The sequence below is a fragment of the Paenibacillus phytorum genome (assembly GCF_013141715.1).
GTDB classification, from domain to species: Bacteria; Bacillota; Bacilli; order Paenibacillales; family NBRC-103111; genus Paenibacillus_E; species Paenibacillus_E phytorum.
In genome coordinates, this window is the sequence record NZ_WHOA01000009.1 from 1 (window position 1) to 57,671 (window position 57,671).

The 57,671-nt window shown below is 44.2% G+C and carries 55 protein-coding genes and 2 pseudogenes (1 of these 57 running past the window's edge); 16 read left to right on the forward strand and 41 right to left on the reverse strand.

Translation table 11 applies throughout. The features are described 5' to 3' along the window. Positions 1 to 267 precede the first annotated feature (267 nt). From GC098_RS01900 to GC098_RS01910, 3 genes are read right to left on the reverse strand one after another with little or no spacing between them, the layout of a single operon-like run. Positions 268 to 825 (reverse strand): SRPBCC family protein, encoded by a 558-nt coding sequence (locus tag GC098_RS01900; protein WP_246358369.1) that lies wholly within the window; start codon positions 823 to 825, stop codon positions 268 to 270. 30 nt (positions 826 to 855) lie between these two features. Next, a complete protein-coding gene (locus tag GC098_RS01905; protein WP_246358374.1) occupies positions 856 to 1,308 on the reverse strand; it encodes an SRPBCC domain-containing protein in 453 nt (150 codons plus the stop codon). Then, positions 1,283 to 1,630, reverse strand: coding sequence for an ArsR/SmtB family transcription factor (locus GC098_RS01910; RefSeq protein WP_198146170.1), 348 nt, complete (start codon positions 1,628 to 1,630; stop codon positions 1,283 to 1,285). The genes GC098_RS01905 and GC098_RS01910 overlap by 26 nt, the downstream gene beginning before the upstream one ends. Before the next feature lie 156 nt (positions 1,631 to 1,786). Here GC098_RS01910 and GC098_RS01915 point away from each other — a divergent pair, with 156 nt between their 5' ends. Next, on the forward strand, positions 1,787 to 2,221 hold the full coding sequence (locus tag GC098_RS01915) for an SRPBCC family protein (RefSeq protein WP_171640447.1): 435 nt from the start codon (positions 1,787 to 1,789) through the stop codon (positions 2,219 to 2,221). Between the two features lie 55 nt (positions 2,222 to 2,276). Continuing rightward, positions 2,277 to 2,444: a hypothetical protein gene (locus GC098_RS01920; protein WP_171640449.1), complete on the forward strand. Its 168-nt coding sequence runs from the start codon at positions 2,277 to 2,279 to the stop codon at positions 2,442 to 2,444. Between the two features lie 96 nt (positions 2,445 to 2,540). Here the strand turns inward: GC098_RS01920 and GC098_RS01925 are convergent, their stop codons facing one another. Further along, on the reverse strand, positions 2,541 to 3,548 hold the full coding sequence (locus GC098_RS01925) for a DUF3231 family protein (protein WP_171640451.1): 1,008 nt from the start codon (positions 3,546 to 3,548) through the stop codon (positions 2,541 to 2,543). A gap of 126 nt (positions 3,549 to 3,674) precedes the next feature. Continuing rightward, positions 3,675 to 5,174 carry an MDR family MFS transporter gene (locus tag GC098_RS01930; protein ID WP_171640453.1) on the reverse strand — a complete coding sequence of 500 codons (1,500 nt, stop codon included), beginning with the start codon at positions 5,172 to 5,174 and terminating at the stop codon, positions 3,675 to 3,677. 139 nt (positions 5,175 to 5,313) lie between these two features. Between GC098_RS01930 and GC098_RS01935 the strand changes: the two genes are divergently transcribed. Together GC098_RS01935 and GC098_RS01940 are read left to right on the forward strand one after the other, a co-directional pair. After that, positions 5,314 to 5,967: a TetR/AcrR family transcriptional regulator gene (locus GC098_RS01935; protein WP_171640455.1), complete on the forward strand. Its 654-nt coding sequence runs from the start codon at positions 5,314 to 5,316 to the stop codon at positions 5,965 to 5,967. A gap of 4 nt (positions 5,968 to 5,971) precedes the next feature. Then, positions 5,972 to 6,841, forward strand: coding sequence for an AraC family transcriptional regulator (locus GC098_RS01940; RefSeq protein WP_171640457.1), 870 nt, complete (start codon positions 5,972 to 5,974; stop codon positions 6,839 to 6,841). 65 nt (positions 6,842 to 6,906) lie between these two features. Here GC098_RS01940 and GC098_RS01945 read toward each other — a convergent pair whose 3' ends face one another. Beyond that, complete coding sequence (locus GC098_RS01945; RefSeq protein WP_171640459.1) at positions 6,907 to 8,316, reverse strand: HEAT repeat domain-containing protein; 1,410 nt, start codon at positions 8,314 to 8,316, stop codon at positions 6,907 to 6,909. 274 nt (positions 8,317 to 8,590) lie between these two features. Between GC098_RS01945 and GC098_RS01950 the strand changes: the two genes are divergently transcribed. The 3 genes and pseudogenes from GC098_RS01950 to GC098_RS01960 all read left to right on the forward strand — a co-directional run. After that, on the forward strand, positions 8,591 to 9,487 hold the full coding sequence (locus GC098_RS01950; RefSeq protein ID WP_246358370.1) for a helix-turn-helix transcriptional regulator: 897 nt from the start codon (positions 8,591 to 8,593) through the stop codon (positions 9,485 to 9,487). Between the two features lie 131 nt (positions 9,488 to 9,618). Continuing rightward, positions 9,619 to 9,789 (forward strand): hypothetical protein, encoded by a 171-nt coding sequence (locus GC098_RS01955; RefSeq protein ID WP_171640463.1) that lies wholly within the window; start codon positions 9,619 to 9,621, stop codon positions 9,787 to 9,789. Continuing rightward, a pseudogene (locus GC098_RS01960) lies at positions 9,767 to 10,396 on the forward strand (UxaA family hydrolase); the annotation flags it as partial. The gene GC098_RS01955 and the pseudogene GC098_RS01960, both read left to right, overlap by 23 nt. Positions 10,397 to 10,449: 53 nt before the next feature. On the opposite strand, the gene trhA reads toward GC098_RS01960, so the two are convergent. From trhA to GC098_RS01975, 3 genes are all read right to left on the reverse strand, one after another. Further along, positions 10,450 to 11,094, reverse strand: a complete 645-nt coding sequence (trhA, locus tag GC098_RS01965; protein ID WP_171640465.1) for a PAQR family membrane homeostasis protein TrhA — start codon at positions 11,092 to 11,094, stop codon at positions 10,450 to 10,452. A 134-nt stretch (positions 11,095 to 11,228) separates the two neighbouring features. Beyond that, on the reverse strand, positions 11,229 to 11,828 hold the full coding sequence (locus tag GC098_RS01970) for a glycerol-3-phosphate acyltransferase (protein ID WP_171640467.1): 600 nt from the start codon (positions 11,826 to 11,828) through the stop codon (positions 11,229 to 11,231). Beyond that, entirely contained in the window at positions 11,825 to 12,919 is a 1,095-nt protein-coding gene (locus tag GC098_RS01975; protein ID WP_171640469.1) for a glycosyltransferase family 2 protein, read from the reverse strand. Before GC098_RS01975 ends, GC098_RS01970 begins: the two co-directional genes overlap by 4 nt. A 154-nt stretch (positions 12,920 to 13,073) precedes the next feature. Here GC098_RS01975 and GC098_RS01980 point away from each other — a divergent pair, with 154 nt between their 5' ends. Both GC098_RS01980 and GC098_RS01985 read left to right on the forward strand, forming a co-directional pair. After that, on the forward strand, positions 13,074 to 13,253 hold the full coding sequence (locus tag GC098_RS01980) for a hypothetical protein (RefSeq protein ID WP_171640442.1): 180 nt from the start codon (positions 13,074 to 13,076) through the stop codon (positions 13,251 to 13,253). 47 nt (positions 13,254 to 13,300) lie between these two features. Then, on the forward strand, positions 13,301 to 14,047 hold the full coding sequence (locus GC098_RS01985) for a hypothetical protein (RefSeq protein ID WP_171640471.1): 747 nt from the start codon (positions 13,301 to 13,303) through the stop codon (positions 14,045 to 14,047). Between the two features lie 860 nt (positions 14,048 to 14,907). On the opposite strand, the gene GC098_RS01990 is transcribed toward GC098_RS01985, so the two are convergent. Then, complete coding sequence (locus GC098_RS01990; protein WP_171640473.1) at positions 14,908 to 15,078, reverse strand: hypothetical protein; 171 nt, start codon at positions 15,076 to 15,078, stop codon at positions 14,908 to 14,910. A gap of 240 nt (positions 15,079 to 15,318) precedes the next feature. Here GC098_RS01990 and GC098_RS01995 point away from each other — a divergent pair, with 240 nt between their 5' ends. After that, positions 15,319 to 16,113, forward strand: coding sequence for an AraC family transcriptional regulator (locus tag GC098_RS01995; RefSeq protein WP_171640474.1), 795 nt, complete (start codon positions 15,319 to 15,321; stop codon positions 16,111 to 16,113). A gap of 14 nt (positions 16,114 to 16,127) precedes the next feature. Here GC098_RS01995 and GC098_RS02000 read toward each other — a convergent pair whose 3' ends face one another. The 22 genes from GC098_RS02000 to GC098_RS41440 all read right to left on the reverse strand — a co-directional run bounded on the left by GC098_RS02000 (position 16,128) and on the right by GC098_RS41440 (position 41,947). Next, complete coding sequence (locus GC098_RS02000) at positions 16,128 to 16,952, reverse strand: phytanoyl-CoA dioxygenase family protein (RefSeq protein WP_171640476.1); 825 nt, start codon at positions 16,950 to 16,952, stop codon at positions 16,128 to 16,130. Positions 16,953 to 17,171: 219 nt separating this feature from the next. Next, positions 17,172 to 22,778: a golvesin C-terminal-like domain-containing protein gene (locus GC098_RS02005; protein WP_171640478.1), complete on the reverse strand. Its 5,607-nt coding sequence runs from the start codon at positions 22,776 to 22,778 to the stop codon at positions 17,172 to 17,174. Between the two features lie 336 nt (positions 22,779 to 23,114). Next, on the reverse strand, positions 23,115 to 24,323 hold the full coding sequence (locus GC098_RS02010; RefSeq protein ID WP_171640480.1) for an SGNH/GDSL hydrolase family protein: 1,209 nt from the start codon (positions 24,321 to 24,323) through the stop codon (positions 23,115 to 23,117). A 164-nt stretch (positions 24,324 to 24,487) separates the two neighbouring features. Then, positions 24,488 to 26,071, reverse strand: a complete 1,584-nt coding sequence (locus GC098_RS02015; protein WP_171640482.1) for an extracellular solute-binding protein — start codon at positions 26,069 to 26,071, stop codon at positions 24,488 to 24,490. Positions 26,072 to 26,138: 67 nt separating this feature from the next. Continuing rightward, complete coding sequence (locus GC098_RS02020; protein ID WP_171640484.1) at positions 26,139 to 27,008, reverse strand: carbohydrate ABC transporter permease; 870 nt, start codon at positions 27,006 to 27,008, stop codon at positions 26,139 to 26,141. Positions 27,009 to 27,021: 13 nt separating this feature from the next. After that, positions 27,022 to 27,969, reverse strand: coding sequence for an ABC transporter permease (locus GC098_RS02025; RefSeq protein WP_171640486.1), 948 nt, complete (start codon positions 27,967 to 27,969; stop codon positions 27,022 to 27,024). A 490-nt stretch (positions 27,970 to 28,459) separates the two neighbouring features. Beyond that, positions 28,460 to 29,443, reverse strand: coding sequence for an NAD(P)H-binding protein (locus GC098_RS02030; protein WP_171640488.1), 984 nt, complete (start codon positions 29,441 to 29,443; stop codon positions 28,460 to 28,462). Between the two features lie 227 nt (positions 29,444 to 29,670). Then, a complete protein-coding gene (locus GC098_RS02035) occupies positions 29,671 to 30,537 on the reverse strand; it encodes a PhnE/PtxC family ABC transporter permease (protein WP_171640490.1) in 867 nt (288 codons plus the stop codon). 1 nt (position 30,538) lies between these two features. Continuing rightward, positions 30,539 to 31,324 carry a PhnE/PtxC family ABC transporter permease gene (locus tag GC098_RS02040; RefSeq protein WP_171640492.1) on the reverse strand — a complete coding sequence of 262 codons (786 nt, stop codon included), beginning with the start codon at positions 31,322 to 31,324 and terminating at the stop codon, positions 30,539 to 30,541. After that, complete coding sequence (phnC, locus tag GC098_RS02045) at positions 31,314 to 32,102, reverse strand: phosphonate ABC transporter ATP-binding protein (protein WP_171640494.1); 789 nt, start codon at positions 32,100 to 32,102, stop codon at positions 31,314 to 31,316. Before phnC ends, GC098_RS02040 begins: the two co-directional genes overlap by 11 nt. A gap of 39 nt (positions 32,103 to 32,141) precedes the next feature. Next, positions 32,142 to 33,203, reverse strand: a complete 1,062-nt coding sequence (locus GC098_RS02050) for a PhnD/SsuA/transferrin family substrate-binding protein (protein ID WP_171640496.1) — start codon at positions 33,201 to 33,203, stop codon at positions 32,142 to 32,144. A gap of 84 nt (positions 33,204 to 33,287) precedes the next feature. Beyond that, positions 33,288 to 34,016: a phosphonate C-P lyase system protein PhnL gene (locus GC098_RS02055; protein WP_171640498.1), complete on the reverse strand. Its 729-nt coding sequence runs from the start codon at positions 34,014 to 34,016 to the stop codon at positions 33,288 to 33,290. Positions 34,017 to 34,029: 13 nt separating this feature from the next. After that, positions 34,030 to 35,211: a phosphonate metabolism protein PhnM gene (phnM, locus tag GC098_RS02060; protein ID WP_171640500.1), complete on the reverse strand. Its 1,182-nt coding sequence runs from the start codon at positions 35,209 to 35,211 to the stop codon at positions 34,030 to 34,032. 24 nt (positions 35,212 to 35,235) lie between these two features. Beyond that, positions 35,236 to 36,081 (reverse strand): ATP-binding cassette domain-containing protein, encoded by an 846-nt coding sequence (locus GC098_RS02065; protein ID WP_171640502.1) that lies wholly within the window; start codon positions 36,079 to 36,081, stop codon positions 35,236 to 35,238. A 15-nt stretch (positions 36,082 to 36,096) separates the two neighbouring features. Next, positions 36,097 to 36,939, reverse strand: coding sequence for an alpha-D-ribose 1-methylphosphonate 5-phosphate C-P-lyase PhnJ (locus tag GC098_RS02070; protein ID WP_171640504.1), 843 nt, complete (start codon positions 36,937 to 36,939; stop codon positions 36,097 to 36,099). A 5-nt stretch (positions 36,940 to 36,944) separates the two neighbouring features. Then, positions 36,945 to 38,066: a carbon-phosphorus lyase complex subunit PhnI gene (locus tag GC098_RS02075; protein ID WP_171640506.1), complete on the reverse strand. Its 1,122-nt coding sequence runs from the start codon at positions 38,064 to 38,066 to the stop codon at positions 36,945 to 36,947. Position 38,067: 1 nt separating this feature from the next. Further along, the gene (gene phnH, locus GC098_RS02080) at positions 38,068 to 38,664 is read right to left on the reverse strand and encodes a phosphonate C-P lyase system protein PhnH (protein WP_171640508.1); all 597 of its coding nucleotides are present in this window, start codon (positions 38,662 to 38,664) and stop codon (positions 38,068 to 38,070) included. A 15-nt stretch (positions 38,665 to 38,679) separates the two neighbouring features. Continuing rightward, positions 38,680 to 39,105, reverse strand: coding sequence for a phosphonate C-P lyase system protein PhnG (phnG, locus tag GC098_RS02085; RefSeq protein ID WP_171640510.1), 426 nt, complete (start codon positions 39,103 to 39,105; stop codon positions 38,680 to 38,682). A gap of 91 nt (positions 39,106 to 39,196) precedes the next feature. Further along, positions 39,197 to 40,093, reverse strand: a complete 897-nt coding sequence (locus tag GC098_RS02090) for a GntR family transcriptional regulator (protein WP_312879970.1) — start codon at positions 40,091 to 40,093, stop codon at positions 39,197 to 39,199. Positions 40,094 to 40,132: 39 nt separating this feature from the next. Then, positions 40,133 to 40,993 (reverse strand): PHP domain-containing protein, encoded by an 861-nt coding sequence (locus GC098_RS02095; RefSeq protein ID WP_171640512.1) that lies wholly within the window; start codon positions 40,991 to 40,993, stop codon positions 40,133 to 40,135. 391 nt (positions 40,994 to 41,384) lie between these two features. After that, positions 41,385 to 41,726 (reverse strand): NAD(P)/FAD-dependent oxidoreductase, encoded by a 342-nt coding sequence (locus tag GC098_RS02100; RefSeq protein WP_171640514.1) that lies wholly within the window; start codon positions 41,724 to 41,726, stop codon positions 41,385 to 41,387. 26 nt (positions 41,727 to 41,752) lie between these two features. Then, positions 41,753 to 41,947: an NAD(P)-binding domain-containing protein gene (locus tag GC098_RS41440; RefSeq protein WP_171640516.1), complete on the reverse strand. Its 195-nt coding sequence runs from the start codon at positions 41,945 to 41,947 to the stop codon at positions 41,753 to 41,755. A 197-nt stretch (positions 41,948 to 42,144) separates the two neighbouring features. Between GC098_RS41440 and GC098_RS02110 the strand changes: the two genes are divergently transcribed. From GC098_RS02110 to GC098_RS02120, 3 genes are all read left to right on the forward strand, one after another. Then, positions 42,145 to 43,656 carry a CehA/McbA family metallohydrolase domain-containing protein gene (locus GC098_RS02110; protein ID WP_171640518.1) on the forward strand — a complete coding sequence of 504 codons (1,512 nt, stop codon included), beginning with the start codon at positions 42,145 to 42,147 and terminating at the stop codon, positions 43,654 to 43,656. An 89-nt stretch (positions 43,657 to 43,745) separates the two neighbouring features. Continuing rightward, positions 43,746 to 44,822: a HupE/UreJ family protein gene (locus GC098_RS02115; RefSeq protein ID WP_312879971.1), complete on the forward strand. Its 1,077-nt coding sequence runs from the start codon at positions 43,746 to 43,748 to the stop codon at positions 44,820 to 44,822. A 163-nt stretch (positions 44,823 to 44,985) separates the two neighbouring features. Further along, complete coding sequence (locus tag GC098_RS02120) at positions 44,986 to 46,563, forward strand: CehA/McbA family metallohydrolase domain-containing protein (protein WP_171640520.1); 1,578 nt, start codon at positions 44,986 to 44,988, stop codon at positions 46,561 to 46,563. A 190-nt stretch (positions 46,564 to 46,753) separates the two neighbouring features. Here the strand turns inward: GC098_RS02120 and GC098_RS02125 are convergent. The 3 genes and pseudogenes from GC098_RS02125 to GC098_RS02135 all read right to left on the reverse strand — a co-directional run. Continuing rightward, positions 46,754 to 47,163, reverse strand: a pseudogene (locus tag GC098_RS02125) (oxidoreductase); the annotation flags it as partial. A gap of 33 nt (positions 47,164 to 47,196) precedes the next feature. Beyond that, on the reverse strand, positions 47,197 to 49,647 hold the full coding sequence (locus tag GC098_RS02130; protein ID WP_171640524.1) for a heavy metal translocating P-type ATPase: 2,451 nt from the start codon (positions 49,645 to 49,647) through the stop codon (positions 47,197 to 47,199). Positions 49,648 to 49,662: 15 nt separating this feature from the next. Next, positions 49,663 to 49,992: an ArsR/SmtB family transcription factor gene (locus tag GC098_RS02135; RefSeq protein ID WP_171640526.1), complete on the reverse strand. Its 330-nt coding sequence runs from the start codon at positions 49,990 to 49,992 to the stop codon at positions 49,663 to 49,665. Between the two features lie 389 nt (positions 49,993 to 50,381). Between GC098_RS02135 and GC098_RS02140 the strand changes: the two genes are divergently transcribed. Genes GC098_RS02140 through GC098_RS41920 form a run of 3 tightly spaced genes read left to right on the forward strand, consistent with a single transcriptional unit; the run spans position 50,382 to position 52,862 of the window. After that, positions 50,382 to 51,731 carry a cytochrome ubiquinol oxidase subunit I gene (locus tag GC098_RS02140; RefSeq protein WP_171640528.1) on the forward strand — a complete coding sequence of 450 codons (1,350 nt, stop codon included), beginning with the start codon at positions 50,382 to 50,384 and terminating at the stop codon, positions 51,729 to 51,731. Then, entirely contained in the window at positions 51,728 to 52,756 is a 1,029-nt protein-coding gene (locus GC098_RS02145) for a cytochrome d ubiquinol oxidase subunit II (protein WP_171640530.1), read from the forward strand. The genes GC098_RS02140 and GC098_RS02145 overlap by 4 nt, the downstream gene beginning before the upstream one ends. Before the next feature lie 4 nt (positions 52,757 to 52,760). Then, the gene (locus tag GC098_RS41920) at positions 52,761 to 52,862 is read left to right on the forward strand and encodes a cytochrome bd oxidase small subunit CydS family protein (protein WP_446686364.1); all 102 of its coding nucleotides are present in this window, start codon (positions 52,761 to 52,763) and stop codon (positions 52,860 to 52,862) included. A gap of 44 nt (positions 52,863 to 52,906) precedes the next feature. Here the strand turns inward: GC098_RS41920 and GC098_RS02150 are convergent, their stop codons facing one another. The 6 genes from GC098_RS02150 to GC098_RS02175 form a co-directional block, all read right to left on the reverse strand. After that, positions 52,907 to 53,716, reverse strand: coding sequence for a transporter substrate-binding domain-containing protein (locus tag GC098_RS02150; RefSeq protein WP_171640532.1), 810 nt, complete (start codon positions 53,714 to 53,716; stop codon positions 52,907 to 52,909). 146 nt (positions 53,717 to 53,862) lie between these two features. Continuing rightward, entirely contained in the window at positions 53,863 to 54,042 is a 180-nt protein-coding gene (locus GC098_RS02155) for a twin-arginine translocase TatA/TatE family subunit (protein ID WP_171640534.1), read from the reverse strand. A 32-nt stretch (positions 54,043 to 54,074) separates the two neighbouring features. Further along, positions 54,075 to 55,283, reverse strand: coding sequence for a ZIP family metal transporter (locus GC098_RS02160; RefSeq protein ID WP_171640536.1), 1,209 nt, complete (start codon positions 55,281 to 55,283; stop codon positions 54,075 to 54,077). A 21-nt stretch (positions 55,284 to 55,304) separates the two neighbouring features. Further along, a complete protein-coding gene (locus GC098_RS02165; protein ID WP_171640538.1) occupies positions 55,305 to 56,339 on the reverse strand; it encodes a multicopper oxidase domain-containing protein in 1,035 nt (344 codons plus the stop codon). A gap of 264 nt (positions 56,340 to 56,603) precedes the next feature. Further along, the gene (locus tag GC098_RS02170) at positions 56,604 to 57,437 is read right to left on the reverse strand and encodes an AraC family transcriptional regulator (protein WP_171640540.1); all 834 of its coding nucleotides are present in this window, start codon (positions 57,435 to 57,437) and stop codon (positions 56,604 to 56,606) included. A 77-nt stretch (positions 57,438 to 57,514) separates the two neighbouring features. Further along, a protein-coding gene (locus GC098_RS02175) for a phytanoyl-CoA dioxygenase family protein (RefSeq protein WP_171640542.1) crosses the window boundary here: on the reverse strand, positions 57,515 to 57,671 show its 3' portion. The gene runs 575 nt beyond the window's last position; the window shows 157 of its 732 coding nt (coding positions 576-732); its start codon lies beyond the right edge, outside the window; the stop codon is at positions 57,515 to 57,517.

Sequence of the window (57,671 nt, forward strand, 5' to 3'; positions counted from 1 at the left end):
AAATCTACTTGAGAACAGCCCCATAAGGCCTATTGTGACATTCGAATCTTTATTCAGAATGAAATTCATACTTCCATTGGATTTTTCCAATGGAATCTACTCTCAGGCTTCGAAATTCGTGATTCTATTGGAATTATTCCAATGTAATTGTCTTTTAGGTCGCCAAATCCCTACTTCCACTGGATTAATCCAATGGAAGCAGCGGGCAGACTGCGAAATTCACAAAGTAGGAGCTTAATTTTCCAAATATGCCTTTTGGGCCCCCCCTTAGGCTAGGTACTTCTTGAGCGGTTCCCAATAGTTTGTATGCCAGCCTGGAGCCAGGTGAGATTCTTGGCCTTCAGGAAAGCCTGTATGGCTAAAGATTAGGCGGGTTTCTGTACCTTGCCCTTCCAATTCGAACTTCACTAGAGAATATACGCCTTCTTCCCAATTCGCGACACGCCATGCTTGAACGATTCGCTTGTTTGGCTCCAGCTCAATATTTTTCCCTACAATCATCCCTGCGAAGCAAGAGAAAGAACCGCCAGCCTCCGGAGTTATTTCTGTAGGAGCTCCTCCCGAGACTTTGCTAAACTGTGCAGAATCGGTCAATGCTTCATAAACGCGGTTTGGGCTTGCCGCGAACACAACCTCCTGATGAATAGCTGAAGAATCGCCTAATTGCTTATCTTTTCCCATCAACCATTGTGTAAGCTGCTCCACAGACATGCTTTTCAACATATCAGCGTGATCGTGAATGGCATGATGCCACATCTTCGCCTCTACTTCGTACCGGTTTTCCTCTTCTACTTTGAATCCACAATCGCAAGATAATGTTGTCATTGCCTTCCATCTCCCCATGAACTTCTAATATTAGTGCATGGCCTTAACCGACCAAGGATCTATACCAGGATCTCCACCCTCAGCCAACGTTTGGAGTCTAGTTGTATAGTGCATCCAACCCTCTGTGTGGGCGGCGACTTCTTCGACCGGCAAATCGCAGTGAGTTAATAGCAGAACAGTACCTTTGTCTTTAGCTGTGAATTTAAATTCGAGTGTGCTTGAACCAGGTGGAACCACCTTGGACTTCTCCCAGCCCCACGTCATAACGATTTTCTCGTTAGGAATAATCTCTTTATACTCCCCCATCGCAATATCCGATCCATTAACATCGATCCGATATTTTCCTCCGATGCTTGGCTCGAGCAGAATATGTCTACCCATCCAACGAACCATCTTCTCAGGGTCTGTAAAAAAGGAGAATAAGATCTCCGGACGGCAATCGATGAACATCTCTTTCCTAATCGTGTCGCTTGTTTGATTCATTTGATTCACGGTTACGCTGTCTCCTCTCTTCTTCTTCTGCGGCTTCCTTCAATAGCAGTAGACTGTCATCCCAGAAACGGTCAATGTATTCTTTCAGATCAGCAAAACCTTCCCTCCTCATACGATAATACCGCTTGGTTCCCTCTCTCCGAACCACAAGTAGTCCGGATTCCTCAAGAACCTTAAGATGTTGAGATACTGCTGGTGCCGAAATGTCAAAATGGGACGCGATGGAGCTTGATGTAAGCTCTCCATCACGTACGAGATATAAAATATCTCTGCGTCTTGGCTCTACGATGGCTTGGATCACTTTTTCGATCATGACGTTAATTTAGCATATACTTAATTAAGTGTCAACTTAACTAATGAAACTATTTAAGTTGACACTTACGTAAGTGATTGCTAAAATACGAGTGTCCAACAGCGACTGATTTTACGAACTATTTTCGATACGATATGAAATAAGGAGATTATAGATATGGGAATTGATGTTTCGGCCAAGCTGGTGATTGCTCAGAGCCGTAAAGAGGTTGCTCGATATGCGATGGAACCAACCAATGATCCCAAATGGACCAAAGGCATTACGGAGGCTGAACTCCTTACCGAACGCCCCATTGGCTTGGGAACTCAGGTAAGACGAATTGCCAGATTTCTGGGTAAGGAAATTCATTATGTTCTTAAAGTAGTTGACTATGTACCCGAGCATCTGATGGTGATGCAATCGATCAAAGGTCCGTTTCCGATGAAAGTCACGTATCAATTTGATGATGAAAATGAAGGAACATTGGCACAAATACGTGTTGAAGGTACCTCTGAAGGCTTCTATAAGTTAACGGACCTCATCATGTCTCCCCAAGTCAGAAGAAGCATTCAAGGAGACTTGAAGCGACTTAAGACGATTATGGAATCATAGAAAAACAATTCGTACTCGTCTTTTCGAGCAAGAAGGAGCATCGTTATTTTCCCCCATGCCGGGCAAACCGATGAAGGAATATGTCACCTTACCGGAGCAGTGGCGGGAAACACCTGATACAATTACGACGTGGATCGAGCAATCCTTGCAATGGGTCTCAGCGATGCCACAGAAGATTCCTGCTAAGAAAAAACCAACCACCAAGAAGAGTAAAAATGTATAGCTGTACAATCCAGACATACCAAAGACCATCCAGTACGAACATTGGATGGTTTTTTATTGAAGAAAAATCACTATATTCGACCATTTAAATCACCGCTTATAAGGAGAGTAACGCATTACGTTCGATCGCACCAGGTATTTTTTCCATCCAATCATTCTTTATCGTAAGCTCTGCGCCATCGTCTGCGTAGGTTCCGATTTCAGCTGTAAGCCGAATGTATACCGTTGTCAAATCTCTCCTCATGCTTGCTGCGAGAGAAGCTCCATAGTTCCCCATTCCTATCGCTGCAAGAAATACCGTATGGTAGAGCATTAACTTATCGGAAAATGGGGACTCTTTAGAATTCGAAATTTCTGTTTCCCATGTCGTGGGTGCCGGCAGCTGGTCATCGCGTAATAACGCGTTGAATACTTCGACATGCTTCTTGGAGATATCTCTGCCGCGCACGATATATGCAATGACTTCTTTGGTTTGAGCAACTTGAGAAAAACCTAACATCAATGCCTGACCTATGCTGTTCTTCATAATATTCATATGAAGGTTTGAGATTTCTACTGCATTTAAGGGTCTACGATCACCCAGCAGTCCATTTAACCAACTTTCTTTGTGTACATACTCAACAGAATCCGGATAGGGTATGAACGGACTTCTAGGGAGAATTCCTTTAGATTGCAAAATAGCCGTAGATTTCTCCAGCAGCTCAGCCGCGGTCTTCAAATTATGATGATAGAATGCACGTATATCTTGTCTTGAACTGCTTGCTAACGCCACTCCATAAGTAATTGTACCAGCAATGCCCATATGCCTGAGATAAAGAAGCATATATCCATCTGAAAATAGTCTTGGCGCATTTAAGTTGACATCCTTCTCTGTAAAGGCTAGAGGGATAGGGAACTTTTCGTCTTTAAACAACTTGTTACTAAATTCCATATGTTCCATTGTCAGTCCAAGTGCGTATTCAATGATTGGTTTTACGTCACCATCCTCAACAGTATGCAAAAAATGTTTGAGCACACAATTGACCATACTGTCACTTAAATAACCTCCCCATAGAGGTGCGATATCACCAGAAGTTAATTGAATATGATGCTCATCTTGACTCATTGTATTGCCCCCTAATAGGATGTTTTGCGCTATTATTTAGAATTCCATAAATACCAACTTCTATGTAGAATCGTACAAAAAAAGCCTACCGATTCATCGGTAAGCTTCTTGTACAATTGTTCGTATCTAGTGTAGTCCTTCTAACGCGACTTCTTGTTTTACAGCCTCACTAGGCTGTGTCTTGTCACGGCGAAGGAACAAGCCTAAGAATATCCCACAGATCGCAATAATTAGCATCACGTGGAAAGTCTGGCCGAATGCTTCTGGCGCTACAGCAAGCATAGCTTTTTGCATATCAGCTGGGCTGTTTATTGGAATGTTTTTTGCAGCTATGGATGAGTTCACGCGCGACGAGAGAATTGTCACCAAGGTAGCAACGGCGAAAGAATTAATTACTTGCTGCATCGCACTAGTTAAAGAAGTAACTCGACTCACCAAATCATGCGGAGCTTTCTTAATCAGATGCGAATTAAGCGGCATCATCATAAGTCCCATACCAGAGCCAGCCATAATAAGCGGTAAAATTAAGTCATGTCCTTCTGTCGTTAGATCGACATGCGAATATTGAAAGATCGCTCCGGATACAAGACTGAGTCCAGCGACAACCAACCAGCGAACACCGATTTTATCAAATAAGTAACCGCCAATCGGCATCATAACGGCCGAAGCTAACGCTTGCGGGAATAACGTCATCCCCGTATCGAAAGCACCGTACCCGCGGGCTTGCTGAAGAAATTGCGGAAGCAGGAAAATAGCCCCGAACAAGCAGAATTGCAGTACCCACTGTACGAAAATACCGAAGGAAAAATCAACAGATTTGAACACTCTCAACTCGAGCAGAGGGAGTTTGGATTTAAGTTCAACAATGATAAAGGCGATCAAGGCGACAGCTCCAATGATGATGCCCCACAGCGTTTTATCAGATGTCCAACTTTCAGCACCTTGTGTTATCCCATAAGATAAGGATGCAAAGGCGATGGGCCCTAGAATCATACCTGGTAAATCAAAACCAGCTACTTTCTTACGTGCGACAGCCGGCAGCTTCCATAGTCCAAAGATAAAGCTGAAAATACCAACGGGAAGATTAATTAAGAAAATCCAGTGCCAGGAATGGTACTCAACCAGCCATCCGGATAAGATAGGCCCAATCGCAGGCGCCAGCAAAATAGGCACACCCAGCATTCCCATCACTTGACCAATTTTGTTAGGTGGACTTAACCGGAATACGTATGCCATAGCAACAGGCATAACGAATCCACCGCCTAAACCTTGAAGGATACGGAAAACAATCAACAACTCCGCGCTGTTCGGTGTAGCACATAAAACCGATGCTACAGTGAAAAGAACAACAGAGGTGAGGAATACGTTCTTCGCCCCAAATCGGTCTGATAGCCACCCCGCTAGTGGAATGACGGCCGCAGTCGCCAGCATATAGCCTGTTACGGTCCATTGAATGGTAGGTAAATCCGTTTTAAAATCGATGACCAGCTTCGACAATGCTACATTCATCGCAGTTGTGTCGAGGATAACCATAAATATACCCGATATGATGGCGATGAGCGGTACCAGAATACTCGTAATCTTAAACTCTGGCTCCGCTGTGCCAGAAGTTATTGGTTGACTCATGTTGTGTTCCTCCTTCACAATATGTATTCCATCGTGCTACAATAGTAACGGACAATTGTCCGCAACATCATATTACGGACAATTGTCCGTAATGTCAATTATTTCTTTTGTTAAGATTGTTCTTCGAGGAGGAGCACATATGAAGCAACCAGATACCAATGAGAATTCATTATATTGCCAAGATATGAAAGAAATTCCACCTTGCGGTCGACGAGAAGAACGTGATTCGGAGTATCGCCGGCGTATTCTTACGTCTGCCAGAAGTTTGTTCGAAACCAATCAAATTGAATCCGTTACCATGCATCAGATTGCCAAAGAGTCGGGCGTGGGACAAGGCACTCTCTATCGCCGCTACGCCCATATTGGCGAGGTTTGCAGCGATCTGCTTCGTTCCACAATAGCCCAGTTTCTTACTTCTCTTGAAGAGGGTCTTGCAGATCAAGGTCCCGAGGTAACATCTATGAGCCAATTGTCGGACACGATCATTCGAATCATTGATTTTGTGGACGATAAAGCCTCTTTGCTTTCCGTCATCAACACAATGTACACCGAAAAACGAAGCTTTTATTTACACAAAAAACCTATTTATATCCGACTTCACAGCCTTGTTGCTCCTTTAATCACTCGTGCTGTTCAACAAGGGGAAATTGGACAGATCGATGTCGCTTTGACAGTTAACACAATTCTCGCATCCCTAACGCCAGAACAGTACTTGTATCATAGAGAAATTCTGGGCTATAGCAAGCAGCAATTTGTTGATGGCATTTGCCGACTCTTCGTGAAAGGAATATGAGCCCATGAGAATAGATATGAATCCTAGCCAGCTCACCTTCTGGAAGAAATATATGGCTAAAGCGAAGCTTGATTTATCCTATGCTGCTTACACCAAGGTATTGAAATCCTGGAACGATGCGAACGCTTCTTGTCCGTTTAATCGCTTATATTTTATTATCGAGGGAGAAGGCTTTGTAAAAGTTGGGGATCAGACCTATTATCCGAAACCAGGTGAACTTTATCTGCTTCCAGCGGGGAGTGATCAAGCTTATGGTACTATAAACGATCACACTTTCGGAAAATACTGGTGTCATTTCACGGCCAAAATCGGGGATTTGGATCTGTTTCAGATTTTGCAAACATCCGCTTTCATTACGATCAAAGATCCAGAAGCTTTGCAAAAAAAATTCGAACAACTGATAGCCTATCATAAAAGTGAAGAGTTAACTTCCGCCTTTAGAGTCAATGCGATTATAAGTGAATTCATTGCCGATTTCATTGAACAAACTGAAACTGTCAAGCTGAACTTGGCTTCTACCCCTACTTACGAGAAAATGAATAGTGTGTTGCACTATATGGAACAGCATATCGCTGACAACGTATCCATAGATACATTATCCCAAATTGCACACTATCATCCTAACTACTTTATTAATGCTTTTAAACAGTTTACGGGTTATTCACCGATTCAATATATGAACCATTTGCGCTCGGAAAAGGCCAAGGATTTACTCATGATGTCGGAATTAAATGTTTCACAAATCGCCGATTCGCTGGGCATGGAATTATCGTATTTTTCCCGCATGTTCCGAGAACAAACGGGTTTCACACCAACTTCTTTCCGTGATTTGAAGCCGAAAATGATCGATTACAACGAAACGATGTTGAAATGAAACATGGAAACAACGCAAAAAGGGCAAAAGTTAATTTGCCCTTTTTCTAAATCTACTTTACGCGTTTACGGATAGAACGAATTTGTCTTTGTCGTTGTCGGGCACCAGCGGGAATTAAGCAGAAACTTAATCAGCGTATTCTTAGCCCGCTCCGAACCGATATAATTCAGAGATTCCGCAGCATGAGCACGAACATATCTGTTCTCATCATCCAATGCTATTTCCAACTGAGGCACAGCAGCTTCCGCTTGAGAGCCTAATCGTGACAAGGACAAACTTGCCATGAAGCGAACTTGCGCGTTCTCATCTTGTAAGCATCTACCTAAGCTTGATACGATCTCATTCAGCGGTGTGTTCATGAATCCAAGTGCATCTACTACGGCGCAGCGAACCCGATCAGCTGGATGTTCGAGCAGCTTAATGAAGGTAGGAACGGCTTCTGCCGCTAAACCTCTTAATTCACCAAGAGCAAATATCGCATGTGTAACGATTTCAATATTCTCATGATGCAAAGCTACAAGTAGTCCTTTAACTGCCTCGCTTCCAGAAACTGATAATCCATAAGCGGAAATTCGCGATACTTGTTTATTCTCGCTATTTAATCCTTCGAGTAAAGCGTCCACACCCTGCTGCCCTCTACGTGCCAGATCATAGGCTGCATTGATCGCTAGCGGTTCAAAACCATCCAACTTAGCGGATAACTCTTTAATTTGATCCGGATCAGATGCAGCTGTTCCTGCCAGACTGCCGATTTTGCCAGACAGCCAGTTCCAGGTTTCTTCCCACATCAAATCATGCTCGGCTATTGGCAAAAGCAAGTTGGCTGGCTTCCTCCATGCTGCCTCTTGATTATTCCAACTAGGTGCTTGCGGCAGCTCTGTACGCATGAATTCAAACTTCAGCATGTAGCGCGGCTCTCCTAACACATTAGGTGTGGAACGATGCCAAATATCATAATGGATCAGCGCAAAGGTACCCGCTTCCCCGCTTGCTAAGACTTCCCCTTCGTGTTCACTCGATTCAAAAGTCCGAGTCTGGTAATTTTGTGTGCCTGGCATAACACCTGTCGGTCCTAATTCCACTGGTGTATCCTGTGGGAAATACATAATCATTGCCCAATTGGGGTGATGATTGCGCATTCTGTCATAGCCCCAATAGCTGTCCTTATGCCAGCCTCCAGCCGTTGCTGAAGCATTGAAATGTCCATGTCTATGTGCGTGCATCATATAGTTCTGGCCTAATACGCTTGTTAATGCACCTGTCACAACAGGGTGATCGAATACTTTTTGCAGCTCACGAATGCGGGGTAGTAAATTATTGCCGGGGTTCCCCTCTTCCGCATAGACCGTGTTTAATTGTGCTAAAAGATTGCTGTGAAACTCACTCGAAAAGTCGGTTTTGAGTATTAAACATCCGTTTGTAATAAATTCTCTCATTTGCTCATCAGTCAATAATAAAGGTGTGTTTTCCTGCATGGCTGTTAGCCTCCTTGGCTTTGAATGAATGCGATAACAATGACCTTATTATAAGAAAGATGTCTCTGACTAAAAATAGACGATCTTAATCAGAGCTAGCACAAAACTAAGATGGACTGTAGAGTTTTTTTAAAACTGAGACTTTTGCTTGCCCAACCCATGCTTTCAGTTCATAACTGTATATCTCTTCTATATTGGTATAAGATTATCGCATATCATCATTAACCTGCATGCTTAGGAAGTGAGTCAGCCCATGACATACCCTCAAGATTTAATGGAAAAAACACCACCCTGGGATAGCAGCTATCCCTTCCGTTTTTACCGAAACCGACCGCAGACGACCGCTAAAGACGATAACATTCTGTATCTTCACTGGCATGAACATTTCGAGATTATTGATATGCAGGTTGGCAAAGCGATATTTCATATAGATAGCCGTCCTTATGAGGCACACGCTGGCGACCTGTTGATCGTGCCCGCTGGAGCTTTGCATGTTGGCTATAATGCAGCAGATGAAGCAATGGAGTATGTCGCTGTCGTATTTAATGCTTCCTTGCTGCGAGTGATGCATCCGGATCCCGTGCATGAGCGGTATATCCTTCCATTTCTGGACGGGCGAGTTTCAATGCCTGCCAAACTATTTGCCGAGGATGAACTTGCTGCCCCTTACCGTCGACTCATTCGTGAATCTACGGCCGAATTTGAGAATCAAAATGCCGCTTACGAGCTCGTTATCAAACATAACTTTCAGCTGCTTTTCGCTCTGCTATCTCGACAATATTTACCGGAGAAGTTTATAGATAAACCTGCTCCTACCCGTCATTCAGAATCTTTCAAGCCGTTGATCCAGCATATAGAATCCCATATTGCCGAGCCATTATCGGTTGAACAGGCCGCACGGATGGTGAATCTGAACCCTTACCATTTTTGCAAAACGTTCAAGAAGCTAACCGGACGTACCTTCGTAGATTATGTGAACTGGCTCCGAATCAACGAAGCTGATCGTTTACTACGTGAAACCGAATGGACAGTAACCGAAATCGCCGAGCGAATTGGCTGCGGAAACGCTAACTATTTTACGAAGCTATACAAGAAATATAAGAGTTTCCCGCCTTCTGACGTTCGGCGAAAACGGGAATCCACTATGAAGTCAGTCCCCCCATTATCTTAGTCTTGTGCTAACATGCGTGAGAAAAGTCTCTATTCAATGCATTCATCTTCCTTTTATAAAAACTCTAAGCACAAGCTTACGAAGCAAGTTTTCTTGCGAAAACTCTAAGTGCTTATTTGAGGAGGGATCTAATGTCACATGACTTCATTCACAGGACAGATAGTCTTGTCATGAGCGAAAAGGACCATGTTGCAACCGTGCTGCGCGATATTCCGAGCGGTGAATCTATTCATTTCTATAAGGGCGCAAGTGTGCAAGCGCTATCATTACTTGCATGCTGGGGGCAGTATTGTCATCGGTGAGACGACGGAAATCATAGGCGCTGAAAACATTCTGGCCAGCCGCTGCAATTCGACGGAAACGAGTGATAAGCTTTACGAAGCTATTCAGCGATTTGAAACAGAGATCGAGCGCATGGGCGCCGATATGCGCGGCGGTAATCCAAGTCCTGGCAACATTGCTGGTGGACTTTCTACGATTGAGGAGAAATCACTCGGCTGTATCAGCAAATGCGGCACGCACCCCATTCAAGATGTGATTGGTTACGCTGAGCATGTTCCAGAGCATGGCTTATACTTTATGGATTCACCGGGAAATGACATCGAATGTGTGTCCGGTATGGCTGCAGGCGGCGTGCACTTAGTCTGCTTCACGACGGGTCGCGGAACGCCAACCGGTTCAGCTGTTGTCCCCGTGATCAAAATTACGGCAAACAAATTCACCTACTCAAATATGGAAGACAATATGGATGTGGATGTGAGCAGCATGCTCGCTGGAACATTAAATTTGGAGCAAGCAGGCGAACAAATCTGGCAGGAAATTTACGAAGTAGCTGAAGGCAAACTGACCAAGGCAGAAATTCTAGGTCATCAGGAATTCAGCATTAACCGTATCGGTCCGAGCTTATAGATCCAATTACGATGCAGATGTCAGCCTGCCGGACACTAGGCACATTTTCACCCCTACAAAACGGCAGGCATCACATAAGCATATATGGCAATAAAGTGGCAGCTGCTTCCCGCAAGCACAAACAAATGCCAAATGACATGGTGATATTTTAACCTTCGCCAAAGAAAGAATGGCACGCCAATGCAGTAAAAAGCGACTCCGACCATTAACCAAGCTAGAGCCATAGAGGGAAGAAGTTCACTTAGCGGACCGATTAATGAAACCATGAGGGCACCCATCAACAAATACATAATCAGGCCCCAAGGCATAAACCGCTTAATGATCAAATGAACATAGCGCACGCCTCCGAAAGCTAGTCCCCATATCAAAAACAGCAAAGTGTATCCAAGAGTTCCTTGCAAAGTAATCAGTAGGAATGGCGTATACGAACCCGCAATGGCAATAAAGATAGCTGAATGGTCCATAACTTCAAAGCGTTCGCCCCACTTCTTCGAGCGTGAGCAATGCAGCAGGGTCGAGGACAGATATAGCAGGCAAAAGGATGCCCCATAAATCAAATTGCTAATGATATAGGCAAGATCTTCAAACAGAACGGAACGTTGTAAAAGTAAAAAAAGACCGAAGGCACTTAGCGCCGCGCCCAAGCCGTGGCTTATTGCGTTTAGCCGTTCTTCCCTCAGAGCTAATCTGTCTTCCATTCGTAGGCTCACTCCTTTCTGCTTAGCCCCTAGTTTTTCCTAATGGTTAGCCTTGTATGTAATCACTCTGCCCTGTTTATGAGCACAAAAAATGGATCCCGGCATCATGGCCGAGATCCATTTTATTTATTTCTTCATCGCCTTTTTAAATAGACAGTAAGCTCCAATCTATGGGTATATGCGAGCAGCAGAAAATTCCCTAACCAAACCCAAAGGATCGCACTCGAATAATCCCTCATATACAAATAAATACCTACCAGCAGAAAACCGACTACAACCTGTAAGCCGTCTGCCTCTGTCGATGTAGACTTTCCTCTGTTGATCACCTTGATTGCACTTAGTAAAATGGCCAAAACCACGGCAAAAGCAAGAGAAACTTCAAAGCTGGACAATGCACTCCATACGCCGAAGGTCACAGCGATTGCTTTGCCTCCTTTCCCCTTAAGGAATGGAGAAAAGGCATGCCCGATAATCGGAGCCAGTGCAATGGAAATCATTGAGTACCCTTGAATCCTTTCATTCCCTAATACAAAAAGAAGGATAAGGTATCCTTTTAAAAAGTCGAGAATAATACCAACTACACCAATCTTATAACCAGCTGCTTTCCATAGATTTAGAGCCCCCGGATTCCCGTCACCAACCGTCTTCAAGTTTTTTTGGGCAATTAGGCCAAGCCAGTAAGAAAACATGAAAGATCCTGATAGAAAGGCACAAACCGTCCAAACAATGGTCATTGCCCCCTCCTGCTTCCTACTTTGACGTGCCGTCCTTTCCATGACACATGTCCAAGGAATACGACCTGATAAACGGAATACAGCATGACAAAGATGAAAAATAGCGTGGAGAGAACATGCAAAATAGGCATAATGATTCCAAACATACCGACATGTTTAATGAAATAAAACAACTGAAGCATGTATAAGAGATATCCGATGAAAAGTGGTAGCGCCCACGAAGTGTTGATAAATAGGAAGAAAGTTTCTGAAGCAATTAGCCCGACAACCCAAATGGCAACAAGGAGGATCGTGCCCGGACTTAACGTTGACGTGCTCAGGACTGCTCCTTTACCGAAGCCTTGAACCTCGCTCTTGATCCCTTGTGGATACATACGAAAAGAAACCAGGCCTCGCCCGATAAAATTCGTCACTTGAATCCCGGCATTCCTATAGGAGGCCCCAAGGTTCAAATCATCCAACATCTCCGACTTGATGCCTTCATGTCCCTTGATTTTCTCATAATCCTCCCTAGTCGTTAAGATGCAGGAGCCATACAGACCCTTTTTCGGATTTTTCTTTTCAAAAGGAGATGTAAAAGCGAATACACCAAGCACATTAAAGATCAACGCCAGTCTTTCCACAAACTTCTCCGTATAATGGAAGGGAACGACAGAAACGACGCCTCCCGCTTTATTTCTCGCCTTAACCAGTGCCTCCAGCGCACGTGGAGCTAAGCGAATATCCGCATCAAGAAAGGCAATTAGATCACCCGAAGCATGCAAATATCCGTTCCATACAGCCCAGTTTTTACCCGTCCATCCCTGCGGGAGACTTGTGTTGCTAATGACAGTAACCCCGTAACTTTCAGCAATTTCCTTCGTATCGTCCTCCGAAAAATCATCAACAACGATAATTTCAAAGGGTTCCAAGGTTTGTACCTTGAGTGCATGGAGGAGATGAGGCAAATTGAATGCTTCATTCCTGGCAGGAATAATGATTGACAGCTTCACTTTTTCAGGACCTTTTTCCTGACGGACAGTGATCACATTTTTTCTAAATAACAAGAAACCACATAGACACCCGATGACAAATAATACATATATCGCCACCCTCGAACCCCCTCCTTCGATTCCCTCATAACGGATGGATGAAAGTGCTGCCCTTACAATATGGAGAACAGGTTGTATTGATATATATGTGCTCATCAAGCGAACATTTCCGCAATTGTGTTATAATGTTCAATATCAAATTACTGGAGGCACAATGGCATATGAAAATATATTTATCCTCTCCTTCGATGGCGAAGGAATGGAAAATGTTTATGTAGGCGCAGATGAGGAGAAAGCACTTTCTCTGAAGCCGACTGACTTTGAAAACTGCGAGGCCCTTTTCGTAGAGATTTGGGAAGATGGGGAGAAAACCGACGATTACCGCTTAGAATAACTAGTGATACATACTTCCAAAACAAATAATAGAAAGGCGGATATAACATGGTCCATGCGTTTACCATCCAGCCCGCTTCGTATAATACTTTCGAAGACGAGACTGAGCAGCTCGAACAGTGTAAAGAATGGGGCTTGCTTTCAGAGAAAGCAGCGAAAACAAAGGCTTTTTTCTACAAGGGGAATGGATTGAATCTGCCATGCGGCATTGTTGGTTTTGTGGATAAAATGACCGCTGTCATTGAATTCGACAACAAGCAGCTGCACTGCATCCACCCCTCCTACCTGAAGGAGATGCAAGCTGCCAATTACAGCCAGAGGGGTGCAGGTTCCGCTGACTCCACAGAGGCGGAAGTCTTAGAACTTGAGACTTTGCAAGAAGATGCTCCAGCTATCGTGGAAGCTAACGTAGAAGCTAGTACTGAAGAGCTTGAAGTTAAAAAAGTCCCTAAAGAGCCGAAAAAAGAAAAGGCTAAAAAAGAAAAAGCTCCAAAGCTTCAACTTCCCGAAGAAAAAGTGAAAATGATAGCTACAGTCAAGGAATTTACAACGGTACCGAACAATTTCTCTGATACGGAAGATGAAGTCATTATCTACGAAGCTGTTTCCATGATCGAACCAGAGATGGAAATCGGCGAAGCCTGGTCCAGCCACAGTGCCACACTTAAGAAATTGGAACTGGAAGTCGGGGACAAGCTCTCGTTCGAATGTAAGATTGTTGCGAAGAAGCTCTCAAAACATCCCGTGCCTTACAAAATCAATAATCCTGCTAAAATGCAAAAGGTAACATCCTGACCTGATAGTTTGAAAACTTGTAAAGTTGTACTTTGTACACCTTTATTGAAACCATTTAGCGTTATCCCAGCTAATGTTGTATTGAATACAACAATTCCAACCCAAAATGGCCATTTCGCATGAAATAAGACTAGAGATGTTGTATGAAATACAACATCTCTAGCCTGGCCGGCAGAAATCAAAGAAACTGTTGTACGCAGTACAACTTTCCGCAAATACCAAGGAAATGTTAATCACTTTGAATCACATTGCTACTTCTCCGGGGATGAGAAGTCCATTTCGGCTCTCTCAGCATACAATGGGCGGTTAACAAGCATCCTTCTGGCTCTGAGAAGTCCTTTTTGGGCTTCACATCAACACTTTGCTACTTTTTCGACGGTGAGAAGTCCATTTCGGCTCTCTCAGCATACATTTAGCGGTTAACAAGCATCCTTTTAGCTCCGAGAAGTCCTTTTTGGACTTCTCAGCAACACTTTGCTACTTTTTCGACGGTGAGAAGTCCATTTCGGCTCTCTCAGCATATATTGGGCGGTTAACAAGCATCCTTCTGGCTCCGAGAAGTCCTTTTTGGACTTCTCATCAACACTTTGCTACTTTTTCGGCGTTGAGGAGTCCGTTTCGGCTCTCTCAGCATATATTGGGCGGTTAACAAGCATCCTTCTGGCTCCGAGAAGTCCTTTTTGGACTTCTCATCAACACTTTGCTACTTTTTCGACAGTGAGAAGTCCATTTCGGCTCTCTCAGCTTACATTGGGCGGTTAACAAGCATCCTTCTGGCTCCGAGAAGTCCATTATGGACTTCTCAGTAACACCAGTGAGAAAGACGTAGGAACAGAGTTTTCAATCTATTTGCCTATGATCTAATGCCTCAACTTTCTTCTTGCTTCTAGCTCCTTCTTCAAGGCATGCTCAACGGATTCTGCAAGGATATCGAATTTCTCTGCAACGGTGTACGTCAGGATCTTTCCACAATGGATGCAGCGCTGTATTTGAATATCTGTGACTTTCGAACAATTTGTGCATTTAATCATCGTATGTCGTCCACCTTTGTAATTATCATACCTCCATTATACACATATACATCAAAAAGCCACCTATTTACCTACCCAAGTGAACACCCCAGGTGACACCAAGACTAACCAGATACTTACGGTAAGCGATGCTCATATACCTAACCTAAAACAATCGAGCGAATTAATATGAATTCATTTATAATGGATGTATATCCATACAAAATGTCAACTTCAGGCAGGTGAAAAGCAGTGTCCTACATGGATATACCCTATAGCTTAGGAGAAAAGTCAGTCGTTCCCCTTTGCAAGTTTATTTCCATTTGGAAGGTACAGGCCAACGACACCTATCAAGTAACTAAAAGTGCTGGATTTGCTACACCCGGGCTTTTTATTACTTATGAAGGAAATGGTGTCATCACCCTAGCCGATGACCGATACGACTTGTACCCTGGCTCCTTTTTCTTCGTTAAAGAAACAGTTCCATGTACTTACAATTGCGAAAATAATAATTGGAAATTTTATTTTATTGACTTCAGCAGCTTGGACATGGCTCACTTTCTCAACCTTCCTGTTGGAGAAATCTTATCCACTGCGAAGTTAAGCGAAGCCCTTCAATTATGCGAAAAAATCATTGAAACCCTGATCGCACAACCAACTGGTTATGCTTATTCCGCCAACATCCTACTACAGGAAGTGCTGCTCCTTTTTGCAAGGGAACAGTCGTTTTTGGCTGCTCCCAACCATAACGAAATGGACAGAATCCTCTATTTCATTCATAAAAACTTGAACAAGCCTATCCAAATCGATGAGCTTGTGCAAAAGAGCGGTTTGTCACGCACCTACTTCTTCGCCCGTTTTCGTTCCATGACCGGACATTCACCAAGCAGCTATATGCTAAAATTAAAATTAGAGTCAGCCAAAGTTTCTCTTGAAACGACTAATTTGCCTATCAAGGAAATAGCAGCTGCTCTGCATTTCTATGATGAGTTTCACTTCTCAAAGCTCTTTAAAAAGCACTATGGTATGCCGCCCAGCGTTTTTCGCCAAAAATAAACATTATTATCACTTCATTTATCGTGACCTCGCGGTTTTTTACCGCTCCACCTTTCATCAACCTTCTCATTGACCGATTGATATCTCGCATCTACGCTGATCCGATATTGGTTCGTCGTATTTTCAAGCGAACAATGCAGCAAATACATGCCGAAGATGAGAACATCGCCTGCTTCAAACGTTGTTGTAGCCCATTTTCCGCCGAATTTTTCCGTAATAACCAGCGGGTCGTCGGTGTAGTGCCCAATGCCGTCACGATCTGAATCCTTCGTCCCGTACGACTGTTTCAAATCTTCGAAACGATGAGATCCAAGGCAAATGGCAAGTCCTCCCATTTCATAGGATACATCCCCTAGTGGCGACCAAACCGTATAGACTTTCTCTGTACCTCTTCCCATGTAAACAATGTCATAATGAGCTCCAGTAAAATCACCCTTGCCTACCGCCCTAAGCCATTTGTAATGATACGTAAGCGAGGGTTCTCCCAGGAGTTCATCAAAAAAACGCATGATATGATCCCCGTTTAAAACATTAAGTAAAGCCGGCAGATCCTCATTCGTCCCCCCCATGAAGATGCTCTTGCTGCCATCAGCCATTCTGCCTTCTTCCAATAGAGTATCGCGATCGAGCTTCCCCATCTGTCCCATTTTCTCTAAAATACTCGTGCGTGCATGAAGCACCTTCGCTCGGTCATGGAATCCACGGATGAGTAAATATCCGTCTTCCTCCATCCGCTCGCGCAGCGCCACCACATCATGAACAATCTCGTTTGAGCTCCTCAGCTCTGTCAAATGTGGACCACCCAACTCCAACTCGCGACTTCCTACTTTCACCAACATTTGCACACACACTCCTCTGCGTAATTGACTTATAGCTTAAGTGTAGGTCAAATCCAGTCGTTGAACCATGGATGATCGCATTTTGTGCATGTATAATCGTACATTTTTAAATGTGTGTAAAAGAAACGGCTGCTTGCATGAAAAATTCCAATATTTTATGATTGTTCCAAAAAATAAAAGAGCCGAATGGATCGTTCTCATCCACTCAGCTCTTAGGGTTTATTTTACAATAATTTGTATAACGTCACTTACCGTTGTTCCATTTCCATTTATAAACTCACAGCGATATTGATAAATGCCAGGAACTTTTCCCGAAATTTGTGTAATTGCCGATTGGGCATTTGGTGTTTGTGAAGATAAAGATTGCGTTTTAATAAGTTCGCCATTTTCATATAATCGATATTGTGCTGCGTTCGTGCCCCACCACATATTAGCAGTAATGGTATAGGTCCCATCTTGATCCCAGTTGTCGCTGGACAACACAGGTTTGCCAGGATTCGCATCAGCCACGGTGACGGTGTGTGGATCACATGAAGTCGTTCCATACAAATTCGATAACACACATGTATACACATAGGTTCCGTTTGGCTTACCTTGAATAGGAATAATGGAAGTCTGGGCTGCTGGCGATGCATCGGCCAGTGACTTCGTTTGGATCAATTGGCCATTCTCGTACAACTTATACAGTGAGCCATTGTTTCCCCACCACATATTCATCGTAACCTCATAATTGCCATCATGTAAGCCTGTCGCAACACCACTATTATTCGAAAGTGTCGGTTTACCTGGCACCCCATTTGCAAGCAGTGCCGGACTGACGGAATGCCGTTCGAACTTGACTGCATCAGCCCTCGTATAGATCATATCGGCAGGAAGAGTTGACGGATCTACAGTTGTCGGAGTCTCCCTTGTTAAACGAACATACTCGCTGCCGTCTCCTGCAAAGTCGAACGTTCCAAGATTAACCCAACCCGACGAGCCGACCGTCGCATCGATATACGTGACCTCGGTAACCGACTGATGCTTCACTTCCACTTTGACGTGATTATCGTTTGCCGTCGTATGGACGAGCTTGTAGATGGAGACCGAATATCTCCCCTCTGGAAACTGGGCCTTCCACGTCGCCGATGATCCTTGAACTGTAGAGTAACGGGACTTAACACCAATTTTGTATCCGGCTAAATTGCTTTGGCTCCAAGACCCTGCCGTAGCGTATAACCCGGTCGTATTCGTGCTGTCGACAATAACCGTCAGGTCCCTGATCGTTATTGTCAAAGGTGGTGTTGTTAAGGTCACACCGTCCATCGTTACCGTGGCCCACACCGCGATGTGATCCGTGGCTCCATCGAGGCTTTGAAGGGTCAACAAACCGCTGCTGTCCACTGCAGCCAGATCGGTTCTATCAACGAAATACTGCACATTTGCATGTGTAAGATCACCGATCAGACCGTTGTCCAAATAGCCGGTTACGCTCAGTTGAGCAGCTTGAGTCATCTGCAGTTCGTCCCGATCCGACATAATGGCCACAGACTCTAATTGCTGCATTCTATTCGGGTCCACCCACATCACCGCATCGGCAACTACCCGTGACTTATTGGCCTTGTTGGTTAATTCGACATACCCACTATCGCCTGCTGCAAAAGGATAAGCTCCCAGGAACACCCACGTCCCATTGGCCGTTGATTCATCAACGGTAACCGTCTCGGAACCCCCGCTATAATAAACGGTAAAAGAGGCATTCGTTGCCCAATTTTCACTCGTGGCGGTGATTTGCGGAAGCTTGTAATACACGCTATAAGTGACACTTCCCGGCAGCTCCGGACGCCAGAGAATCTTGCTTGTCGCTGTACCTGTAGTCGATTTGGCATACACATAGTTATCGTAGTAATAGTCATTAGCCGTGGTATCCCGTATCCAGACGCCTTCTGTCTCCGCCTCCGAATTATCAACAATGATGGATGACCCCTCCTGCCACTCGGGTTGGACCGGCGTTACCGTTACCTGATCAGGCAGATATAGCGTCCGCTTGCGGGTCTGTTTTCCGTCCGATTCCACATAATAAGTGAAAGTTTGGGATAAATCGTTTACCCTTATCGACCATTCCATCGGATATATCGTATCTGGAACGGTCGTGTATGTGGCCCCGCCATCCAAGGAGTAATGGATCGTCGCCGGTTTCGTCGTTTTTGCCTCCACGTAAGCATCGTAGGACGTTTCGTCGGGCTTGACGATTAGCATACCTTTAACAGCATCTATTGGACTGTGAACATCGAAGAAATAGCTTGCATCCGATGTATCGGCCGTTCTGAGCTGGTGCAGCGGCACATCAATGTTGAGTCCCTCCACAATGATAGCGGTTATTCCCTTGCTTGAAACCGTGGCCTGAATGATTCCGCCTCTCATAACCGCTTGCTCTGGTGTGCCATTATCGCGGATGATGGTTACGGTATAATCTTGCGCCGGATTGAACCCGATGATTTGAGCATTCAATTCGATCGGAGTCTGTACTTCAGCAGTTGATTCGTTGCTTAATCCGATGTAGAACTTATTCCCGCTCTCCCCTGTTATCCAGTTCAATTGCGGATGGTTGGTCTTGATAATCCCTTTGGGCATCCAGAGCCAAACGTTCGAATTGCCGTAGAATTGACCTGGTTTATTCCCGTAGAGGTGATATTTGAACCATAAAAAATTAGTTTCGAATACGGAAGGGAATGTAATACTCCCATTCGATTTCAGCGATTGTTCGCTGATCAGATAATCCATCGTTTGCCCGAGCTGCGCCGGCATATGGTGATAATAGATGGATGTAGCCCCGCTTGGACCTTCCAGAGGAAAATCCGGTTCAAGTTGACTAACGGCGAAGCCTTTATAGTAATAACCTGGATAGCTGGAATATCGTCCGATGACCGCATTATGAGCGATATCCTGCAGCAGTTTATTGCCTGTATAGAGCGACAATCTCAGCATGAATGGAGCCTCCTGCGCATTCATCCGATAATAGCCGGTTGTACTTCCCGCTTCAAACGTCAACCCGTTGGGTGAAACAAGCCAACTTTCCGCTTGTACACCCCCGGCTACATCTTCTGGGAGCTTGCTCCTAGGATAATCGTATTTACCGCTTGCCGGCCAATGGAATGACTCCGCGTAATTATACGTCTCCGGCTGCGGAATCGTAACGGTGCCTCCGGGAACCGGACGAGCAACGAACATGGTAGCGTACTGTTTGGCTTCCTTGTAAGCGGCATTCAAGTATTTGGGATCCTTCGTTTCCTCGTAAAGCTCCAAGATCTCCATCCATAGCTTGCTATAATAATAAATAAACTCATTTTTACTCACATTCACGGATTCCGGGGTATCGATATTCTGAGTGATATAGCTGTCGGCTGCAGCCTTGGCAGCCTGTAAATATTGCGCTTCCCCCGTCATACGATACATCATCAGGGGCTGAATGACAGGACCCCGATCTTTCTGATCAGGATTGCGCACAAGGTACTCTTGCTGCCCTAGCGCTTGAATTCCAGCCGAAGTGCCCATCATTTGATTGACAGCAGCTACGCTTGAAACATCGAACGGCAAGGTTGCCATTTTCCATAACGACGGCACGCCGTATACGGGCTTCTGCGTCGGCGACCAACCGATACCATTTCGCGATACACCGTACTGGATGGACGGCAGCGCTCTCGTATCGTAAAGCTGGTCGTCTCCGGTCAAGTAGTAAGCCCCTAGAAGAACCGCATTCGATGTTGTTCGAACGCTATCCTCGTTCTCGATGTCAATGAAGCCCTTGGCTCGATTCCACCACCCGCTGGGCGACGGAACATAATTAACAGAGTCGTCACCCTGCGGCTCTATCTTGAGCAGATCGATCATATTGAACATCGCATCCGTAAGCGACTGATCGGCGACATTTTCCCGGTATGCGGAATAACCGTATTCATTACGTATAATATCCTCGTAGGCATCATACAGACTGCTCCGTTGTGCGATCAATCCCATATGAAACTGGTACGTGCTTTCTGCGGTCATTTGCGAATAAGTCCCTAGTTGAGGAGCATAAAGGATCGGCTGCACGCTGCCCTCGTTGTTGACAAGACTCATGCCAAGCCGTTGTTTCGTAACGCCTCCCGTCGGTTCAAATTCGACCGGAAGCTCTTCCGACGGTGCAAATACGCCATACGTCAAAGCGTTCCCTGCACCGTCATTCTTTTCAATCAGACTCATTGGAGCGCTCAGCTCCCTTAAGCTTGTTGATTCTACAGAACCTACCATTTTTGCATGCGACCTGAAACCATTCAACACTTCATTGATGCCAGTGATTAATTCTGTTGTGAAAGACTGATAGCCGATCACATAATTGCCATCCCGGCGAGGTGTAAAGGCGAAGGAAACATCTGGTTTATCCCCTGACATGGACCAGTTCACTTGTAAATCGTAATCGCTTCCATGCAAAGAATCGGTTAATACTGCAGTATGGCTATCAGGGAAATTGATCCCGTCGAAAGTAATCCAGCGTTTGTTCATCGTATCGTAGTAATTGGTTCGACTCCCCGCATTCCCATCCAATAAGACCCATTGTTCTTCAAGTCTTTCCGCCGTATTATTGATTGGCACCCAGTTCCCCGTATCCGTGTCCTTGTAGAACAGATCACGAACGATGGATTTGCCTCCATCCCAAGTAGCTTCATAGAAGGTCGCCTTATAGTTTGCGTTTTCGATGCTGCCTTTTTCCGTATAACTGAGATTCGCCAATGTGCGGCTGCGCAGCGGAGGCAACGGTGGGGCCTGCTGCTGGATATTTCCTTCGAACTTGACGCTATCTGCCCGCGTAATGATGGTGCCCGTCGTAGGTTGCGTTCGAGTCAGCCTGACAAATTCGGTATCATTACCACTGAAATAATACTCCCCCAAATCAACCCATCCGACAGATGGGCCCGAAGAGGGCCTGAGATCCATAAACATGACATCCGTAATCCCATTGTGCACAATTTCGATTTTTACATTACTATCTGCTTTATCCGCCCAATTAAGCTTGTAGAACGATATTCTCGCCGTTCCTGCTTCCAACCGCGGATTCCATGTGATGCTTCTTCCCACAGCATCCGTATATTTGGAACTGGAATTATTGTATCCCTTCACTCCCGCACTTGTGGTCCAATAAGGAGCGGAGTACCCGTTATTCGCGTTATCCACATCGCTGGTAACGACATCATCAATCGTGATGCTTCCATCATCAATGATGATCGTCTTATGAGGCTCTTTCTGCTGAATATTCCCTTCGAACTTGACCGCATCAGCACGCGTAAGTATCGTGCTGGTGGTGCTGGTAGACCGAGTCAATTTAACGAATTCTTCACCAACCCCGGAGAAATAATACTCTCCCAAATCAACCCATCCCGCAGGAGCGCCGAATGAAGGTCTCAGATCCATAAATAGAACATCCGTCATCCCGTTATGAACAATTTCGATTTTTACATTGCTATCCGCTTTGTCCTCCCAGTTAAGCTTGTAGAACGATATTCTCGCCGTTCCTGCTTCCAAACGTGGATTCCACGATATGGTTCTGCCTGCTGTACTCGTATATTTGGAACTGGAATTATTATACCCCTTCACCCCGGTACTTGTGGTCCAATTGGGCGCCGAGTATCCGTTATTCGCGTTATCCGCATCTGGGGTTACAACCCCGTCGAGCGTGATGCTCCCGTCATCGATGATGATTGTCTTAAACGGGAAGGTCTCCGCATTAGCGGTCCTTATCCCGGATAGGCTTAAAGGAACTATCATCGTCATGATGAGAACGATTAAGAAAAACAGCTTACTTTTTATCATAAAACTCACATCCTTTCCATGATTTGCTTTCAAACAATACGGATTTCAACGAATGAATGCTGGGATCATAGAGCGACCCTCAAATTGATAACGCTTTCAAAATAAAAACCAACCTCCTTTATTCGAATTGTTGTGACGCAGCAATTATCCGTATCGGTCTGACTAGTCCCTACGTCTTTTTTTATCTTAGCATGTCATATAACCGTAAAATTTCTTTAATTTCAAGAATTTCTTATAAGATTTTATGTCAAAAAAGAAACCTACGTCGTATTGGACCGCTCAACTGCAGTCAGATACGATGTAGGTCTTACAATGGAAATAAAGCCGATTTATCAATTATAATGGCGGCTGCACCAGCAACAACTTCCCAAGCTGAATCACCGTTTGCTTGTACCAATCCGGATGCTGCCGTTCATGCTCCAAACTTCGTTCATTGCCACTTGCCTCAAACACTGCCACTTTATCTGTCATCTCGGCATCGATTTCGAAGTGAATTGTATGTTTCCCATTCGGAAGTTCCGGCAAGAAAACATACTGATTCCGATTATGATCGTTAAATGGCGTGAATCGATCGATGAGGAAAGGTTCCCCGTCATCCACCGTTACTTTCAATCTGCCGGAATCGGGTCCCCCGATATCGAACAGCCCGATGTGAGTGCCTTCGAACTGCACCGTGATAGCCTCCCCCGGATCGACCGCTCGCCATAGGCCGGGGAACAACCAATTGTACTCGCGGACCAAAGCAAAATCATCGGGGGTCATATAAGACCATCCTGCCGAAAAATCGGCATGGCCATCCAGCGGCACCATAGCGGCGTACTCCCAAGGATTGGCCGGGACCAAAGGGTCCTGAGGCAAGTTATGTTCGACCCTTCCCAAGCGACCTCGAAGTTCACTCATTTTCTCAAACGACCGGGTGATCGTATCCGTGTAAATCTGGTGCCCTTCGGGAATTGTCGGATGGATCGAATCATGCGTAAAAAAAATAGCTCCGGAAATGGACTCGTCTGCCTTTGAGGTAAAAATAAGCTTTCCCTCCGAAACCAAATGACTGACCGCTACGCCCAGATGAATCGAAGGAATGCCATAATAGTCGGCCACATCCTCTTGCATAAGAGCTCCCTTCTGGTATTCCCCGGACTGAAATCCGACCACATCCCGCTCCTTCAGCGTATAAACGAACAGGATATCGGTAAACCGGCTCCGCTTGCGGATTTGACGGACGATCCCTTCGATCCGCGCTTTGGACTCGGGGACTCCGCCATCGTTACCGACAAATTCAACAAACACTAGATCAGGCTGATGACGCAATACATCCGTCTCCAAACGGGCGCAGCCCAAATCCGATCCAGTTCCGTCAATGCCTGCATTCACAGAGCGAATATCCGCCTTGGGATATTTCTCACGAAGCCATTCAGCCGTCATTACACGGTATCCTTCAGAACGGGTATTACTGCCGCCAAAATAGACTATGGTCACCGTGTCCTCATTTTCCAACTTTTGAATTACATTTGGAAGGCCTTCCCTAGGAAATAATTCCTTCATCGTCACTTCACCTAACCTCACTTATCTTTTTTAGGAGCATACAACTAACATGGTAGTCCTTTTTATCTGAGTTTTTTTACATGATTTCGAGAAAAATTCATACATTTTTTTGCCCCCTAGACCAACAAAGAGAGTGGCAACTAATTGCCACTCTCTTTGTTTATTTACTTGATTAAGCCTGCTTCTTTAAACTGCTTGGTTGCTGTGTCCTTATATTTCTGCATGTCAAACTTGGTATCCAACGTTTTGAGGAAATTATCCCAGTTGGAAAGAGGGTCTTTGCCCGTCATAAATTTGACCAAGCTTTCATTAATGAAACGTTGGCGGTCAGCTGCCAACGTATCGCTCGGGTCTGCAGTCAATATATTCCCGGGCAAAGTAGGCGCCACATATTTCTGGTTGTCATTAAAAGCTTCTGTCGTCTTTGGATTCTGGAAGCTGAAATACTCGGCATCATCGCCACGACGCGCCATTTTATAATGTTCGACCCACTGGTACTTTTCTCTCATATCCTTCGATAACTCGGAGGTTTTGTTTTTGACCTTGCCGTCCACCAGATCCCAATGAATCCCTTTAAGTCCGTAAGCGAAATTCGGGTATGCTTCTTTGTCCGTAAAGAGATATTCCAGCATAGACAAGATCCGAATGATTTTGTCCTTATCCGCTTTCTTGGAAATGGCCCATGAATTGCCTTGGAACGATTTTCTCTCCAATATTTGATCGCCGTAAGGCCCTTTCATTGGAGGAATTACGATCCATTCCGGCACCTCTCCGCCGATTTCTTTCATTTTCTGTTGGGCATCCGGTTCCAGCCTACGGACATCTCTTATCATGAAGCCGACTTTACCCTTATATAACTTTTGGTCCAACAAATCGGGCGTATTCATCGTCACCCAGTCCGGATCCACAACTTTGGCTGTCATCATTTTATTGATATAAGCTAACGCCTCCTTCATTTTGGGATCGGTAAACAGGAACACCGGTTTATTGTCTTTCACTTCAATAGCTGAGGGAGGATTGACGCCAAACATCCACATTAAATAATCGAACCCGTAGGTTTGCAAAGTGCCCTCTTTATTCATACCACCAATGAAGCCATACGTATCGTTCTTGCCATTGCCGTCCGGGTCTTTCTCTGTAAAAGCTTTCATCACTTCGAACAGCTCATCAGAGGTTGTCGGCACTTTCAGATTCAACTTTTTCAGCCAATCATTTCGGAGGAAGAGGCTTCTAACACCATTTACATTATCATAACCTGGAACTGCAATGGTTTTTCCCTGATAGGACACCGCATCCCAGGAGTCTGTACCGAAACGCTTCTTCAATTCGGGAAATTGATCCAGATACGGCGTCAAGTCTGCAAGAACGCCTTGGTCATAATATTGCGCGAGATCAGCCCGGCTCTTCAAGAAGAGCATATCTGGAATATCTCCACCGGCAATGAGCGTATTTAGTTTGGTCGTTGCTTGCCCCGCTTGGGGAATCATCATATCCAGTTCGATATTCACCGCCTTCTCTAACATTTGGCGTTGGACATCTTCTTCACGAGGAGGAATCGGAGCAGCAGCGTTGAAAGTACCTTGGTTAAACATCGAGATTTTCATTTTGTTTGCAAACTGGTTCGGCTTGCCTTGAGAGCTGCTCGAAGCTGTTGGCGTCACTTCTGTTTTTTCTCCACATCCTGACAATACCGCTCCCAACCCTACCATTGCTGTCAGAATAGTTAATGAAATCTTTTTACGTTGCATATTGACCTCTCCTCTTTGCTTTTATATTATCACGGTTTCCCCGTAACAACCTAGGTAAGAATGCCATTTAACCTTTAATCGATCCCATGAGCACACCTTTGGTAAAATGCTTTTGCATAAATGGGTAAACGATCAAAATCGGAACCGTTGTCACGACTACAGCAGCCATTTGCACAGCGAATTTGCTAACCATTCCGGTACTGGCGATCGAATCAGCGCTTTGTGTTGCGACGTTCAGCAAGATGTTGCGCAAGATAACTTGAAGTGGCATTAAGTTGGAATCATTAATGTAAACAATAGCATCGAAATAACTGTTCCAATGCCCGACTGCGTAAAATAAGGAAATCGTGGCAAGGACGGGCAAGGACAGGGGTAAAATGATCCTCCACAACGACTGAAGCTCACTTGCACCGTCTACCCTCGCTGATTCCTCGATTTCAGGAGGCAATTGCTCGAAAAAGCCTTTAATGATCACCAGATTAAATGCACTAATGAGATGCGGTATAATCAATACCCACGGACTGTCTAGCAATCCCAGAGAGCGGATTAACAAATACGACGGAATTAACCCTCCGCTAAACATCATGGTAAACACAATGAATAGTAAAAATGGTTTGCGCCCCGGCAAATATTTTTTGGATAACGGATAAGCCGCCATTACCGTAAAAAACACATTAAGCGCAGTACCTACAATCGTTCGAAACAACGTAATTTTATACGCTTGCCCAATACCATGAGAAATGAATACTTCTTTATAGGCTGTAAAGGTAAAGGATTCTGGTATAATAACAATTCCTTTTCTTAACACTTCCGATTCAGGCGTCACTGAAACAGCAACCACATATAAAAAGGGGAGTAAACAAATTAGGGATAGTAAACAAAGAATGAAATAAACGGCTACTTGCCATACTTTTTCCCCGAATGTCTGATTGATCATACCCAAAACCACCTCACCAAATTTGACCATCGAATTTTTTGGCGAGCTTGTTCGCAGCCAAAACTAAAATAAATCCGATGACAGCTTTAAACAATCCTACAGCAGTAGCCAACCCAATCTTAAGACGCTCCAACCCTTCACGGTATACCCATGTGTCGATAATATCGATCTTCTCCTGGTTAAAGGTGTTGGCAAACATGAATATTTGGTCAAAGCCAGCGTCCAGAATATGGCTTAGTTTAAGGATCAGCATCAGAATAATGACTCCTCGAATGCCGGGTAATGTTACATGCCACAGCTGTCTCCACTTGGAAGCGCCATCAATCCGGGCCGCTTCATATAAGCTCGGATCGATTCCTGCTAATGCTGCAAGGTACAATATGGCTCCCCATCCGATATCCTTCCATATTTCAGATAAGATAATCAGCAGTCTGCCCCAGGCGGGTTCCGTCAGGAAGGAGATCGGTTGGATGCCATTTTCCTTCAAAATCATGTTAAAAAGGCCATCTCCTGGGGCTAGTAATGCCACCATAAGTCCATAAACAATGACCCATGACAGAAAATGGGGCAAATAAGTGATCGTTTGTACGATTTTCTTAAACCATTGGGTATAAACTTCATTGAGAAGCAAAGCAAGTACGATGGGAGCCGAGAAGCCGAATAATAGCTTGTACAGCGAGATGATAATCGTATTTCTCATAATGTCCCAGAAATATACCCCGTTAATAAAATCTTTAAAATTTTTCAATCCCACCCACGGGCTATCCCATAGTCCCAAGGCCAAATTGTAGTTTTTGAAAGCAATAACGATTCCCGCCATAGGAATGTATTTGAATATTGCAAAATACAACAATGCCGGGAATAAAAGAGCATACATCACTTTATACGTTCGTATCGTTCTTATCAAAGATTTCCACTTGGGAGGGAGGGGGATGGCGTCCGCTGCCAATTTCGTTTGCATTTCATCACCTCAACTTTATTTATATTTTTATAATAGCATCCCAAAATCGGATAAATTTCTGTGATTTCTAGAATTTCTTATAAGATATTAAGTAAGAGAGCCTGGGAAAATCCCAATACACTTTGCATGAAAAAAGGAATTCTGATTTTCAAGCTGAAAATGATAAGTACTTTGTTAATTTATTGGAAATGTAAAAATATAGCCTCTCCAACCATGCCCGTAAACTGGAAAGAAGGCTGCCATGTGGCAACCCTTTTTTATCTTGGCTCATGCCATTGAAGCAGTCTCAGCTTACAACCACCGATTCTTTCTAGGCGTGGGATGGCGTTAACGACCGAACCTGCGATTCCGAGCAGTTCCTCCGCAGTAATGCCCGGTCCGCCGCACAGACGCCATGTTTCTCCGAGACCTTCTCGATGGCATCAAGCATCTGACTTGAGCCAAGCAAATGGTTCATTATTCTATTTCCTCCAACCTCGTTAGTGATTGATTACTTACTATTAGTTTTAAAAAGAGAGCCATTTCTTCTCTGCAGCGCGTGAATCGTAGCCGTGATTCCCTTCTCGAAGGCAGTCGCCCGTGCCGGTCCGATCAACCGCTCGTATTTCTCCCCGCTCAAGACAAGCGGCTCTTCGGTCAAATAGAGCATCTCCACGACCTCCTTCATTACAGGCACAGCCATACCGAGCAAAGACAGCCCGACTCTCCCAAGAGGAATGACCGATTTGGCACTACCGCTTGCCTGCTGGGCTATTTGCACGATCTCCCTGCCCGAGATCAAGCCTGCGCCAGGTATATGCCAGTTCAGCCCATAAGCATCATCCCTGCCGGCGAGCTCCGCGATCATGAACGCCGCGTCCGGTAAGTAAACGAACTCGCGGGGGACACGCATATTACCTATGAAGAATGCCATCTTGCCAGTCGCGATCGCTTCGAGAGTAGAGCCCAGATAAGAAGCCTCATTCGCCGTTGGGCCGTAATAATCCGGCAAGCGGACGATCATGACCTTAGCCCGGCTCCACCGCCCATCGAACAGCATCTTCTCGTAAGCGAGCCTAATCTTGCCCTTCTTCGTATGCGGCTGCTTAGGATGCTCCTCGGTCGCCCGAGCCATCTGTCTTCTTCCATAGGGATAAATGCCGTCGATTGCGACTAATTTTATGCTCAGCCGATCTGCGGCCTCCATCACCGATTCACCAAGCGGAATCAGCTTGCTTACCATCTCGTGATATGGTACGTTCGCACAATGGAACAGGACGTCCGCCCCCTCCGAAGCGGAGACGATATCATCCGGACGGAAAGCATCACCTACCGCAATCGTCAGATGCTCTGGATAACCCAGCCTAGCCCTAAGATCCTCCAGTTTCTGACGAGATCTCCCGAATGCTACCGTCCGAATTCCTCGCTTGACCAGCTCTTCCGCAACTGAAGCCCCCGTGCCTCCCGTTGCTCCTACTACAATCGCTTTTTCCATAGGATCCACCTCATTTTATATTTTGTGATTGATCAATCACTAACCCGAAAACAATATAACATCCAGTTATTGATTGGTCAATTACTTTTTTTTAAAAAAATCCGTTATCCTCCTCCTATTCCCTTCAACGAGTATTATTCAAAGTAATGAATCAATTCGTGGCGCTCTCCCAGATATATAAAAAAAGGCCGCAAGCTAGAAGCTCACGACCTTCAATCCGATTGATTTTACACTTTCGATCGGAGCTTTTTCTTAATCCTTGTAGCTAGAATTTCGAGCATGACCGCGAAGAAAAGGATGAAGTAAGTGATAACCCCAACTTCTCTGACGTCATAATAGAAACCGCTGGCCATAAACATGTCAAAACCGATGCCGCCTGCGCCCGCTGCGGCTCCCATAGCAACAGCAACGGCGAAGTTGATCTCGAACCGCATAAATGTCCACGAAATCAGATAAGTGATAGATGACGGAATGACAGCCTGAAAAACGATTTGCCACCAATTGGCACCGCTCGCTTTCAGGGCTTCAATGACACCCTTATCCAGTTCCTCAAACGATTCCGAAAAGGCTTTTACTAAATAGCTGACGGAATGAAACGTCATGCCAATTACCGCAGCAACGCTCCCCAAACCAGCGGCAACCGCAAAAATCAGTACCCAAAGCACGGTAGGAACCGCTCTGATAAAAGTAACGCCACCTTTAATCGTCATCGAAACCAAATTGGAGGATAGATTACGGGCTGCAAACAAAGCCAGAAACAAAGCAATGATGGCTCCGAATAGCGTGGTCAGAAAGGCCAAGCCCAACGTGATAATAACTTTCTGGATCGCCTCTAGGAATGTAAAATGCTTCAAATGCGGCTCAAAAAACATCGTTTTTATTGTCGCAGCTGTTGAACGTATACCGTCAAAAAGGTTGATTTCCTTGTAGTCGAAGGTGGCAAACCCATAAACAGTCAACGCTGCCAGAAGCCCTAAAGTAAGCTGAATGATTAGTGTTGCTTTGCTAAAGGGCTTTGCCTTAATCCGAAGCTGAGGCTTCCTCAGCTGGTCCTCAGCCTCGTTCGCATTTCCGACGAACTCATGGAGTGCCATATTATAGAATCACTCTCCTGACATAATTGGAAACCACTTCAATCAGCATAATGGCAACCACAATCACGATTACGACCAAGGAGGCAGAGCTATAATTCAGGCTTTTGTAATACAAGCTGAACAGAAAACCGATTCCCGTTCCCGTCAAGATTCCGATCAATGTCGCTTGGCGGATGTTGGTTTCAATCATAAACAAGATCCAACTGAGCAGTTGTGGCATGCTCGAAGGAATAACAGATTGAAAGATGATCGAGAAATAAGGGGCACCTGTCGCTCTTAACGCCTCCACCGAACTGCTGCTCACTTCATCAATAGATTCAATGAAGGCTCGAGTCATAAATCCGAAGGAGCCGAAGAAGAGGGCAAAGTAGCCTGTCATCACATTTTGCCCAAAAGAAAACAGAAGAATCATCGACCATGCGGCTACGTCAATATTTCGAAACAAGGTTGCGATTGAACGGCTGATCCAACTTACCACTCCGCCTACCCCCGTCGTATTGGAGCCAAGGATGGCAAATAACAAAGCAAATACAGAAGCTACTGTCGTCGCTGCAATTGATACCAACACTGTTTCCACCAGCGATTCGGCGATTGCAGGAAGCTTCTTCATCGCTTTTTCATTGGGGTAGAAGTTCTGGAAAGCCCATTCAGCTGCTTTGGGAATCGAGGTAAACCCTTTGACCACGTTATATTCTGTTATCATAATAGCGACCACGGTGATCAGAATGAGCAGAGCGTAATACATCAAGGAATTCCTTCTTTTTCTGGCAAAAAAGTTAGCCTGCATGCCGACCTCCCTGATCTGTCACTAACTCGTGCAGATCTGGGCCGTAGATTTTGCTGAGCTGTCCTGTGTTGATATGTGTCGGAGAGCCATCATACACAATGCTCCCCTTATTCACGCCTATGATTCGGTCCGAATATTTCAGCGCCACATCCACCTGATGCAAATTAATAATGACGGTAATCCCCATTTTGGAACAGATGCTGCGCAGGTGCTCCATAATGATTTTGGAAGCATTGGGATCTAAAGAGGCGATCGGTTCATCACACAGCAGCATTTTGGGGTTCTGAACCAAAGCTCTGGCGATCCCAACCCGCTGCTTCTGCCCCCCGCTTAGCTCGTCACAGCGTTTATAAATCTGCTCCTCCAAGCCGAGCATTTGCAGGATGCTGTAGGCATGTCTCTTCTCCTCCTCGGAGTAGAGGCCAAACATGCCGGCCAGAGTTGACTTGTAGCCAAGCCTGCCATGCAGGACGTTCTCAATTACGCTAAGCCGGTTAACCAAATTATAGTGCTGAAAGATCATCCCGATGCGTGTTCTCAGCTTCTTCAACTCGCTTTTCTTGAAACCCATTACATTAGCGCCATCAAATATGATCTCTCCGCTGCTTGCGTCAATCATCCGGTTAATGCACCGAAGAAGGGTTGATTTCCCCGCTCCGGAAGGTCCGATGATAGAAACGAATTCTCCTTCTTTCACAGCGAAGTTAACATTAGATAACGCTTTTGTATCCGCGCCATACTGCTTTGATACCTGCTTGAATTCCAATAACGTTGTCATGGTTAACTCCCTTGGCAGATTAGGTAGACAGAATTGATATTATGGCTTGGACAACTCTCTGACTGGGTTGAACCAGGCATCTTCGACAGTTAGGAATCTCTCCTTGCCTGACTTTTGCTTGAACAAACCGGAATCCTTTGAATCCTTAGGCAGGATAATCTTAGGGTTCTTGGTCACGGCATCCGATGTGAAAGCATCCTTCAATTTTTTCTGATCTTCTGCGCTAATCGTGCTTGTATTGACGGCAAATGGCGAGTTCAGAACAGGTGTTACGGAAATGAGCGAAAACTCCTTGCCGATAAGCGTATTGAACGGCTCAGCTGCGCCTTGTTTAATTTTATAAACCGCTCCCGCCTTGTTGGCTGTACCAGATGACAGCTCGACATAATTGGATACGCAGGTATCACAGAATGCAGCAACATCTGCTTTGCCGGTCAAAAGGTTGACTGCAGCGCCCTGATGCGAGCCGCCAAACAGCACTTCGCTGAAAAATTTGTCCTTCCCGCCTTGAATCAGATCATCGGTAGTCAGTTTCTTATATTTATCCTGCTTGCTGAAATAGCTTACAATTCCTGCGGATGGCACTTTAAAGCCAGATGTGGACGAGTTGGACACGAAAGAAAACTTCTTACCGGCAATGTTGTCGATCGCAAAACTACTGCCACTTTTATAGGCTTCTTCGTCTCCTTTTCTCACATTCAGCCAACTGTAATAGACCGCGTCATCCAGCGTTCCAGACTCACCGCTTGGCACAACGAGTGGTTGAACCTTTTTATTTTTAGCATTCGCTTCAATGTAGCCTTGAGGTCCCATGAAAGCTAAATCCGCATTCCCGCTGGCAATGGCTTCGATGGCAATAATATAATCCGTTGTCGTTTTATGCTCGACTTTCTTTCCTGTTGCTGTTTCAATGACCTTGCCAAGCTCATCGCGGGCATCTTTCAGATCCGCTCCGGACTCATTGGGGTACCAAGCAATCGTGATGGTGTCCTTCGTTTTTACGGGTGCAGCAGCTTGCTCAGCGTCGCCAGCCTTCGATGCGCAGCCTGTAACTACAGCTGCAAGGGTTAATGAAATAGCAAGTGCAAATATTTTTTTCAATTTAACTCTCCTCCCGATTTGCAAAGCTTTGTAATGGACAACCTCAGTTTCCAAGCTATATATCAACGGACAGTTTGGACAGTTTTAATGTGCTGTAAGGTTGCTCTGTCGTTCAGCCATTAAGAATCTGCCGTCCTTTATTTGATATTCCCGGTTGCACAGGTTCTGCATAAACGCAAGGTCGTGGAAAATACCCAGCATGGTCGTGCCTTCCTTCATCAGCTGTTCGATCAGTACCTTTACTTTCACTTTGGAGCCGTGGTCCAGACTCGCCGTGGGCTCATCCAGCAGCAGTAGTCTCGGCCGCTTGACCATCGCTCTGGCGATGTTTAGACGAAGCTTTTCACCACCGGAGAAGGTTCCAGGATAGCTGTCCCATAAGCTTCGATCCAGCTCGAAATGCTCCAGCATTTTTATGGTTTCATTTTCGGCATAATCCGTGTCGTGGCCCATCTCTACGATGGCATGACGGACCAGCTCTCTGGCCGTCGTGCGTGGCATCACATTCAGAAATTGAGAGACGTACCCGATTTCAAATTTCCGCAATTCAATGATCATTCTTTCTGGAGCGGTTACCAGATCAATCCGGCCAAAACGCTGCGAGTTATACCAGATATTTCCTGAATGAGGCAGATACGTACGGTAAATGCATCTCAAGACCGTCGACTTTCCACTTCCGCTTTTCCCAGTAATTCCAACGAATTCGCCCTCTTTCAGATAGAGGCTTACGTCTTCAACTGCATTAATATGTTTGTTCAAGTTGTGCAAAGTGAAAGATTTGGACAACTGTTCGATAGACAGAAGGCTATCCATGCCATCACCCCCATTAGATTCTGTAATTCGTTTTCTGTATCAGCTTTCCATCCACCATCACAGCCGTAATGACCGGGAAATCATCGGGCTCCAGCCGCTCAATAATGAGCAGATCCGCCTTTTTGCCTTCTCGAATCGAACCTAAAATCCCGTCCATGTTGACGGCTCTTGCAGGATTCAAGGTCACGAGCTTGAACATTTCGACCAAGCCCTTCTCATACTGGCTGGCTAGCTGGAAGACCGCGTGAAGCATCGCAGCCGGATAATAGTCACTGCACAGAATATCAATGGAGCCATCATTTACGGCTTCTGCCGCAGAAAGGTTGCCGCTGTGCGAGCCTCCCAGAATGACGTTTGGCGCGCCGGCTATCGTGAATAAGCCTTTTTCCTTCGCTTTGCGAGCAATGTCCAGCGTAATCGGGAATTCGCTGATGGTCGTGCCGAAGCTCTGCACCAGGTCGAGCTTTTCCACAGAATCGTCATCGTGTGAAGCAATAGCGATGTTTCTGGCTTTGGCCATCTCCGCGATTTCGCGGATGGCGTCGACGGTCATTTTCTGCTTTGACTGGTGATTCGCAATAATGAGCTCCACATTTTCATCAGAAACGTCCTCATATCCCCGAATCGTCTTTTTATACAGCTCTAAATCTCTGTACTGTCCTTGCCCCGGCGTGTGATCCATAAATGAAAGGAGATGGACTTTCTCCTCCATGATGTACGCTTTTAAGCTTTCGATTTCTTCCAGATTATCAATCTCGAACCGGGCATGAAAGCGGTGACGAACCAAATGCTTGCTATGGTGGGTTTGATCGATCAAATCGACCAGCTTGCGAACATTCTCAGGCTCCCGGATAGGCCGGTACTTGTAGTCAACTGATTTGAAGATAGACAAGGAGTGGTACATCGTCGTAATGCCGTGAGAAATCAATTCCTTCTCCGTTTCGCGGAGGCTCAGGCGGAAATCAATTAAAGAAGTCGGTCTTGGAGCTGTCATATGCTCTATATAGTCTGAGTGGATGTCGATCAATCCCGGGGCAATGTATCCGCCGCTGGCATCAATAATTTCGGTGTTCGCATCAGGAGTAAACTCTCCTCTGCGGACAATCTTGGCGATTCGATCTTCGTAAACGAATAGGTCATAACCTTCTAATAGCGTCTCTTCGGTAATAATAATTCCGTTCGTTATCAGATACATGGGATGGCTCCTCCTATTGATTCGCTACAGCATGGAATGTACTAACTGCTGCGTATACGCGTGCTGGGGGTCTTCGAGAATTTGATCTGTCAAGCCTTGCTCAACAACCTGTCCATCCAGCATTACCATCGTTCGATCGGCCAGCATGCGGATGACGCCAAGATCGTGGGACACGAGCAGGATGCTGATATTCAGTTCCCTTTGCAGGTGTTTTATCAAATCCAGAACATTGGCTTGTACGGATAAGTCCAACCCGGTGGTTACTTCGTCCAGTAGAAGAATCGGAGGATTGTTGGACATCGCTTTGGCAATCTGCACGCGTTGCTGCATTCCGCCAGAGAAGTTCTTTGGTGCTTCCTTCATGCGATAGACCGGAATATGAACCCGTTCCAGCAGCTCGCTGCCCCGCGATTCCATAGCCGCTACATGCCGGCTTCCGGCAGCAATCATCTTCTCGGCAATATTCCCGATGGAGGAAAAGTCCATCCTAAGGCCCATCACCGGATTCTGATATACCTTGCCCATCAGTTGGTTGCGAATAAATCTCTTTTGTTGGGACGATTCTTGAAACAGGTTGCTGCTGCCATCCTTATAGGGGGTAAGGTACGCCTCACCCTCGGTTACTTCCTGATCGAAATAGAGACATCTCATCAGCGTCGACTTGCCGCTTCCACTTTCGCCTACGATGCCAAGGACTTCACCGGGGTATAAGTCAAATGAGATATCTTGGCAAGAATAAACCGTAGCGCAAACTGGACAATAGTTTTTATCGAGTTGGCGGACTTGAATACCGCTGCAGTGGCTGCAGCCTGTGCCAAATTGTTTATTCAAATTATTCACTCGCAGGATCGGGGCTGAAAATTCACCCATTTTTCTTCACCTCTTTTAAGAAGACTGCTGATTCATTTGACTTAGACAGTAGCTTGTATCATTGCACTGAGAGTAGCTTGCGGCTTTTTCCGTATCGTACAGTTCGTCCATAAACACATGCTGGGCACCGCATTGCCTGCAGCTTTTACCAAGAAAGGACTCCGGTTCAAAGGGAACATCTTCGAAGGCCAAAGAGACAACCCTTGTATAGGGAGGAACAGCGTATATTTTCTTCTCCCGGCCCGCGCCAAGTAAAATTAAAGCTTCTGAGCTGTTTAGCTTCGGATTATCGAACTTTGGAATCGGACTTGGCGCCATCACATAACGATCGTGCACCATAACAGGATGATCAGCTCCAGTTGAGACGCTGCGGTACTTCATAATCTGCTCAAACAACATCAGCCATGCCCCACTGTATTCCTTCTCCCCATGAAGACGCTTGGTCTCTAGTTCACTGGATTCATACATCCGCAGCGGCTCTGGCATCGGAACTTGTAGGACCAGTATTTGACCCGTCTGCAAAGGAATTTCCGGTACACGGTGCCGGGATTGGATTAGCGTAGCTTCCGCTGTCTCGTCCACTGTGATGACGCCTGTCGTTTTGTTGATCAGCTTCTTCATACTGACTGCGTTGACCGACTCATCCGAGCCTTGGTCGATAACTTTGAGCCTATCTGACTTCCCGATCAAGGAAAGCGTAAGCTGCAGCCCCCCGGTTCCCCAGCCACGCCCGATTGGCATCTCTCTGGAGGCGAATGGAACTTGATAGCCCGGAATCGCAATAGCTTTGAGCGTTGCCCGCCGGATCTCCCTTTTCGACCCTTCATCTAAAAAAGCGAAGTTGTATTGAATTTGCATAGACTCTACTCCTCTTCAGATTCCACGGACTGGTTCTGCCTTGTTTTGCGTACATCATTCAGCTTGGATTGGAAGGTAACATAGTGCGGCATTTTCAAGTGTGAAATAAACCCTGTGGATTCCACCGAATCAATATGATAAAGAACGAATTCCTCGTTCTGCGTTGGAACGCTCTTATTGCCGCCCTCCAGACTTTTGTCCAAAATGCTCATGGCAATTGCTTTCGTTTCATTCTGTCCGAAGCAAAGTCCGTAGCCGAAGTCCAGCTTTAGCTCCTTTACGCCATTTTCCTTCTCTATCGTTGCCGGAACGAGCATTTCCACTTCCGAGACCTTAATCTCACCCATATAGTAAGCTTCATCATCGTCTTCATTTGGATGCAGCGGACTTTCCACATAAATCGGGAGTTGACCAACCCTCAGTTCACCAACCGTCGGGTGAATCATGCCATAACCGCGAATAACCGCGTAGGCCAAGGAGGTGATGGCGCCTGTCTGGCCTCTTGTTAAGATTTGCAGCTTCTCGCTCCGGCTCGCCGGAAAGGTCAGGCTGGTTCGGGTGACATCGTCCGGCTCCGTATTGTCGAGTGGGCAGTCCGTAATCAGCCCTTCTTTTCTAAGATAATCCAGCACCTTGGGCAGGCGATCTTCAGCTGCTTCAGCTGCTTGGGTGTCCTCCGCGCCTATATATGCCTGCAGCCAGCTGCTTACACGATCTTCTGTTTCTTCCATGAGGTCGAAGTCCAGCATGCGATGCGAGTAATCTGTCGATGCACCTAGGATTTGCCCGCCGGGAATATCCTTGAAGGAGGCGGAAATTCGCCTTTCTACACGCATTTCCTCTGGTTTTACCAGCTTGGAATAATGCTTTCGGGGCAGTGTTGAGCGATAAGCACGCAGCAGGAACACGGCTTCTTCGGGACTGCCTTCCGCTTGCTTGATGGCCAAGGCTGCAAGCTGTTCGCTGTAAAAACTGCTTTCCGACATCACCTGATCGATTAAGCCTCTCATCCCCGCTTCGATCGTATCCACATCAAGGAACTTGCCGTTCTTCAATCTTTCGAATTGAATGCGTTGCAACGATTCTTCAATCGCCTGTGTGCCGCCTTTGACTGCTACATATCCCATTTCACTTATCCTCCTCCACCTGAACCTGAGTCGTTCTAGGCAAAGCAAGCAGACGATGGTTCGCATCCACAAAGATACAATCCAGGCCCAGCGGGTATTCCGCATTCCGCTCTGCCCGGGCATCCATCCAATTCCCGCTCAACAGCACCTCGGCGCTTGAAAAGGCTTGAATGCCTGGTCCGGTCAATCGCAGCTTCGTTCCTCCGTAGAGACTTTCTGTCTCGATAATCAGCGTAGCCGAAAAGTGAGGATCTCTCAGATCGCCGATTTTGGCTGCTTGAAGCGCTTGGAGCAGATCGTTCGGTTGCGCGTCGCGCAAAACAAAAATATAATCTGCCTCACTAACCTCCGCCTCTCTGGCGTAGCTCGTCTGTTTGAACCATTGCGTAACTTGCGTTTCCCGTTCCGAGAACACTTTTAAGGAGACTTCCGTATCCAGCAGCATTTCGGCCATGATCCTTGTAGCTGGCAAGCAGCCATTGCCCGTTTCCAGCTTCCCTGCTTCTTCGGTGAGATCCGTCACTACTCCAGGCCTTGACAGGGAGTCAATCAATTTTCTATAAGCTCTTTGTACATCGTGAACCAGATCCAGTTTCATGGTGAGTGTCTCCTTTCAATCCGTGTCCATTGTTTCAAAATCAACTTTGGTCTGCAGCACCTTCGCCTGGAAGGCCGCACGTCCGATGGCGATCAAGTCGCTTTCTGCTTGAAGAATGCTGGACCATTCCTTCGTTTCTTTCAGGCCAGCCGCATACGCGGCATCGATGACAGCCAGAGCATAGGCTTTTTCCGGATCATCGCCCTTTATAAGCCCGACACCGATTGCGCCTTCAATCTGTACTTTGCATTCGGTCACCAGCACTTCTCCCAAATAAAATAAGCTGTTTTGCGCAGTTTCTCTTACCTTGACCATGATAAGTCCATGATTCGGCTCTTCGATCACAACGATGTTGTAACGGTTCATGATGTCTCGGGATAACGAAATTGCGACTTCGGGAGATCCGTTAATCAAAATCTCTGTTCTTTGCTTTCGTTTCATGCTTGGACCTCCTTGATCTTAGAAGCCTTTCATCACTTCGAAATTCACTTTATCTTGTTGCCAGGCTAGTGGCTGTTAAGATTAAGTAAATTCAAATTTCATAGGAGAAACAGTCTCCACGGTACATAATTTTGCTGCATTCCAGTGTCGTCCCTGACTCCGTGTCTATGCACCCGGATTCGAGCACCAGCAAAGGAATGAGGCTGGAGCATGCCAGCAGATTCCTCTCATATTTAGAAGGATACGTCACACGAAGAATCGTCTGTTTGGATTGAAAATGGTGATAGCCCTTGCTTTCGTAATATTGGAACATGGAAGTTATTTGTTGTCCTTCCTTGCAAATGTGGGGAAACATAGATTCCAGAACGTAGGAAGTATGCAAGGCGATAGATTGCCCATTTACGATCCTGAGGCGCCCCACTCTATACACTCTGTCGTCATCATCTGCTTGAAGGGATTCATAGATTTTATTGTTAAACTCGATAGGCTCGCAAAATATGTTCTTGGACTGATAGTTGTAGCCCAAATCATTCATTTTCTGGCTAAAGCTGATACTGCCGGAAAGATCGAGCGGAATGCGAAGATTTCTGTCCTGCACAAAACTGCCTTTGCCTTGCTTCGAGTAGATATAGCCCAGCTCCTGCAACCGTTCATAGGCTTTGCGCGCTGTGATTCTTGGGACTTTGAACCGGTCCGCAAGCTCATTTTCAGATGGCAATTTATCATCAGACTCAAATTTGCCGGATTGGATTGCCGTAATGAGGTAATCCATAATATCCATCTCTTCAGACATCCCCGTTACCTCCCCTATTGATAAGACATCATCCATCGTATAGGAATAATCCCCGATGCGAGCTTCAATCATCTTGTTGCGCGGACCGATAGAGGTCCACTCTCCTGCAAAACTGTTCAAGATATGGCTGCTTTCGTGAAGGCTGGGCTCAACCGACAGCGGCGAATGGGTATCAACTTGATGAATAAGCTTCATAGGTAAACTGCTCCTTTGGTGGATAATAAACTGTATTTTTTAAGCATCCAATAACGATTGTTTGCGTGTCCGGAGAAGATGAACCGTGTCTATGCCCGGACATTTACTGCCGAGCTCCACTTCTTTTTCTCCATAAAAGCCGTGGAAATCAGAACCGCCTGTCATCACCAAGTCATATTCCTCGGCACATCCGCGTGCTCTCTCTTCATCTTCCGTTCCATGCAGCGGATGCCATACCTCAATGCCTTGAAGGCCCGCATTTACAAGCTCAGGTAAAGCTTCGAAACTCCGATACTGTCCGGGATGCGCAAGTGCAGGGACTCCGCCTGCCGCTAAAATAGCCCGAATGGCATCTCCTGCATCGACATACTTCGTTGGGAGGTAGGCTATGCCCGGCTGCTCCCCGTTTTGGCCACGTGAAAACAACTTCTTGTATAAGTCACCGTAGATTGAGGTTGTATAGCCCTGATCAATTAACGCATGCATGATGTGCTGTTTATAAACCCCCGTACCGCCTTCTGCATACTGGAGCACTTGCTCCCATGTGATGGCATAACCAGCTTCAATCAATCTGTCGACTGCTTTTCGGCAGCCTTCATGACGCATCTCCAACATCGGACTGCAAAGCGTGGCCAGGGCATCATGTCCAGGCTCGATATAATAACCAAGAATATGAATTCTGCGATTTCTTATAAAATCATAGGCTGAAATTTCAATACCGGGAATGATTTCCACTCCCTGTTCCAGACCTTTGTCAACCATCAAAGTGAGTTCTTGGGTTGTATCATGATTTGTAATAGCCAGATGTAGGACCTCTCTTTGGATAGCCAAGTCCAAGACTTCTTCAAATGTAAGAGAACCATCAGACAATTTGGTATGGCAATGCAATTCTGCTTTCATATAAACCTCCGCAATAATGGATATAAGATAGGTACGAATTCAAAGGTAAAGCTTTTAAATTTCGGATGAGCTTCATGTCTATAGACCTAGTCTAACTTGATGCCAAGTTACAAAGGTTAATGCCGTGTAATGCTCACGTTAAGTTACTGTAAAATTGAACATTTGAAGTGCGAAAGAATTGTTATTGCCCTCTCTGATTATTGACGTGGGAAAATAAAGTTCTTTCATGGAAATGTTGATTTGGTGCGGTTTCTAGATGCTTCAATGTAAAGGCAAATAATAATTAAGTTTTTTAATGAGCTGCCTACCAATCAAAACATTATGAAGCAACAAGAAAATAAGGTTTTTTAATGGGACTCGATCCTTGTTTACAATTGTAAAATCGCCTTTGTCATAAAAAAATTAATAAACCCATCCTTATTAACGGACATCTTTGCACTTTTAACAGCTTTTTTCTGATCACCTTTTTCACTACATATCGGGCATCGTCCCCAACTCCACGTAGTGTTGCGGAGGCAAATGATCTTTGCCCAGAAAGTCCAACAAAATTTAGTCCCTCTATACCATTACTAACTCCAACCTTATGTCTTGGAAATCCACGATCATCCAACGCATTCAATCCCACTAAAAAAGATAAATTAGGCCTGAAGCCAGTAGCAAAAATGATTGCATCTACGCTTTCTTTCTCCCCATCCCCCCAAACAACACCATCCTCGTACATCGAGGTAAACATTGGTCTTTGATTTGGCTTTCCACTCTCTAATAGTTGTTTAAACCCTCACCTCGAAACTCTGCTAATCCAGGAATGTCAGGTACATAGGGTCTATGAAATGAGCCTGTTGCACATATAACAGATTCAGCATCAAGAATCTCCCCACTTTTTGTGGTAACTTGAAACCTCCCATTAATAGATTGCAATAGCATAATCAAATTTTTTTGATTAATAAAATGCATTTATAAACCCTATTACTACTTCTTAACATCAATAAAGAAAATTCTGTAATTTGATTATTAAAGTAAAGATTCCAGAATTGCATGGCATACGCATCTTACATCAAATTAATAATAAAGACACATAATTAATGACTTGATTTTACAAATTATAGTTATCATTGACTCGAAGCTAGAAATCAAAAGGAGTGTGAGAGATTTTGAGATTGAATCGTAAATCATTCCCAATGTTAGCAGTAACATTACTCGCCACAGCAGCTTTTACCACACAAGGCTTTACCAATGGGTTCCAAACATCGACAGCAGAAGCAAAAGGATCAAGTAAGAAGGATGCTACTTGGCTTGCCGGTGATCATCACGTTCATAGTGAATGGAGTGTCGGTTGGGATAATTCCACCACTCCACCAACACGTATCAAAGGCGGAGATGCCATTTACCCAATTACGAAGAACGCTCAAATGGCAAATTCATATGGCGTGGACTGGATGGTTTCCACCGATCACGGCGGTCCAAACCATTCAAAAGTGAATTTGGAAGAAGCTTATCCCGAAGTGCTCAAAGCCCGTGAAGCGGTTCCAGGCATGATTTTATTCTATGGTATGGAATTCGATACACCCGCAGCGGATCATAGCTCACTAATCATTCCGAAGTCCGATCAAGAGTCACAAACACTTTACAATATTGAAAGTAAATTTAATAAACGCGATCCTTATCCTACTGATCCGCAGCGGGATACTGAATCCAATATGATCGATGCCTTAAATTACATGAAAGACTTAGAAGAACCTCCTGTTCTTTTTGCAAATCATCCTGCGCGTTCAGCTAATGCAGATGGAGCTTGGGGGCAGGATACTCCGCAAGAGTTCCGTAATTGGAACGATGCAGCACCAAATGTATCCGTAGGTATGGAGGGGGCGCCTGGTCATCAGGCTGGCGCAATCAATCCGGATGGTTCCATTGATCCAAAAGGTAGCCGGGGCGCTTATGGCAGCTTCCCGACCATGGGCGGATTTGATCAGATGAGCGCTAAAGTGGGCGGTCTTTGGGATTCCATGTTGGGAGAGGGAAGACATTGGTGGATCACATCAACTTCTGATTCACATGTAAACTGGCGTGATGGCGGCAGCGACTTCTGGCCTGGAGAATATTCCAAAACCTATGTGAAGGCAGAGAAAACTCACGCGGATATATTGGATGGTTTACGTAATGGACGAGTATTCGTAACAACCGGTGATTTGATTAATGAATTGGATGTGACTGCGCAAGCTGTAGGAAAGTCCCCTGCTCATGCTGAGTCCAACGGCAATCGGGCTTCCATCGGTGAAACATTAAATATCCCAAAGAAAGATGGAAGCGATGTAACATTTACTATTCGATTTAAAGACCCGAACGCAGTCAATAGCCACGGCGATACTCCGAAAGTAAATCGCGTCGATCTTATCATGGGTGAAGTAACAGGAAAAGTGGAAAACCGTTCTACGGCATCTAACCCGACTACGAAAGTGGTAGCTAGGTTCGACGAGAGCAACTGGAAGCAAGATGGCGAGTATATGACTATAACGTATACATTGAAAAATGTGGACAAGGATAGTTACATACGGGTTCGCGGAACAAACACGAATGAACTTGAACCAAGTGTCGATCCTAAAGGTGAAGATCCATGGAAAGACCTTTGGTTCTACTCCAACCCAATCTTTATGAATTTGAAATAAAATCACTGTACATGGTTTGTGGCGAGGAGTTAAGTCAACTAGCTCCTCGTCTTTCCTTTTGAAATGAACAAAGAGGATGTGTAGTAATAGTGAAACTTAAATGGTTAATCATGATTCTAGCTATTGTTTTCTTAATTTCATCGCCAGTTGCCAATGCTCACAGCAATAATAGTGAGGGTTTTTCCAAAATAGATGTTCAAGATCAAGAAATAAATTACAACCTTCAACTCGATTTAATTGAATTAAGTCATGCGGTTGGATTCAAGATGAATGAACAAAACGTTGAAAACTTAGAGGAAATGAATGATATCATCAACCAAAACAAACTTCCTCTCCAAGAATATATGAATACGCATATTGTAGTTTACGCAGACAGCATTCCCATTGAAGGAACCATTAATCAAATGTCTGTCTTGAAGATAAAAGAACGCGCATTTGCTGATATTATCCTTTCTTACTCTGTTAATAAAATTCCGGAAAATTTGAATGTTCGTTACAACGTATTTTTTGAAGACAGTGATCCTAGTCATGCAAACATGGCAAAAGTTCAAATTGGAGAAAAACAACAAGAGTTTATCTTTACGTACGAGGTAAGAGAATTGAATATCGGAGAAATGAGCTTTTTCACCAGCGCAAAACAATTTCTTTTGTTAGGATTAAAACATATCTTTACGGGTTATGACCATATTTTATTTGTAATCAGCTTGCTCATTGGCGCCGTAACGATCCGTCATATCCTTTCTTTAGTCACAGCATTCACTATCGCACACAGCATCACGCTTGCCCTTGCAACGCTAGACATCGTGCAATTACCTGGTAAGTTGGTTGAATCTGCGATTGCACTGAGTATTATCTATATAGCACTTAAAAACATCTTTCAACCCGAATCCAAGCACGCCCCGTGGATCGCCTTTGCTTTTGGATTAATTCATGGCTTTGGGTTTGCAGGAATCTTGGCGGAACTAAATTTAGGTGCAACCCATTTGGCTGCGTCATTATTGTTTTTTAACGTGGGAATTGAATTAGGTCAAATCCTCATTGTATCTTTGGTATTCCCAGTTCTCATTTTCATAAATAAACGATTATCGTATAAGTGGTTTTTGCCTAGTGTGTCAACTGCCGTATTATTCTTTGGATGTATATGGTTTTTTCAAAGGGCTTTCTAGCCCGCAATTAAAAAAATAAAGAAGTGTCAATTGCCTCCAATTGCACTTTTTTTTCAGCGAACATCGAATTTACGAAAACTATATATCACTCTAACACTCCTTAAATGCTTGGTAGATATAATTAAAAAGTTGTACAAAATTAAAATTTAAAGGAGTTGGCTACGTGTTACATAAAAAGAAGTCACTTACTATCTTAGCCCTCAGTCTTTCAATCCTTTCACAAGGTCTACCAGTTTATGCCAAAGGTTCTGTTGGCAATAATAATAATAACCCGACAGAATCTGGCGGGAAATGGATGAAAGGTGAGTATCACGTGCATACCTTTCAATCCGACGATGCTCAGCAATCACTTAAGGATGTGCTGGATAATGCATTTAATAAGTATGGTATGGATTGGATTGCAATCTCAGATCACCTGAGAACATCATCGCGCGATGATGAAGGAAACCCTATTCCGGGAGGCCCAATTCCGTTATCTAAGGGGATTATCCAGTATCAGGCGCCAAAAATCAAACAATTGCAAGATGCAGGCGAATATAAGAATAAAATTATCTCCACAGGCTTTGAGTGGGATATGCCCACATACGAGCATGTTGGAATTGGGATTTTGACGGACAAGCCGGGATTTGCAGAGGGTTTGAAAGTGTCGAATCAGTTTGAGTATTTGTTTACTAACCGAGATGAAAGAATGTTTGATCCGGCAGATGTAGCAGCATGGAAAGCAAACGATAACAGAGCCTACTCGACCCGAGATGATGCGCGCACAGCTCTAAAATGGCTTGAAACGAATTATCCGAAAAGCAGTTATGGTATCTTAAATCACCCATCGAGAAAAACGGTTTACACAATTTCTGATATTCGGGACTTCAATAATATAGCCCCGAACGTTGTTTTCGGACTTGAAGGCATGCCGGGCAATCAAATGGAACCTGATAGAGGCGGCTTAAATTTAACCACTCCCAAAAACCGAACATATGGAGGTTCGGATTACATGATAGCAAAACTAGGTGGCGTGTGGGATGCGTTGCTTGGAGAAGGTCGCAGGTTTTGGAATTTTGCCAATTCGGATTCTCATTTTGAAATAAGCACTAATCGCCAATACTCAAGCGGATACTGGTCTGGTGAATACTCCAAGAACTATACATGGGTAAACGGTTCTAATATGCAGGCTGTCCTGAACGGAATGCGGTCCGGAAAATCATTTTCTGTGTTCGGTGATTTGATTAACGAACTTGATTTTAATATTTCTCACGGGAAAAGCAAAGCAGAAATGGGCGGAGACCTCCAGGTGAAGGATGGGAACAACCTCAAGATCACGATCCGGTTCAAAAGTCCGGAGAAAAACAATAATGGCGACCCCGTTCAGGTCGATCATGTAGATCTTATTTCCGGTGATGTAACTGGTAAGGCGATACCAGGAACAGAAGATTACAGTAAAGATACGAACGATTCCACCAAAGTTCTTAAACGTTTCACAAGCAATGAATGGACAACGGATAACGATGGTTATAATGTGATCACCTATAAAGTAAAAGCGAGTAAAAACCAGTATTTCAGACTGAGAGGAACCAATCTGGGGACCGATGTTATTGGGGAAACAAGCAGTGGAGAGCCATTGATCGATCAAAAAACGGACATTGAGGATAATGAAACCCGTTTCGCTGAAATCAACAAACGTAACTATAAAGACCTTTGGTTTTATTCCAACCCAATCTTCGTAAATGTTGAGCCTCATAAATAGGATGAAACGTATGGAGATAAAGACATTAACTCTGTAGGCGCAGAATGTTAAATGGCGGAATGTTGTCGTATCAAAAGTTATATTAATGATACCAGCTATCAAATAAGAAAAATCGAGCTCTTTAAGCTCGATTTTTCTTATTTATTGAAGATCTTCTCCAGCTATGAAAAAATTGTTTCTTAATATCACTATTGGTTATACACTCGACAATATACTTTGCATCAAGTCCAACGCCACCGATAAGGCAGATCATCTTCTGTATTGCCACGGTAAACCCAAAAAGAATAATCCTTTAACCTTTGAAACCCCTCTGCTGTGAATCGGCTTCCCTTTTTCATTTAAAATGCCAGGAATCTGGATCCAACTATAATCCGAATGGAAACCCGTTGCCCATACCACATTTTCAACTTCCACGTTACTTCCGTCTTCAAACGATATTAATTTATGATGAGTTCCATTGGTTCTCGGTTTGATTGTTACTTTTCCTTCTCTGATTAAGGCCATAAGTTCAAGACCAAAAATCGGGTCACCCTGCTTACTAATAAATTGACCGAGTTTACTATGGATATCAGCACTCAACAGACCCAGCTTATCAAACCACGAAGGAAAAAACGAAGGAGGCTCTCCTTCGTTTCACCCATTAACTTTCACTAATCTCATACTATTCATAATTACAATTAATGCTGCACCTGTATCACTAATCACAGCAATCCATAGGGTAAGTAAATCAGGGAAAATCAACATCAAAGCAAGAGCTTTGACGATAAGCGAAAACCAAATGTTTTGTTTGATTATTCGTATTGCCTTTCGACTCAATTTAACAGTATGGGGTAGTTTTTCTAGATTGTCAGCCATCAACACGATGTCTGAGGTTTCCATTGCCGTGTCAGTTCCGGCCCCACCCATTGCAATACCTATATTGGCAGTTGCAAGCGCAGGAGCATCATTGATACCATCTCCAACCATCGCTACAATGTTTCCTTCTTCTTGAAGTTGTTTAATGGCTTTCACTTTATCTTCGGGTAACAGCTCTGCAAAATATCGGTTTACCCCGGTTGCAGAAGCAACTTTTTTAGCGGTACATTCATTGTCGCCTGTTAACATCACTACTTGGTTGACGCCAACTGCTTGAAGTCCTTTAAGAGCTTTTACGGAAGTAGCACGAATAGCATCCGCAACGGCAATAACACCGTATATCTTCTCTTTTGATCCAATAATAACGATTGTATTTCCTTCTTGTTGAAGGGATAAGATTCGTGATTCTAGTTCTCCTAGAGAAGTGTTTAGTTCCTTGAACAATTTAAGGTTTCCTGCAAAGTATTCATTATCTCCTATAATCGCGCCAACACCTTTACCTACGATGTTTCTGAACTTATCTCCTAGAAGGGTTGAGACGCCTTTATCTTTGGCGTACTGGGCTACTGCTTTTGCAATGGGGTGTGTAGAATATTCTTCTAATGTTCGGGCAATACGCAGCAACTCAACTTCACTCAATCCCGTCAATACAACTTGAGATACCTTTGGTTTTCCCTCCGTTAAAGTACCCGTTTTATCAAAAGCAATCGCTGAAATCCTTCCCGCTATTTCTAAAAAGGCTCCACCCTTGATAAGTACCCCGTTCTTGGCTGCATTTCCTATTGCTGAAACAATTGCCACTGGAGTTGAAATAACCAATGCACAAGGACACGCTACGACCAATAACTCTAATCCTTTATAAAACCACTCTCCCCAGGTTCCAATACCCATAAGTGGGGGAAGAACCATCACAACGAGTGCAAGAATAAATACAATTGGCGTATAGATACGAGCAAATTTATCTACAAAAGCTTCCGTAGGAGCCTTTTGTTCTTGCGCTTCTTCGACAAGGTGAATGATTTTGGAAATGGTTGTATCTTCAACCAGCTTGGTTACTTTAATCTCCAAGGAACCGTGTTCGTTAATTGTACCTGCGTATACACCATCACCAACTTGCTTATCAACAGGAATGGATTCTCCTGTAATTGGCGCTTGATTTACACTCGATTCTCCACCAATGACTAAACCGTCTAACGGGATTTTATCACCTGGTTTAACAACAATGACATCCCCAACTGAAATCTCTTCCACGGGCTTTCTAATAAGCTCCTGACCGTTCTTCACGAATGCTTCGGGAGGCGCTAGGTCAATTAAGCTTCGTATCGAATTTCGAGTCTTTTCAATGGACTTCGTTTGAAGAACATTTCCTAGTGCAAACAACCAAACTACCGTAGCACCTTCTAACCACTCACCAATTGCCGCGGCACCAAGCACAGCTGCAGTCATTAATACATTCATATCCAATGAACGGCTTTTCACAGCATAATAGGCGCTTCTAGCTGGTTTATAGCCACCTATTATAATCGATACTGCGTAAAGTAGAGTTGTAAAGCTTGGTGATACATTCGCGAACGAGCCAAGAAATCCAAAAAGAAGTAGGGCTCCAGAAAAAATTATCAGGTTTGTACCTGAATTGTCTTTTTTGACCTGATCACTTTTCCTTTTGCTTGAAACTAGCGTAGCTTTATAACCGGATTTGGATATTTCTTTGATGATTTCTTCGACTGAACTGTCGTGTTCAGCTGTCATTTTCCCAGTTGAGAAATTGACACTTACACTTTTGACTGAGGGGAGGGTTTTCATATGTTTTTCTATTGTTAAAGCGCAGGAACTGCAATCCATTCCTTCTATGTTATAGATTCTCCCACTGCCCTTCTTCTGAACAGCCTCAATGGTGTGCCCCAGTTTTTTTATTGTATCAGGTATTTGATCAAGGACTTTTTCATCCTCATAAACGACTTGCATTTTGCCTGTGTTATAGTTGACTTGAACTCCGTTGATCCCTTTGATACCCTTGACTGCTTTTTCCACGGTTAATGCACAGGAAGGGCAATCCATACCGCCGATTAGAAAATCTGATTTTTGACCAGATTGGTCTTCTGTGTTTTGTACATGTGGAATTTCTGATACTTTGCAACAATCATCCTCACAACCGGCATTTGTATTTGAAGTGGTACTTATATCCAGTAAGGTTAGGCTTTTTTTGAATTTCGGTTCTTTGTCGGACATCTCAATCCCCCCGTTTTAGTAAAGTCCCGTATCACACTTGGTAACACCATCGTGTACTAGGGATAGTACAGTATCGAACATATGTAACATATCCTTAATCTTCTCATTGCTTAAACTGTAATACACATATTTCCCCTCTTGCCTTCCAACAATAATCCCGCAGCCCTTCAAACAAGCGAGGTGCTGGGAAATGTTCGATTGATTCCCTTGAATTTCGTCAACGATTTGAGATACAGGCTTTTCTTTATCTTTAATACATTCCAGTATTTGAAGCCGCGTCTTATCACTAAAGCCGCGAATGAATTTGGCTTTAACATCTAATTGCTCTAATGGATCTTGATTCATTGAGACTACCTCCAAACAAATTAACATTCACTAATATGATTATCATATTAGCGTACTCTAATATATGTGTCAAATTAGAACCCCATCATATTTAGATGGGGCTTTGATTAAACAGGCATTGGGGTTTTTGTTGGATTTAACGTTAATAAAGTTGTAATACTTTGTTCAAACCGTATTCACATATTATGTGAAAAAAATCACATGCATGGCGTAAGATAGAAATATATAACAAATCAAATTGAAATCAGAAGGTGATGCCCCTTGAACCAATCTCGAAAACATGAAAAACGATTGATGTACCTGATGTTCATTGTTGCTTTTGTCATGTTACTCTCTTTTATCCGCAAGTTTTTTTGAACCTATGAAAGCTACAAAGGAGATGAGTCCATATGCCTATCTACGATTCCGTATTTTACAGCCGCCTGCTCACTGAGACCACACTGGCATTTCATATCATTTTCGCTACCATCGGTGTTGGCGTTCCGGTCATGATCATGTTGGCTGAGTTAGCCAGCATTAAACGTAAAGATCCCTATTATGCGTTGCTCGCACGAAGATGGGCTCGGGGTTTCGTTATCACTGTTGCCATTGGAGTGGTTACTGGTACTGCTATCGGGCTTCAACTCAGCCTATTGTGGCCGAAGTTCATGGAGATTGCCGGGCAAGCCATTGCGCTTCCGTTATTTCTAGAAACATTCGCCTTTTTCATCGAGGCTATCTTCTTAGGCATTTATTTATATACATGGGAACGATTAAAACCTAAGCATCATCTGTTACTACTCGTGCCTGTTGTCATTGGCTCCTCTGCTTCAGCTTTTTTTATTACGACTGTGAATGCATTCATGAATACGCCGCAAGGCTTCACTCTAAAAGATGGCTTGATTACAAATGTACAGCCGATTCTAGCTATGTTTAATCCATCAATGCCTACCAAAGTGGCACATGTACTCTCATCTGCCTACATGACCAGCGCATTCATCTTGGCTGCTATAGCTGCCTACTCCCTTCTCAGGAAAAAGGGGGACACTTTATACGCCAAGAAAGCTTTAAAATTGACCGTTACTGCTGGGCTCGTGTTCGCCATAACTACGGCAATGATCGGTGATCTATCAGCCAAATTTCTAGCTCATACTCAGCCTGAAAAACTTGCTGCAGCCGAGTGGCATTTCGAAACAACAAAGAATGCACCACTCGTTCTTGGCGGTATTTTGACTGAAAATAATGAGGTTAAATATGCATTGAAAATTCCTTATGCACTAAGTATCTTGGCAGGTGGAACTCCAGGAACTGAGGTAAAAGGGCTGAATGATATTCCTAAAGATCTTCGTCCTCCTTTATACGTGCATTATTTCTTTGACGCCATGGTTGCTATAGGTATGTTTGTGATTGTCGTTGCCATTTGTCATATGTGGTACGCACGCAAAAAATCCCGTAAACCTTATCCGAGATGGCTTCTAGCGATTATCGTTGTGTGTGGTCCGCTTTCCATGCTAGGCATTCAATGCGGATGGTTTTACGCGGAGGTTGGTCGCCAACCATGGATTCTGCGTGGATATATGAAGGTAGCGGATGCCGCTACAACTTCACAAGACGTGGACACCATGTTACTGCTGTTCTGTTTACTTTATATCGTTTTAGCACTGACGGCGGTAAAAGTATTATCCAAACTTTTCAGAAAAAACGATGTTGCAGATGAACTGATTGCACTTGGTATTTTCGGGGGGAGGACCAAAGAATGAGTCTAGAACTTGTTGGAATAACTGTTTTGTGGATCTTTTTATACGGATATTTAATAGTGGCGTCCATTGACTTTGGTGCGGGTTTCTTCAGCTACTATTCGGTTATTACGATGAAAAAGCATATCATTCATAAGATCATTGAAAGATATCTGTCTCCTGTCTGGGAAGTTACCAATGTATTCTTAGTTTTCTTCTACATCGGTATGGTTGGATTCTTCCCTGAAACAGCACGTTATTACGGTACTGCGTTACTCGTGCCAGGTAGTGTAGCTATCATATTGCTAGCCATAAGAGGAGCCTACTACGCTTTCAGCAACTATGGTTCCAAAGATAACAAATGGTACATGCTGCTCTATGGAGCAACTGGCTTGCTCATCCCTGCAACCCTTTCTACAGTGCTTACCATTTCTGAGGGTGGAATCATCGTTGAACAGAACGGCATGATTTTTCTTGATTGGAGTAAGTTACTTGGGAGTCCTTATACGTGGTCGGTCATATTGTTATCGCTAGTCAGCGTCCTCTATATTTCGTCCATGTTCCTTTCCTTCTATGCCTATAGAGCAAAAGACTACCCCGCTTTTGGAATTTTACGAGGCTATGCTCTTTTCTGGAGCGGACCTACTATTCTTGCAAGTCTGCTTGTTTTTTTCGCTATAAACCAACAAAACCCAGAACATTTCCGCAACATGCTTAACCTTGGATGGATGTTCGGAGCATCATTTATCTGTTTTTTAGTTGCCGTCTACTTGCTTTGGAAACGAATCAAGCTAGGTCTATCCTTCATATTGGTACTTTTGCAATTTGCTTTTGCTTTCTTTGGTTATGGTAAGGCCCATTTACCTTATATTTTATTTCCATACATCTCCATTCACGAAAACTTTACGAATCAAGCAATGGGAACTGCGCTAGTCATCGCCTTTATTGCAGGGCTTGTTATTCTAATCCCATCTCTGTTTCTGCTTATGCGTCTATTTCTTTTTGATGCTGATTATGTACAAGGTAAATTTATAAAGAAGGGTGATTAAACCTATGGAAAACTTATTAATCCAATATGCTCCACCGATATTTGTTCTATTTTCACTTGTTTTTATGATTCTGTGGGTACCAAGAGCAGCCGACGTGACAGAATAATCAGTAAGGCAAAGAAGTCGACTATCAGCTAGTCGACTTTTTACTTATGATTCATGTTCGATATCATGTTCCATATCGTCTTTGAGCTTTTTCGGCATTTTTTCTGGTTTACTTCCGAACCACTTCGTATAGAGAGCTTCATAAGTTCCATCTTTGGAGACTGCTAGTATAGCCTTATTGATCCTTCCCATGTACATGTTTCGCTTTTTAGCAACGATAGCGTAGCTATCTTTGTTGAATACTTCTCCTACTTTTTTAGCTTTTCCATCTGCTGAGTTTTGCACATAATCTTGAATACTGTGCTCTTCAAAAATAACGGCATCGACGGATTTATTTTTCAAATCATCGTAAGCATCGGAGATATTCGCATAGCTCCTTATTTTGATCCCTTGAATTTCACTCGCAAAATGATAAGCAGTCGATCCGTTTCTTGTAGCCACTATTTTCTGGGCCAAATCATCTGTACCTTTGATCGCCTCGTTATCTGATGCGGTGAGTATCGCTTCTCCCGATTGAAAATAAGGATCTGAGTAGTCTAATTTGTTCTTGCGTGCATTCGTGATGGTCATTCCGGCAATTGCCAGATCCACATCGCCAGATTTTACACTTTTGTTCAACTCACCGTATTCCATGGGTACCCATTCATATTTTAATTTCGCCTTTTTAGCAATGGCTTGCCATAATTCCACTTCGAAGCCTTTCTTCTCTTCCCCTTCTGTGTACGTGAAGGGACGGGAGTTTTTCTCCATACCAACTTTGAGCGATTTATCTTTCGCGCATCCTGTGGAAGCCAGTGCTACCAAAAGAACGACCAACAGAGAGATCCCCTGCTTGCTTCGAACTCTTAAATTCATTGTTTTTATGCCCTCCTTATCAGGTAAACAACGGTATTATTTGTAAATTGTTAAACGGTTATGCAGACTCGATTGCATATATTGTACAAGTTGTCATTCAGGGACATTAAAAAGACCAATCCGCAAAATATGGATTGGTCTTCTATTCATTCTACTTTCTGCTTCTCTTTGGTATCTTCTTCTAACAATCCCTTCGTGCCTTGTCTAAACTCCTTAATCGTTGTACCGAATGCGCGGCCTAACTGCGGAAGCTTCGAAGGTCCAAATAAAAGTAACGCAACTGCAAAGATGATGACAAAGCCTGATACGCCAATGCCTGATAGCATGATGTGCACCTACCCCATATATGGTTTCTGAATTAAAATTTAACCATGAGAGCTGTCACATACATAATAAGAATTCCTGCTGTTAACCCTCCAAAATTCATCCAAGAAACAGGAGAAAGACCTCTTTTCTCGGATTCTTTAAGAATCATTTTGGAAATGACATAAATAACTTGTAGAATGGCACCAGCGCCAATACCGAAGAATAGCGCGGCTAATGTATCATTAAAAATAAATCCGCCTGCCCAAGTTCCAATAATGGCAGGTCCACCGGCGATCAATGCTAAGGTGACAAACGTCTTCCAGTTCGGACGATCTTTAAGCAGTGGGGCCGCTATTCCGACACCCTCCGTGATATTGTGAAGGGTAAAACCGATGATTAAGAAAGTTCCCAAAGCAGCTTCTCCAACCGCAAAAGCGGATCCAATGGCAAGCCCTTCGCCAAAATTATGAAGACCAATACCTGTGGCAATTTTGTTAGATACCCTTCTTCCATCTAAAGAGCTGCTGTTTAGCTTGCGATCATTAGACTGATCCACCGCTATTAAGAAGAGACAACTGAGCAGGGCACCAAACCAAACGAGTCCGGTACCTTGAAATACACCTGGAGCTTCTGAAGCCATTTCAAATCCTTCTTGAAAGGTATCGATCACCAGAAAGAACAAAAGCCCTATCGTCAATGCGAGAATAGCATGCATCCCTCTAACTGAAAATCTACGTAAAAATGGATACCACATGAGTCCTAACCCAACAGGAACAACCCCTACGTAAAATCCTATTAATGCATATTGCCAAAATAGTTTACCATTTGGTTCAGGTGTTGCTGCTGCAGCTGCAACTTCACCAGTGAATATCAACCCATTCGAGGTGATAAGTTTAACTTCATGCGGATCACCTTGTACCCAGGGGTAAGGGATTTTGACTGTTCCACGTTCAAATCTTTGTAAGGTATCACTTGGTGAGAATTCCGCATTCCAAAAGGCTCCATCTACAACGACTTGGGCGATCGTAATTTCCTCCGGTCCTGAATTAAGTACCTTAAGTTGGATTCCTTCATCATTGAGCGTTATTTTCTCCACATTCAGAACTTCAATAGGAGCAGCCGGCTCATTTTCGATTCCTGTTCCCACTTTTGCAATGGTAGTAATAATCGCAATTAACAAAATTAGGGGGAGAATTCCCCATAGTATAGCTTTAAATTTGTTAGTTGAAACCTTGTTTTCACTTTGAATATTATTACTCATCGTACGCTCACTCCTCCTTTCTTATTCAGCTATGAAGAAGCCCATCCAACCGAGCTCAGCAAATTCACTTTGATGCGCATGAAACATGTATCGCCCAGGTGCTGGGAATACAATTTCTAATATGCCTCGCTCTCCCTGGCATTGCATAATGGTATCTGTAAAATTAGGACGTGCTTCAGGATCCGCGCCCGTTGCATAATAGTTAAAAAAGTTCGCATGAAGGTGAAAAGAATTAATGGGATCAAATTCAGTAAGATTGCTGAGATAAATACGTACGAGTTCCCCAACCTTCACCTTAATTGGTTCCTGTTGATAGGCAAAGGCGTACCCATTCACCGTGTAGACTTCATTTTCGCCATCTAGGTCAAGATCATAGCCATTCATAAGCATATTGAGTTCTTTTGCAGCAGCTCTTGGCTTTTTCGGATCAATGATGAAGTTACCATAAAGTCCTTTATGAATATGTCTGGCGAGAGGAGCAACATGACAATGGTAAACATGCATACCAGCAGGCTTTGCTTCAAACTCATATGTGAATGAACCACCTGCATTAACTGCTTCCAGTCCATCCATGTTGGTAGGATGCATACCATGAAAATGAATCGAATGAGGATGGCTCGTTGCATTGGTAAACTTCACGCGAAGGACGTCCCCTTCTGTACAACGAATAGTGGGTCCTGGTATCGTGCCGTTGAATGTCCATCCGGGAAACCTGATCCCTTTCGCGATCTCAACATTATTTTCATATGATGAAATTTCGTATTCACGTAACGTTCTTCCATCAGGAAGCTTACTTACCTTTCCATAATCAAATGCTGTGAGTGCTTTCTGTGCTGCTTTAAAACCTTCAGTCACTTCTGTACTCGGCACATAACCATGCTTCATACCTTCATGCAACTGCTCTTTCATAGCATTATGAACGCTATGCTTATCCGCAGCTAATGTTGTTTTACCAAATGGATTCAGTAACGCACTGCCAATGACAGCAAAAGCCCCAGCGGTTCCCATTTTCAAAAGATTACGTCTTGATACCTTATCAACCGATTTACGGAACATCGTCATGGCCTCCTATTTAATATTGCTTGTTTACAATTATTTTGTGTTAGGGAAACATTTTAGTCAAAAAAAATTTTATTTCCAATGGGACAAAGAGTTTACCAAGGGAAAAACCTTGACTTCACTATAAGCCTATATCCAGAGTTTGTAAACATATTTTTTCCTAAAAAATTGCCATCATTTCTATCCATCTCATAAGAATGCTTAAGCGCATAAAAAGCCCCTATTTTGTATGGTTACAAAACAGGGACTTTGCTCACAATCTTACTTCTGAAAGGTTCTCGGCGAGCTTCCGAACTTCTGTTTGAAGGCTCGTTCGAAGTGAGTTAACGTATTAAATCCGGAGGCATAGCAAATTTCTGTGACAGGTATATCCGATGCCATTAATAACGATTTAGCAAAGTTCAAACGCAGTCCCTGTAAATAAATTTGGAAAGGGATTCCTGTCATTTTACGAAATGCTTGACTGAAATAATTAGGTGCCAATGCAGCCTGTTTGGCTGCTTCCTCTAATCGTAGCGGATCTCGAAAATGATGGTGAATATAGACAAGAGCTCTCTGAATCGAACGATGCTGAGCTTCTAAATCCTTTTCATCGATACGTGGGTGCTTCTGACTATGGGCTCGAAAAAGGTTAAGAAGGATCCGCTCCAGCGCACCTTTCACCATCATTCGCTGACCTGGCATCCAATTATAGGCCTCACTGCTAATCAGGCGAAATTCTGACTCTATCATGTCAAAGCTAACATCGATATCAACCATATATTCGGCAAATTGTTGAAACATCAGCTCTCTTATGTCTTCCCCAAGAAATTCTCCCGAGAAAACAAGGTTGTAAATATCCATAGGTTCATCGGGAAATGAATATATCTCATGAAAATCTGCTGGTGTTAGTAGAAAGAGACTTCCTCTCGTAAGCTGATGCTCAGTTCCATTAACGATGTTCACTCCTCTACCACGGAGAACAAAGCAAAGCTCATAAAATTCATGCCAATGCAAGGAGTGGTGTTCGTTTTTGATGTGTTGATAGTAAATTTGAAAAGAGGAGGAGGGATCAATAAATTGAGCATTCGTTAACCTAATCGGTTGTTTCTTCATATCTGCCCTCCGCCTCCATTTTTCCATTTATTATAGCACAACGAGATGCACCTTAAATCAGCTATTGCAGCTGTCTTTTATACGTTAGCGTACGTATTTCCTGCTAGATCTTGACCGCGTGCCAACCATACTTTAAAGTTTTTGTTTTTCTCTGGATACACTTGCGTTTCAGTTGAGAAATAACGCATGGTATATCCACAACGACGGTTTTCGCTTTTGTTCGGATCAGCACCG

What these genes read in the sequence shown, in the direction of transcription:
- GC098_RS01900 (WP_246358369.1), bottom strand. Translation starts at nt 825, where the DNA reads ATGACAACATTATCTTGCGATTGTGGATTCAAAGTAGAAGAGGAAAAC.
- GC098_RS01905 (WP_246358374.1), bottom strand. Translation starts at nt 1,308, where the DNA reads ATGAATCAAACAAGCGACACGATTAGGAAAGAGATGTTCATCGATTGC.
- GC098_RS01910 (WP_198146170.1), bottom strand. Translation starts at nt 1,630, where the DNA reads ATGATCGAAAAAGTGATCCAAGCCATCGTAGAGCCAAGACGCAGAGAT.
- GC098_RS01915 (WP_171640447.1), top strand. Translation starts at nt 1,787, where the DNA reads ATGGGAATTGATGTTTCGGCCAAGCTGGTGATTGCTCAGAGCCGTAAA.
- GC098_RS01920 (WP_171640449.1), top strand. Translation starts at nt 2,277, where the DNA reads ATGCCGGGCAAACCGATGAAGGAATATGTCACCTTACCGGAGCAGTGG.
- GC098_RS01925 (WP_171640451.1), bottom strand. Translation starts at nt 3,548, where the DNA reads ATGAGTCAAGATGAGCATCATATTCAATTAACTTCTGGTGATATCGCA.
- GC098_RS01930 (WP_171640453.1), bottom strand. Translation starts at nt 5,174, where the DNA reads ATGAGTCAACCAATAACTTCTGGCACAGCGGAGCCAGAGTTTAAGATT.
- GC098_RS01935 (WP_171640455.1), top strand. Translation starts at nt 5,314, where the DNA reads ATGAAGCAACCAGATACCAATGAGAATTCATTATATTGCCAAGATATG.
- GC098_RS01940 (WP_171640457.1), top strand. Translation starts at nt 5,972, where the DNA reads ATGAGAATAGATATGAATCCTAGCCAGCTCACCTTCTGGAAGAAATAT.
- GC098_RS01945 (WP_171640459.1), bottom strand. Translation starts at nt 8,316, where the DNA reads ATGCAGGAAAACACACCTTTATTATTGACTGATGAGCAAATGAGAGAA.
- GC098_RS01950 (WP_246358370.1), top strand. Translation starts at nt 8,591, where the DNA reads ATGGAAAAAACACCACCCTGGGATAGCAGCTATCCCTTCCGTTTTTAC.
- GC098_RS01955 (WP_171640463.1), top strand. Translation starts at nt 9,619, where the DNA reads ATGTCACATGACTTCATTCACAGGACAGATAGTCTTGTCATGAGCGAA.
- trhA (WP_171640465.1), bottom strand. Translation starts at nt 11,094, where the DNA reads ATGGAAGACAGATTAGCTCTGAGGGAAGAACGGCTAAACGCAATAAGC.
- GC098_RS01970 (WP_171640467.1), bottom strand. Translation starts at nt 11,828, where the DNA reads ATGACCATTGTTTGGACGGTTTGTGCCTTTCTATCAGGATCTTTCATG.
- GC098_RS01980 (WP_171640442.1), top strand. Translation starts at nt 13,074, where the DNA reads ATGGCATATGAAAATATATTTATCCTCTCCTTCGATGGCGAAGGAATG.
- GC098_RS01985 (WP_171640471.1), top strand. Translation starts at nt 13,301, where the DNA reads ATGGTCCATGCGTTTACCATCCAGCCCGCTTCGTATAATACTTTCGAA.
- GC098_RS01990 (WP_171640473.1), bottom strand. Translation starts at nt 15,078, where the DNA reads ATGATTAAATGCACAAATTGTTCGAAAGTCACAGATATTCAAATACAG.
- GC098_RS01995 (WP_171640474.1), top strand. Translation starts at nt 15,319, where the DNA reads ATGGATATACCCTATAGCTTAGGAGAAAAGTCAGTCGTTCCCCTTTGC.
- GC098_RS02000 (WP_171640476.1), bottom strand. Translation starts at nt 16,952, where the DNA reads ATGTTGGTGAAAGTAGGAAGTCGCGAGTTGGAGTTGGGTGGTCCACAT.
- GC098_RS02005 (WP_171640478.1), bottom strand. Translation starts at nt 22,778, where the DNA reads ATGATAAAAAGTAAGCTGTTTTTCTTAATCGTTCTCATCATGACGATG.
- GC098_RS02010 (WP_171640480.1), bottom strand. Translation starts at nt 24,323, where the DNA reads ATGAAGGAATTATTTCCTAGGGAAGGCCTTCCAAATGTAATTCAAAAG.
- GC098_RS02015 (WP_171640482.1), bottom strand. Translation starts at nt 26,071, where the DNA reads ATGCAACGTAAAAAGATTTCATTAACTATTCTGACAGCAATGGTAGGG.
- GC098_RS02020 (WP_171640484.1), bottom strand. Translation starts at nt 27,008, where the DNA reads ATGATCAATCAGACATTCGGGGAAAAAGTATGGCAAGTAGCCGTTTAT.
- GC098_RS02025 (WP_171640486.1), bottom strand. Translation starts at nt 27,969, where the DNA reads ATGCAAACGAAATTGGCAGCGGACGCCATCCCCCTCCCTCCCAAGTGG.
- GC098_RS02030 (WP_171640488.1), bottom strand. Translation starts at nt 29,443, where the DNA reads ATGGAAAAAGCGATTGTAGTAGGAGCAACGGGAGGCACGGGGGCTTCA.
- GC098_RS02035 (WP_171640490.1), bottom strand. Translation starts at nt 30,537, where the DNA reads ATGGCACTCCATGAGTTCGTCGGAAATGCGAACGAGGCTGAGGACCAG.
- GC098_RS02040 (WP_171640492.1), bottom strand. Translation starts at nt 31,324, where the DNA reads ATGCAGGCTAACTTTTTTGCCAGAAAAAGAAGGAATTCCTTGATGTAT.
- phnC (WP_171640494.1), bottom strand. Translation starts at nt 32,102, where the DNA reads ATGACAACGTTATTGGAATTCAAGCAGGTATCAAAGCAGTATGGCGCG.
- GC098_RS02055 (WP_171640498.1), bottom strand. Translation starts at nt 34,016, where the DNA reads ATGGATAGCCTTCTGTCTATCGAACAGTTGTCCAAATCTTTCACTTTG.
- phnM (WP_171640500.1), bottom strand. Translation starts at nt 35,211, where the DNA reads ATGTATCTGATAACGAACGGAATTATTATTACCGAAGAGACGCTATTA.
- GC098_RS02065 (WP_171640502.1), bottom strand. Translation starts at nt 36,081, where the DNA reads ATGGGTGAATTTTCAGCCCCGATCCTGCGAGTGAATAATTTGAATAAA.
- GC098_RS02070 (WP_171640504.1), bottom strand. Translation starts at nt 36,939, where the DNA reads ATGCAAATTCAATACAACTTCGCTTTTTTAGATGAAGGGTCGAAAAGG.
- GC098_RS02075 (WP_171640506.1), bottom strand. Translation starts at nt 38,066, where the DNA reads ATGGGATATGTAGCAGTCAAAGGCGGCACACAGGCGATTGAAGAATCG.
- phnH (WP_171640508.1), bottom strand. Translation starts at nt 38,664, where the DNA reads ATGAAACTGGATCTGGTTCACGATGTACAAAGAGCTTATAGAAAATTG.
- phnG (WP_171640510.1), bottom strand. Translation starts at nt 39,105, where the DNA reads ATGAAACGAAAGCAAAGAACAGAGATTTTGATTAACGGATCTCCCGAA.
- GC098_RS02090 (WP_312879970.1), bottom strand. Translation starts at nt 40,093, where the DNA reads ATGAAGCTTATTCATCAAGTTGATACCCATTCGCCGCTGTCGGTTGAG.
- GC098_RS02095 (WP_171640512.1), bottom strand. Translation starts at nt 40,993, where the DNA reads ATGAAAGCAGAATTGCATTGCCATACCAAATTGTCTGATGGTTCTCTT.
- GC098_RS02100 (WP_171640514.1), bottom strand. Translation starts at nt 41,726, where the DNA reads ATGTTTACCTCGATGTACGAGGATGGTGTTGTTTGGGGGGATGGGGAG.
- GC098_RS41440 (WP_171640516.1), bottom strand. Translation starts at nt 41,947, where the DNA reads ATGCATTTTATTAATCAAAAAAATTTGATTATGCTATTGCAATCTATT.
- GC098_RS02130 (WP_171640524.1), bottom strand. Translation starts at nt 49,647, where the DNA reads ATGTCCGACAAAGAACCGAAATTCAAAAAAAGCCTAACCTTACTGGAT.
- GC098_RS02135 (WP_171640526.1), bottom strand. Translation starts at nt 49,992, where the DNA reads ATGAATCAAGATCCATTAGAGCAATTAGATGTTAAAGCCAAATTCATT.
- GC098_RS02140 (WP_171640528.1), top strand. Translation starts at nt 50,382, where the DNA reads ATGCCTATCTACGATTCCGTATTTTACAGCCGCCTGCTCACTGAGACC.
- GC098_RS02145 (WP_171640530.1), top strand. Translation starts at nt 51,728, where the DNA reads ATGAGTCTAGAACTTGTTGGAATAACTGTTTTGTGGATCTTTTTATAC.
- GC098_RS41920 (WP_446686364.1), top strand. Translation starts at nt 52,761, where the DNA reads ATGGAAAACTTATTAATCCAATATGCTCCACCGATATTTGTTCTATTT.
- GC098_RS02150 (WP_171640532.1), bottom strand. Translation starts at nt 53,716, where the DNA reads ATGAATTTAAGAGTTCGAAGCAAGCAGGGGATCTCTCTGTTGGTCGTT.
- GC098_RS02155 (WP_171640534.1), bottom strand. Translation starts at nt 54,042, where the DNA reads ATGCTATCAGGCATTGGCGTATCAGGCTTTGTCATCATCTTTGCAGTT.
- GC098_RS02160 (WP_171640536.1), bottom strand. Translation starts at nt 55,283, where the DNA reads ATGAGTAATAATATTCAAAGTGAAAACAAGGTTTCAACTAACAAATTT.
- GC098_RS02165 (WP_171640538.1), bottom strand. Translation starts at nt 56,339, where the DNA reads ATGTTCCGTAAATCGGTTGATAAGGTATCAAGACGTAATCTTTTGAAA.
- GC098_RS02170 (WP_171640540.1), bottom strand. Translation starts at nt 57,437, where the DNA reads ATGAAGAAACAACCGATTAGGTTAACGAATGCTCAATTTATTGATCCC.